General features: G+C 37.0%; 54 protein-coding genes and 1 tRNA gene (1 of these 55 running past the window's edge). 13 read left to right on the top strand and 42 right to left on the bottom strand.

Features of this window, described 5'->3' with window-relative positions:
- Positions 1-1,920, top strand: partial view of an FUSC family protein gene (locus QGN23_RS00275; protein WP_282905068.1) — the 3' portion only. The gene continues 342 nt to the left of window position 1, outside the view; the window shows 1,920 of its 2,262 coding nt (coding positions 343-2,262); its start codon lies beyond the left edge, outside the window; the stop codon is at positions 1,918-1,920.
- On the opposite strand, the gene QGN23_RS00270 is transcribed toward QGN23_RS00275, so the two are convergent.
- Positions 1,896-2,555, bottom strand: a complete 660-nt coding sequence (locus tag QGN23_RS00270; protein ID WP_282905067.1) for a 4'-phosphopantetheinyl transferase family protein — start codon at positions 2,553-2,555, stop codon at positions 1,896-1,898. The genes QGN23_RS00275 and QGN23_RS00270 overlap by 25 nt on opposite strands.
- Positions 2,556-2,696: 141 nt before the next feature.
- Between QGN23_RS00270 and ahcY the strand changes: the two genes are divergently transcribed.
- On the top strand, positions 2,697-4,010 hold the full coding sequence (gene ahcY / locus QGN23_RS00265) for an adenosylhomocysteinase (protein WP_282905066.1): 1,314 nt from the start codon (positions 2,697-2,699) through the stop codon (positions 4,008-4,010).
- Between the two features lie 378 nt (positions 4,011-4,388).
- Positions 4,389-4,835, top strand: a complete 447-nt coding sequence (locus tag QGN23_RS00260) for a hemerythrin domain-containing protein (protein ID WP_282905065.1) — start codon at positions 4,389-4,391, stop codon at positions 4,833-4,835.
- Between the two features lie 147 nt (positions 4,836-4,982).
- Here the strand turns inward: QGN23_RS00260 and murA are convergent, their stop codons facing one another.
- From murA to QGN23_RS00240, 4 genes are all read right to left on the bottom strand, one after another.
- Positions 4,983-6,290: a UDP-N-acetylglucosamine 1-carboxyvinyltransferase gene (murA, locus tag QGN23_RS00255; protein WP_282905064.1), complete on the bottom strand. Its 1,308-nt coding sequence runs from the start codon at positions 6,288-6,290 to the stop codon at positions 4,983-4,985.
- A 2-nt stretch (positions 6,291-6,292) separates the two neighbouring features.
- Positions 6,293-6,934 carry a DUF4290 domain-containing protein gene (locus QGN23_RS00250; RefSeq protein WP_282905063.1) on the bottom strand — a complete coding sequence of 214 codons (642 nt, stop codon included), beginning with the start codon at positions 6,932-6,934 and terminating at the stop codon, positions 6,293-6,295.
- 482 nt (positions 6,935-7,416) lie between these two features.
- On the bottom strand, positions 7,417-7,827 hold the full coding sequence (locus tag QGN23_RS00245; protein ID WP_282905062.1) for a thiol-disulfide oxidoreductase DCC family protein: 411 nt from the start codon (positions 7,825-7,827) through the stop codon (positions 7,417-7,419).
- A complete protein-coding gene (locus tag QGN23_RS00240) occupies positions 7,827-8,324 on the bottom strand; it encodes a heme-binding domain-containing protein (protein WP_282905061.1) in 498 nt (165 codons plus the stop codon). Before QGN23_RS00240 ends, QGN23_RS00245 begins: the two co-directional genes overlap by 1 nt.
- Before the next feature lie 145 nt (positions 8,325-8,469).
- Between QGN23_RS00240 and QGN23_RS00235 the strand changes: the two genes are divergently transcribed.
- The 3 genes from QGN23_RS00235 to QGN23_RS00225 are packed head-to-tail and all read left to right on the top strand — an operon-like array spanning position 8,470 to position 9,676.
- The gene (locus QGN23_RS00235; RefSeq protein ID WP_282905060.1) at positions 8,470-9,108 is read left to right on the top strand and encodes a peroxiredoxin; all 639 of its coding nucleotides are present in this window, start codon (positions 8,470-8,472) and stop codon (positions 9,106-9,108) included.
- An 11-nt stretch (positions 9,109-9,119) separates the two neighbouring features.
- Entirely contained in the window at positions 9,120-9,428 is a 309-nt protein-coding gene (locus tag QGN23_RS00230) for a thioredoxin family protein (protein WP_133440098.1), read from the top strand.
- Entirely contained in the window at positions 9,428-9,676 is a 249-nt protein-coding gene (locus tag QGN23_RS00225) for a DUF6952 family protein (protein ID WP_282905059.1), read from the top strand. Before QGN23_RS00230 ends, QGN23_RS00225 begins: the two co-directional genes overlap by 1 nt.
- A gap of 57 nt (positions 9,677-9,733) precedes the next feature.
- Here the strand turns inward: QGN23_RS00225 and QGN23_RS00220 are convergent, their stop codons facing one another.
- From QGN23_RS00220 to uvrA, 5 genes are all read right to left on the bottom strand, one after another.
- Complete coding sequence (locus QGN23_RS00220; protein WP_282905058.1) at positions 9,734-10,264, bottom strand: hypothetical protein; 531 nt, start codon at positions 10,262-10,264, stop codon at positions 9,734-9,736.
- 212 nt (positions 10,265-10,476) lie between these two features.
- The gene (locus tag QGN23_RS00215; protein ID WP_282905057.1) at positions 10,477-12,042 is read right to left on the bottom strand and encodes an NAD(P)/FAD-dependent oxidoreductase; all 1,566 of its coding nucleotides are present in this window, start codon (positions 12,040-12,042) and stop codon (positions 10,477-10,479) included.
- A 111-nt stretch (positions 12,043-12,153) separates the two neighbouring features.
- The gene (locus QGN23_RS00210) at positions 12,154-12,651 is read right to left on the bottom strand and encodes a GNAT family N-acetyltransferase (RefSeq protein ID WP_282905056.1); all 498 of its coding nucleotides are present in this window, start codon (positions 12,649-12,651) and stop codon (positions 12,154-12,156) included.
- A 200-nt stretch (positions 12,652-12,851) separates the two neighbouring features.
- On the bottom strand, positions 12,852-13,370 hold the full coding sequence (locus QGN23_RS00205; protein ID WP_282905055.1) for a DUF421 domain-containing protein: 519 nt from the start codon (positions 13,368-13,370) through the stop codon (positions 12,852-12,854).
- A gap of 84 nt (positions 13,371-13,454) precedes the next feature.
- Positions 13,455-16,289, bottom strand: a complete 2,835-nt coding sequence (gene uvrA / locus QGN23_RS00200) for an excinuclease ABC subunit UvrA (protein WP_282905054.1) — start codon at positions 16,287-16,289, stop codon at positions 13,455-13,457.
- A gap of 167 nt (positions 16,290-16,456) precedes the next feature.
- Here uvrA and QGN23_RS00195 point away from each other — a divergent pair, with 167 nt between their 5' ends.
- Positions 16,457-16,579 carry a hypothetical protein gene (locus QGN23_RS00195; protein WP_282905053.1) on the top strand — a complete coding sequence of 41 codons (123 nt, stop codon included), beginning with the start codon at positions 16,457-16,459 and terminating at the stop codon, positions 16,577-16,579.
- 197 nt (positions 16,580-16,776) lie between these two features.
- On the opposite strand, the gene QGN23_RS00190 is transcribed toward QGN23_RS00195, so the two are convergent.
- The 8 genes from QGN23_RS00190 to QGN23_RS00155 all read right to left on the bottom strand — a co-directional run bounded on the left by QGN23_RS00190 (position 16,777) and on the right by QGN23_RS00155 (position 22,148).
- A tRNA-Ala gene (locus QGN23_RS00190) sits at positions 16,777-16,850 on the bottom strand.
- A gap of 83 nt (positions 16,851-16,933) precedes the next feature.
- The gene (locus QGN23_RS00185) at positions 16,934-17,725 is read right to left on the bottom strand and encodes a class I SAM-dependent methyltransferase (RefSeq protein ID WP_282905052.1); all 792 of its coding nucleotides are present in this window, start codon (positions 17,723-17,725) and stop codon (positions 16,934-16,936) included.
- The gene (locus QGN23_RS00180; RefSeq protein ID WP_282905051.1) at positions 17,725-18,141 is read right to left on the bottom strand and encodes an EamA family transporter; all 417 of its coding nucleotides are present in this window, start codon (positions 18,139-18,141) and stop codon (positions 17,725-17,727) included. The genes QGN23_RS00185 and QGN23_RS00180 overlap by 1 nt, the downstream gene beginning before the upstream one ends.
- Positions 18,142-18,203: 62 nt before the next feature.
- Positions 18,204-19,553, bottom strand: a complete 1,350-nt coding sequence (gene hisS, locus QGN23_RS00175) for a histidine--tRNA ligase (protein WP_282905050.1) — start codon at positions 19,551-19,553, stop codon at positions 18,204-18,206.
- A gap of 91 nt (positions 19,554-19,644) precedes the next feature.
- Positions 19,645-20,127 carry a GNAT family N-acetyltransferase gene (locus QGN23_RS00170; protein ID WP_282905049.1) on the bottom strand — a complete coding sequence of 161 codons (483 nt, stop codon included), beginning with the start codon at positions 20,125-20,127 and terminating at the stop codon, positions 19,645-19,647.
- A gap of 126 nt (positions 20,128-20,253) precedes the next feature.
- Positions 20,254-20,703, bottom strand: coding sequence for an HRDC domain-containing protein (locus QGN23_RS00165; RefSeq protein ID WP_282905048.1), 450 nt, complete (start codon positions 20,701-20,703; stop codon positions 20,254-20,256).
- A 79-nt stretch (positions 20,704-20,782) separates the two neighbouring features.
- Positions 20,783-21,112, bottom strand: a complete 330-nt coding sequence (locus tag QGN23_RS00160; protein WP_282905047.1) for a single-stranded DNA-binding protein — start codon at positions 21,110-21,112, stop codon at positions 20,783-20,785.
- 490 nt (positions 21,113-21,602) lie between these two features.
- Positions 21,603-22,148 (bottom strand): pyruvate decarboxylase, encoded by a 546-nt coding sequence (locus QGN23_RS00155; RefSeq protein ID WP_282905046.1) that lies wholly within the window; start codon positions 22,146-22,148, stop codon positions 21,603-21,605.
- Positions 22,149-22,388: 240 nt separating this feature from the next.
- Between QGN23_RS00155 and rpsO the strand changes: the two genes are divergently transcribed.
- Positions 22,389-22,658 (top strand): 30S ribosomal protein S15, encoded by a 270-nt coding sequence (gene rpsO, locus QGN23_RS00150; protein ID WP_133440087.1) that lies wholly within the window; start codon positions 22,389-22,391, stop codon positions 22,656-22,658.
- Between the two features lie 281 nt (positions 22,659-22,939).
- Here rpsO and QGN23_RS00145 read toward each other — a convergent pair whose 3' ends face one another.
- From QGN23_RS00145 to purM, 7 genes are all read right to left on the bottom strand, one after another.
- On the bottom strand, positions 22,940-24,292 hold the full coding sequence (locus tag QGN23_RS00145; RefSeq protein ID WP_282905045.1) for a DEAD/DEAH box helicase: 1,353 nt from the start codon (positions 24,290-24,292) through the stop codon (positions 22,940-22,942).
- Between the two features lie 196 nt (positions 24,293-24,488).
- Positions 24,489-26,135, bottom strand: a complete 1,647-nt coding sequence (locus QGN23_RS00140) for an ABC1 kinase family protein (RefSeq protein WP_282905044.1) — start codon at positions 26,133-26,135, stop codon at positions 24,489-24,491.
- Positions 26,136-26,227: 92 nt separating this feature from the next.
- A complete protein-coding gene (gene guaA, locus QGN23_RS00135) occupies positions 26,228-27,757 on the bottom strand; it encodes a glutamine-hydrolyzing GMP synthase (RefSeq protein WP_282905043.1) in 1,530 nt (509 codons plus the stop codon).
- A 155-nt stretch (positions 27,758-27,912) separates the two neighbouring features.
- A complete protein-coding gene (gene purD, locus QGN23_RS00130; protein ID WP_282905042.1) occupies positions 27,913-29,148 on the bottom strand; it encodes a phosphoribosylamine--glycine ligase in 1,236 nt (411 codons plus the stop codon).
- Between the two features lie 189 nt (positions 29,149-29,337).
- The gene (gene purH / locus QGN23_RS00125; RefSeq protein WP_282905041.1) at positions 29,338-30,855 is read right to left on the bottom strand and encodes a bifunctional phosphoribosylaminoimidazolecarboxamide formyltransferase/IMP cyclohydrolase; all 1,518 of its coding nucleotides are present in this window, start codon (positions 30,853-30,855) and stop codon (positions 29,338-29,340) included.
- A gap of 42 nt (positions 30,856-30,897) precedes the next feature.
- A complete protein-coding gene (gene purN, locus QGN23_RS00120) occupies positions 30,898-31,482 on the bottom strand; it encodes a phosphoribosylglycinamide formyltransferase (RefSeq protein ID WP_282905040.1) in 585 nt (194 codons plus the stop codon).
- An 87-nt stretch (positions 31,483-31,569) separates the two neighbouring features.
- The gene (gene purM / locus QGN23_RS00115; RefSeq protein WP_282905039.1) at positions 31,570-32,559 is read right to left on the bottom strand and encodes a phosphoribosylformylglycinamidine cyclo-ligase; all 990 of its coding nucleotides are present in this window, start codon (positions 32,557-32,559) and stop codon (positions 31,570-31,572) included.
- A gap of 323 nt (positions 32,560-32,882) precedes the next feature.
- Between purM and QGN23_RS00110 the strand changes: the two genes are divergently transcribed.
- Positions 32,883-33,746 (top strand): DUF808 domain-containing protein, encoded by an 864-nt coding sequence (locus QGN23_RS00110; RefSeq protein ID WP_282905038.1) that lies wholly within the window; start codon positions 32,883-32,885, stop codon positions 33,744-33,746.
- A 174-nt stretch (positions 33,747-33,920) separates the two neighbouring features.
- The gene (locus QGN23_RS00105) at positions 33,921-34,274 is read left to right on the top strand and encodes a DUF488 domain-containing protein (protein WP_282905037.1); all 354 of its coding nucleotides are present in this window, start codon (positions 33,921-33,923) and stop codon (positions 34,272-34,274) included.
- Between the two features lie 33 nt (positions 34,275-34,307).
- On the opposite strand, the gene QGN23_RS00100 is transcribed toward QGN23_RS00105, so the two are convergent.
- The 12 genes from QGN23_RS00100 to QGN23_RS00045 form a co-directional block, all read right to left on the bottom strand.
- Positions 34,308-34,613, bottom strand: a complete 306-nt coding sequence (locus tag QGN23_RS00100; protein WP_282905036.1) for a HigA family addiction module antitoxin — start codon at positions 34,611-34,613, stop codon at positions 34,308-34,310.
- Positions 34,614-34,624: 11 nt separating this feature from the next.
- Positions 34,625-34,906 (bottom strand): type II toxin-antitoxin system RelE/ParE family toxin, encoded by a 282-nt coding sequence (locus tag QGN23_RS00095; protein ID WP_282905035.1) that lies wholly within the window; start codon positions 34,904-34,906, stop codon positions 34,625-34,627.
- 276 nt (positions 34,907-35,182) lie between these two features.
- A complete protein-coding gene (locus QGN23_RS00090) occupies positions 35,183-36,565 on the bottom strand; it encodes an MFS transporter (RefSeq protein ID WP_282905034.1) in 1,383 nt (460 codons plus the stop codon).
- Positions 36,566-36,603: 38 nt separating this feature from the next.
- Positions 36,604-37,128 carry a nuclear transport factor 2 family protein gene (locus tag QGN23_RS00085; RefSeq protein ID WP_282905033.1) on the bottom strand — a complete coding sequence of 175 codons (525 nt, stop codon included), beginning with the start codon at positions 37,126-37,128 and terminating at the stop codon, positions 36,604-36,606.
- A gap of 39 nt (positions 37,129-37,167) precedes the next feature.
- Positions 37,168-39,024, bottom strand: coding sequence for a glycoside hydrolase family 13 protein (locus tag QGN23_RS00080; protein ID WP_282905032.1), 1,857 nt, complete (start codon positions 39,022-39,024; stop codon positions 37,168-37,170).
- Positions 39,025-39,035: 11 nt separating this feature from the next.
- Entirely contained in the window at positions 39,036-39,869 is an 834-nt protein-coding gene (locus QGN23_RS00075) for a GLPGLI family protein (protein ID WP_282905031.1), read from the bottom strand.
- 49 nt (positions 39,870-39,918) lie between these two features.
- Positions 39,919-40,515: a transposase gene (locus QGN23_RS00070; protein WP_282905030.1), complete on the bottom strand. Its 597-nt coding sequence runs from the start codon at positions 40,513-40,515 to the stop codon at positions 39,919-39,921.
- A gap of 39 nt (positions 40,516-40,554) precedes the next feature.
- Entirely contained in the window at positions 40,555-42,711 is a 2,157-nt protein-coding gene (locus QGN23_RS00065) for a glycoside hydrolase family 97 protein (protein ID WP_282905029.1), read from the bottom strand.
- Positions 42,712-42,932: 221 nt separating this feature from the next.
- Positions 42,933-44,366, bottom strand: coding sequence for a SusE domain-containing protein (locus QGN23_RS00060; RefSeq protein WP_282905028.1), 1,434 nt, complete (start codon positions 44,364-44,366; stop codon positions 42,933-42,935).
- 42 nt (positions 44,367-44,408) lie between these two features.
- Positions 44,409-45,542 carry a SusE domain-containing protein gene (locus QGN23_RS00055; protein ID WP_282905027.1) on the bottom strand — a complete coding sequence of 378 codons (1,134 nt, stop codon included), beginning with the start codon at positions 45,540-45,542 and terminating at the stop codon, positions 44,409-44,411.
- Between the two features lie 17 nt (positions 45,543-45,559).
- Positions 45,560-47,122 (bottom strand): RagB/SusD family nutrient uptake outer membrane protein, encoded by a 1,563-nt coding sequence (locus QGN23_RS00050; protein ID WP_282905026.1) that lies wholly within the window; start codon positions 47,120-47,122, stop codon positions 45,560-45,562.
- Between the two features lie 12 nt (positions 47,123-47,134).
- Positions 47,135-49,879, bottom strand: a complete 2,745-nt coding sequence (locus tag QGN23_RS00045) for a SusC/RagA family TonB-linked outer membrane protein (RefSeq protein ID WP_282905025.1) — start codon at positions 49,877-49,879, stop codon at positions 47,135-47,137.
- Positions 49,880-50,244: 365 nt separating this feature from the next.
- On the opposite strand from QGN23_RS00045, the gene metG reads away from it, so the two are divergent.
- On the top strand, positions 50,245-52,278 hold the full coding sequence (metG, locus tag QGN23_RS00040) for a methionine--tRNA ligase (protein WP_282905024.1): 2,034 nt from the start codon (positions 50,245-50,247) through the stop codon (positions 52,276-52,278).
- Between the two features lie 41 nt (positions 52,279-52,319).
- Here metG and QGN23_RS00035 read toward each other — a convergent pair whose 3' ends face one another.
- A complete protein-coding gene (locus QGN23_RS00035; protein ID WP_282905023.1) occupies positions 52,320-53,033 on the bottom strand; it encodes a class I SAM-dependent methyltransferase in 714 nt (237 codons plus the stop codon).
- Positions 53,034-53,158: 125 nt separating this feature from the next.
- Between QGN23_RS00035 and QGN23_RS00030 the strand changes: the two genes are divergently transcribed.
- Positions 53,159-53,632, top strand: coding sequence for an Mpo1 family 2-hydroxy fatty acid dioxygenase (locus QGN23_RS00030; RefSeq protein WP_282905022.1), 474 nt, complete (start codon positions 53,159-53,161; stop codon positions 53,630-53,632).
- Between the two features lie 101 nt (positions 53,633-53,733).
- On the top strand, positions 53,734-54,132 hold the full coding sequence (locus QGN23_RS00025) for a hypothetical protein (protein WP_282905021.1): 399 nt from the start codon (positions 53,734-53,736) through the stop codon (positions 54,130-54,132).
- A gap of 43 nt (positions 54,133-54,175) precedes the next feature.
- Here the strand turns inward: QGN23_RS00025 and QGN23_RS00020 are convergent, their stop codons facing one another.
- The 4 genes from QGN23_RS00020 to dnaA all read right to left on the bottom strand — a co-directional run bounded on the left by QGN23_RS00020 (position 54,176) and on the right by dnaA (position 57,671).
- Positions 54,176-54,556 carry a hypothetical protein gene (locus QGN23_RS00020; RefSeq protein ID WP_282905020.1) on the bottom strand — a complete coding sequence of 127 codons (381 nt, stop codon included), beginning with the start codon at positions 54,554-54,556 and terminating at the stop codon, positions 54,176-54,178.
- A 66-nt stretch (positions 54,557-54,622) separates the two neighbouring features.
- Positions 54,623-55,321 carry an SAM-dependent methyltransferase gene (locus tag QGN23_RS00015; RefSeq protein WP_282905019.1) on the bottom strand — a complete coding sequence of 233 codons (699 nt, stop codon included), beginning with the start codon at positions 55,319-55,321 and terminating at the stop codon, positions 54,623-54,625.
- Between the two features lie 373 nt (positions 55,322-55,694).
- Entirely contained in the window at positions 55,695-56,132 is a 438-nt protein-coding gene (locus QGN23_RS00010; RefSeq protein WP_282905018.1) for a low molecular weight protein-tyrosine-phosphatase, read from the bottom strand.
- A gap of 84 nt (positions 56,133-56,216) precedes the next feature.
- Positions 56,217-57,671: a chromosomal replication initiator protein DnaA gene (gene dnaA / locus QGN23_RS00005; protein WP_193812051.1), complete on the bottom strand. Its 1,455-nt coding sequence runs from the start codon at positions 57,669-57,671 to the stop codon at positions 56,217-56,219.

The following is a 57,671-nucleotide window of genomic DNA, read 5'->3' as shown; positions in this document are numbered from 1 at the left end:
GCGGTGGGTTCTTTGTCTTTAGTGGTTTTGGCTATTTTTATAGACGGCCATTTAACGGGAGGTCATATTATTAAAAGTTCCCTGATTTTTCTCGCCGGTTCTATCTGCTACTTCCTGATTTTTCTGATTGTTTCCAAAATGCAGCCTTACAAGCTCGCAGGACAGATGATTGGTGAAAATTATCTCGAACTTGCAAAATACCTTTCGCTGAAATCAAAATTTTATTTAAAGGATCCTAATTTTGACAATCTCTATTCTCAGATTATTACCAAACAGATTTCAATTAAAAATCTTCAGGAAGAAACCCGGGAGACCGTTTTTAAAACCCGGAAAATTGTCAACGAATCCACAACTACGAGCCGGTTGCTGATGCTGATGTTCCTTAATTCGATTGATTTGCACGAAAAACTGATGACTTCTGAAACTGATTACCGCAAGGTTCAGGAAAACTTTGGTGCAACAGAATTTCTGAACGCTTTGGGAATTTATCTGCAAATGCTTTCAGAAGAAATGAGCAATATCGGGATTGCACTGCAAAGCGGCACCAAAGCAAAACCTATCCGCCATATCGACGAATCGCTGGAGAAAATATATAATGATTATTTTGATTTGCGAAACAGTAAATTAACACCAGAAACGCTGGAGGATTTTATGACTTTACGATTAATTCTGAATAGAATCACCGTGATATCAGATGAAATAAAAACCATCTACAAAGTTTTCAGCCAAGATCTAAAAATGGCAAAAAGTCTTTCGACAGGACTTGATGTCGAAAAATTTGTGACCGCAGAGGAGAAACTGAACAGCAAAATATTTCTTGCCAATTTTTCTTTGAAGTCAACGCACTTCCGCCATGCGATCCGGATTACAGTCGCTTTAGTGGTAGGTTACTTTATTTCTCAGCTCACGTTTTTGGGAATCGGTCATTCTTACTGGATTTTTATCACCATTGTAGCGATTTTAAAACCCGCTTATGCCACAACAAAACACCGGAATCTTTTACGGTTATACGGAACGGTGGCCGGAGCTTTGGTGGCTTACGCAACGCTGTATTTCATTCCATTTCAGAATGTGCTGTTTGTCCTTTTCGTATCGGCCATGGTATTGTGTTTTGCTTTTCTGAAAACCAACTATTCGGTAGCCGTCTTTTTCATGACGATCTATATTTTTCTTGCCTTTAATATTTTAAATCCGGGAAACTTAAACACGATTTTTAAAGACCGGATTCTGGACACCGCCATTGCGGGTGCCGTGGCTTTTGTAGTCTCCTATTTTGTTTTACCGGTTTGGGAACATACCCAAAATCTGGATCTCATGAAGAAATCTGCTGAGAGCAATTTCAAATATTTCTCTGCCGCTATGGCTTTTTTTAAAGATGAAAATATTGGAATTGAAGATTACAAACTCAAAAGAAAAGCCGCCGTTATCGACCTGGCCAATCTTTCTGATAGTTTTCAAAGGATGATTTCTGATCCGAAAAACCAACAGAAAAAATTAGAACATCTGCATCAGTTTGTCATCACTTCCCATTTAATTACGGCGTATATCGCTTCGTTTTCTCAATATTCAGAGACCTCCAGGCATTATCCCGAAATTGATTTTAATGGTTGGGATCTAAAGATTTCCGCAGAATTAGTGAGAACGAAATTAATTTTAAATCAAAAAAACCTTCATCAAAGTATTTTGCAGGAAAGCAAACTCGAACCGGAAGACTCTGTAGAAACGCTGCTGGAAAAACGAAAAAAAGAGCTGCAGGAAAATGAATTCTTTGACCGCCGCGATCCGGGCAGAATCACCCATTTAACGGAACTGAAAAATTTAAAGGAAATTCTGGAATTGATTTATGATGTGGCAAGAGAGCAACGAAAAGTCGTCGAAAATTTAGAGCCGGAGCTTCAGTCAACAATGGTGAAACAGTAATTTTCGAAAAACTCAACGCGTGCTTTGTACAGATCCGAAACATGCTCATCGTGTACCCGACATTTTATATTAAAAGGAAAATCTAAGCTGAAAGGTTTTACTTCATAATGTTTTTTCAATGACCAATAATTCGAATGATGAATTTTGTACAGACTTTCTTTCAGCGACCAGATAACGGTGAGATAGGCAACTTCTTTATCTTTTTCGATAAAACCACTTTCCTCATCCTGTAAAAATTTGTGCTGAATTCTGGTAATTTTCTGATTAAAAGGTTCTACATCAATCCCAACTTTATTTTTCGAAATCGCCAAAGCGGCAAAGGGAAAAGAATGCGTTACCGAGATTTCATAATCGTTTGGAAACAAATAAGGGATTCTCTCATTATAAAGAATTTTGTGATCCGGCAAAACCGATTTCAATATTTTTCTGACCAGCAGCGTTTCCTTTAATTTGGTCGGATGGTAATCTTTAATTTTATCAAAATTCTCTTCTTCTAACAGAAACTCTACATCCAAATCCTCTTCTTCACCATACTTCCAAAGAAGAATGGTTGCTTGATCATCTGAAAAATCCCGGTAAAGTGGCATTGAAAATTTATTAGACGGTAAAATTACACAATTCTTTAAATACGTCATTGCCAAATTTTAAATTTGCCAGCATGTTTCATTCTCTTTAATTCATTTGAACAATAGATTAAAAACATAATCGGTATTTGGTAATTGAACGAAATTTAAAGAAAGACATTTCGTATCTTTGCACCAAATTTATTTTATCAGATGGATACTACAACCCAATACATTCCTTATAAAGTTAAGGATATCTCACTAGCCGATTACGGGAGAAAAGAAATTAATTTAGCCGAAGCAGAAATGCCGGGATTAATGGCGATTCGTGAAGAATACGGCCCGTCTCAACCACTGAAAGGGGCAAGAATAGCAGGTTGTCTTCACATGACAATTCAAACTGCTGTTTTAATTGAAACTTTGGTAGCTTTGGGCGCAGATGTTACCTGGTCTTCCTGTAATATTTTCTCTACCCAAGACCATGCTGCTGCTGCAATTGCCGCTGCCGGAATCCCGGTTTACGCCTGGAAAGGAATGACTGAAGAGGAATTCGAATGGTGTATCGAGCAAACTGTATTTTTCGGTGAAGACAGAAAACCATTAACCCTTATTTTAGATGATGGTGGTGATTTAACCAATCTGGTTTTCGATAAATATCCTGAATTAACAGCGGGAATCAAAGGGCTTTCTGAAGAAACAACTACAGGAGTTCACAGATTATACGAAAGAATGCAGAACGGAACTTTGGTAATGCCTGCAATCAACGTGAATGATTCGGTAACAAAATCAAAATTCGACAATAAATACGGCTGTAGAGAATCTGCGGTTGATGCCGTGAGAAGAGCAACTGATGTAATGTTGGCGGGTAAAAGAGTGGTCGTTTGTGGCTACGGTGATGTGGGTAAAGGAACTGCGGCTTCTTTCAAAGGTGCAGGCTCTATCGTTACGGTAACCGAAGTTGATCCAATCTGTGCTTTACAGGCCGCAATGGAAGGTTTCGAAGTTAAAAAACTAAGTTCTGTCGTTGAAAATGCAGATATCATTATTACAACTACCGGTAACTTTAACATTGTTAAAGGAGAGGATTTCAAAAGAATGAAAGACAAAACCATCGTTTGTAATATCGGTCACTTCGATAATGAAATCGATATGGCTTGGCTGAACAAAAACTACGGCGATACCAAATACGAAGTTAAACCACAGGTTGATGTCTACAATATCGACGGAAAAGAAATCATCATTTTGGCAGAAGGCCGTTTGGTAAATCTTGGCTGCGCAACAGGACACCCAAGTTTTGTAATGAGCAACTCATTTACAAACCAGACTTTGGCTCAAATTGAATTGTGGACCAACTCTTCCGCTTATGGAAACGAAGTTTATACTTTGCCAAAACATCTGGATGAAAAAGTAGCGGCTTTGCACCTTGCAAAATTAGGCGTAGAACTGGAAACTTTAACTGAAGCTCAGGCAAAATATATCGGTGTTGATGTAAAAGGTCCATTCAAACCGGAATATTACAGATACTAAGATTAAGAATATTTAAGATATTTCACCTTAAAAAGAACTCTTTGAAAATTTCAGAGAGTTCTTTTATTTTTCGCAGACTCTATTATGCTATTTCACCAACCTGTTAGAAAATGATTGACGAAAGCATTTAATTAAAAAAATAAGGTATATCCGTAATTAAGATATTTTTATTGTGGACCTTTGATAAGTGGAACGCCTTTATGAATTTTTTCTTATTGTTTTTAAAGGAATTGGTGAATCTTCGTTTTGCTCTTTAAAAGAAATGAGAAAAAAACAGCATATTTGCAAATAAAATCTTTTGTCTCGTTCACGGCGAGATTAAAAATCTTTATTATAATTAAAGCCGGATATCCATATTTAAAATAAAAATAAACAGCTATGAAAAGACATGAAGCCTTAGTACAACTCAGTCGTGACCATCATTTCGGGCTGTTGCTCTGTTGGAAATTAAAGGAGGGTTTAAAGAAAGAAGTCACCATTGACCGGATGTCAAAATATATTGATTTATTTTATCTTCAAAATCTAAAACCTCATTTTGCGGAAGAAGAGGAAACCATATTTAAAGTTTTAGGCGAGGAAAATCCTTTAATTAAAGAAGCGATTTCTCAGCACAGAATCATGCACAAGATGATTGAAAATGGCTTTAAAACTCCCGAACAAATTGAAGATTTCCGGGCTTTACTTGAACTTCACATCCGAACAGAGGAACGGCAGATTTTCCCCGAAATAGAAAAACAGGCAACTGACGAACAATTACAGTCCATTTTAAAATTGGATCATCCAGAATTAAAAGAACCGGAATATGATGATCTCTTTTGGAAGTAAAAGGTTCCAAACCAATCACTTTTAGTTAATGAGTATTACTAAAAATAAAGACAACCAGTTCTGTTGAACTGGTTGTCTTTATTTTAAACTCCTATTCAGATGACTGATTATATCATCAAAATCCGTGAATTCGTGGCTGTACAAATGTTAAATCCGTTCGATATCAGCGCCAATCGCTTTCAATCTACCGTCAATATTTTCGTAACCACGGTCGATCTGTTCAATATTATGAATAACCGAAGTGCCTTCAGCCGAAAGCGCCGCAATTAACAAGGCATTCCCTGCTCTGATATCAGGTGAAACCATCGTAGTGCCCCTCAACGGATATTCGTGATTTAAACCGACAACTGTGGCTCTGTGCGGATCACACAGAATAATCTGCGCTCCCATATCTATTAATTTATCCACGAAGAACAAACGGGATTCAAACATTTTCTGGTGAATGAGCACTGTGCCTTTTGCCTGAGTAGCGACTACCAAAATGATAGAAAGTAAATCAGGCGTAAATCCAGGCCACGGCGCATCTGAAACAGTCAGAATAGAACCGTCAATGAATTTCTGAATCTTGTAATTTTCCTGAGCCGGAATGAAAATATCATCACCTCTCTTTTCTAAATCAATTCCTAATTTCTTAAACGTATTTGGAATAACTCCAAGCTCTTTCCAGTTTACATTTTTAATGGTAATCTCAGATTTCGTCATTGCAGCAAGTCCGATCCAGGAACCGATCTCCACCATATCGGGCAACATGGTATGTTCTGTTCCGTGCAGATGAGACACTCCTTCGATGGTCAATAAATTGGAACCGATACCCGAAATATTAGCGCCCATTCTGTTGAGCATTTTACACAATTGCTGCAGGTAAGGTTCGCAAGCCGCATTATAAACTCTGGTTTTACCTTTGGCTAAAACGGCAGCCATTATAATATTGGCAGTTCCCGTTACTGAAGCTTCTTCCAACAAAATAAATTTGCCATGAAGTTCTTTCGCCTTTAACGTATAAAAAGATTCTTTTTCGTCGTAATGAAAATCCGCACCTAATTCTACCAATCCCTGGAAATGCGTATCCAATCGTCGTCTCCCGATTTTATCACCACCCGGAGTCGGCATATAAGCTTCACCATATCTGGCCAGCATCGGACCGAGCAGCATTACAGATCCACGAAGTTTTGCGCCGTCTTGCTTGAAATCCTGCGATTTCACATAATCGAAGTTGACCGCATCTGCCTGAAAAGAATAATCACCGTGCCCGTTTTTTGTTATTTTCACGCCGAAATCCTGCAAAATCTCAATCAACCGGTTCACATCATGGATGTCGGGAATATTTTTAATGCGCACTTCTTCATCCGTCAGCAATACTGCACACAAAATTTGAAGCGCCTCATTTTTAGCACCTTGCGGCGTAATTTCGCCATGCAGTTTTTTTCCTCCTCTAATTTGAAAACTTCCGCTCATTCTTATTTCCGGTTTTTATTGTTTTGAATATTTTTTCTGTTATTTTGGTTCTTTGGATTATTTCTAGGGTATGATTTATTGGTTCGGTTCGTTGCGTAATAAATTTTACTTTTTTCTAATGAATCCAAAATGGTTAAATCCAAACGGTTTTTCGAAAGGTCTTTTAAATGACGAAAAATCACCTCATCCTGTACATGTTCTTTGTTATAAACATTATACGATTTTTTCATATTGTTGGCAATCACCTGAATCAAAGCGTCTTTTTCGTCACCTGCTTCTAACTCAATTGCTTTATCGATCAACTGCAAAATACTTTTCCCGTAAAATTTAAAATCACCCTGAAGTTTTGGGTATTCCATTCTTTTAGGTTTCACCTTCATTTCTTCCTGAGTTAGGATATGATACGGTGAATCTACGTCTAAATCATATTTTGCTAAAATGAAAAGATGATCCCACAATTTATGTTTATAATTTTCTTCATCACGGAGCTGAGGATTTCTCTGACCCATAAAATCTACAATCGCCACCGCCATTTCATTACGTTCGTCTCTGTTTTCAACCTCCTTGCAACGTTCTACAAGTTGCTGTATAATTCGGCCGTATTCCGGCATTTGGAGATGCGTTTTGCTTGTATTGTATTCCATAAGTGCAAATATAAGAATTTGTTGAGGTTAATGGTTTTAGTTTGCTGTAATTTTTTGGGCGTGCCCCTTCATTGCCATCGCTGAGCGCTGTTAGGGCTTGCAGCCCTAACAGCGCTTTCCCCTCCATTCGGGTCAGTCTTCGGCTCCAATCTTTTTTTTAGAAAGAATTTGTTCAAAAAGAAGACTTAGAAAAAAAAAGGATTTCCACCTACGCCCTCACGCAGACCCGCTCATGAGTTCAATTCCCGAACTAAAATCGACATTTAGGAATTTTTTAAAAAAGGAATAAAGCAATTTTATAATTACCAAAAATAAGTTTCGGCTAAAGCCATCGGGAAATCTTAATTGATAAACTGACACTGATATTTCAAAAAAGCATCATCCTTTCGTCTTTTGTCTTTCAGAGAAGAGCTTTATCGTGCAAAAGGAAACTCCCGTCTATCATCCTTTATCTTTCAGCGAAGCGCTCTATTATCCAAAACCTATTCAATAAATTTTTTCCGCTCTTCTGCAGTAGGTATTTCGCAGGCTCCAGAATTGAGTTTTTTCCTGTTTGCTGCTACGCTGTCGTAAAAAAAATCAGTTAGCGCAGTAGGCAAAAAGCGCAAATACGATAATAATTGATACGATCCTCCGATGAGTTCACAAATCTTGAAAACAGCCTGTGATTTCTGCAAATAATATTTTTCAGGTTTCCAAAGGTAAAGAGTGCTGAGGTTTTTTACTTCCAAATTTCTTTCCCTTAAAAACTGCTGGCCAAAATCCGATTGCAAAGCAGCAAACAGAAAGTTATTCTTCGAATCTTTTTTTAAGATCCAGTGCACCCAGAAATTACAGAAGCCGCATTCCCCATCATAGAAAACGTAATATTTGGAAGGATCAGGGTTTGTCATTATTTAATCTTAAAATCAGATTTTTCAACCGAAGTCGGTAAATCATTTAAAATACGCGTGTCGTTCTCCATAAATTTGAAATAATCAATCACTTGCTTCTTATCCGCCGCATTTAATTTGGCTTCGGGATGAAGGATTACATAAGAATCCAGCGGCATTTCATTTTTCTCCATCATTTCAACAGCTTCTTTCAATTTCTTGATCTGCCGTTTCGTTTCGTAAGTTGCAAAAGTAGAGAAGTTCAGGTCTTTTCTACCGTCCTTAATGTGGCTTTCCAAAAACCAACCAAATGGCTGTGTACTTGCATACCAAGGATATTTTGTTTCATTGCTGTGACAGTCGTAACAGGCATTTCGGATTAAATTCGCCGTCTTTTCCGGGGTATTCTTAATTTTTAAGAAATCCATCTGCGGTGTGGCAACGGGATTATTTTTATCAATCGGGAAAAACTGTATCAATATAAAAGCCACGATGATAATTATCAGTACTTTTTTCATTTTAAAAATTTTGTTGTGTGAATTTATAACTTTAATTTTAAATGAGAAAAAACTTTCAAGGTTATAGATTTTATAAATCGAAAATGATTTTTTGATTGATAGAAAATTTGTACTTTTGCATTAGAAATTTTAAAACAACAATATTATGTCATTAGTAGGAAAAAAATTCCCAAACATCTCCATCGATGCAATGTCTGAAATGGGTGATGATTTAAAAATCAACATCTTTGAAGAAGCAACCAAGAACGAAAAAAAAGTTCTTTTATTCTGGTATCCAAAAGATTTCACTTTTGTTTGCCCGACTGAACTTCACGCTTTTCAGGAGGCTTTAGGTGAATTTGAAAAAAGAAATACCCAAGTAATCGGTGCTTCCTGTGATACCAACGAGGTACATTTCGCATGGTTAAACACCCCAAAAGACAACGGTGGAATCGAAGGAGTTACTTACCCGATCTTGGCAGATACGCACAGACAGTTAGCAAACATTTTGGGAATTGTAGATCAGGATTTCGATTATGATGAAGAAGGAAACGAATCTTTCACCGGATCAAACGTGACTTACAGAGCTACTTATTTGGTAGACGAAACAGGAAAAATCTTCCACGAAGCAGTAAATGATATGCCATTAGGAAGAAATGTGAAAGAATTTTTAAGATTAATCGACGCTTACACTCACGTTCAAAAACACGGTGAAGTTTGTCCTGCAAACTGGGAAGAAGGAAAAGATGCGATGAAAGCAAACAGAACTTCTACCGCAGAATATTTAGCGTCTCACAAAAACTAAAAAAAGAAATTATGTATACCGAATTAGCAGATGATACTTTGCAGCAGATCGTAGCAGACAACGATAAAGTTGTGGTGCAATACGGTGCAACATGGTGCGGAAACTGCCGGATTATGAAACCTAAATTCAAAAAATTGGCGGCAGAAAATGAAGACATTCCTTTTCTATACGTCGATGCTGAAAAATTACCGGAAAGCAGAAAATTAGCAAAAGTAGATAATTTACCAACGTTCGCTATTTTCAGTAAAGGAGAACTGGTGAATCAGGTTCAATCGAATCAGGCAGAGAGTCTTATTAATCTTTTTAAAGAACTTAATTAATGAAATTACCTGTAATCAGACAGTTTTATCAAACTCAGTCTGTAGAAAATTTAGAAAAAACTTTAGAAGTTATTGAAGCTTTTACAGAATTCAGAGGAACAACAGAAGAAGATCTGAACGTTGCCGGAGAATTGATTACCAATATCTGTGGCGCGCTCGAAGTTCATGCAGATGTTGCGACTGGAATGGCAGAAAGAGATGCGCTGAACTCTTTTGCTCAAAAGGTTTTAGGTTCGATCGACAAGTAGTTTTAAAGTAAAAATGAAAGAAAAAAGGTGGGAAAATAATTTTCCCACCTTTTTATTTTAATCGTTTTTACGGTCTTTGTAATTTTTGTTGTACTTTTTATCGTGGTCTTTGCCTTTTTTATAATCCTTATAATTCCGATCTCTGTAGTCACCATTGTCGGATTTTTTCCACTGATTATTTCTTTTATTCTGTTGCCCTTTCGCGTAATCAGTTGCTTTGCCTCCGTAGATTTTTTTGGCCTGTCCGGGTGGAAGATTTCTTCTGTTTTGATTAGGATAATACACGGTTTGATTTCCGTCTCTTCCTAAAATACCTGGTTGTCCGTAGACCTCTCCCGTTCGGATTACCGTTCCGTTTTGGTAAACATTTCCGTTTCGGTCACGATAGACTTCACCACGGCGGTAAACCTGTCCATCACCGGCTCTGTAAACCTGCCCGTCTCCGGCTCTGTAAACCGTGCCGTTATTTGATCCATTATTGGGATAATTGTTGGGATAATTATTTCCGTAAGGATTCTGGGTCGTACCGCAAGAAGTAAGCGTGATTGCCAAACCTGCTCCTAATATTATTTTGAATAGATTTTTCATTATTGAAATTTTAAAGATTTAACTTTAAACCTTTCAATGATGATGCCAACTAATAAATAACTTCGGTTTTTTATTTTTTAAAATGGAAACTTCTAAAATGCTTAAGAAAATGAAGTCAATTTCATTCTCTTAATTCGAAATGTTTTTAAGGATAAACAATTGTTTTATGACTTTAAAATTGTCAATAAACTTTCGAAATTATTGAACAATATCTATTTTAAATTTAAACTTTCCGCCACTTTCAAAGCACATTTTTCCCCATCAATTGCAGCAGAAATTATTCCACCTGCATATCCTGCGCCTTCTCCACACGGATACAAACCTTTGATCTGAACATGTTGCAAAGAATAGTGATCACGGGGAATCCGAACCGGTGAAGAAGTTCTGCTTTCCGGTGCATGCAAAACAGCTTCATTCGTCATATACCCTTTCATCGATTTTCCAAATTCGACAAAACCCTGTCTCATAATCTGACTTAAAAATCCTGGGAAAACTTCACCCATTTCAATTGAAGCAGTTCCTGGAACATAAGATGTTTTTGGAATATTTTGTGAAATTTTATTTTGGGTAAAATCAACCATTCTTTGGGCAGGAACTTTTTGAGTTTCGCCGGCTAAATGCCAAGCTTTCTGCTCAATTGCTTTCTGAAATTCCATTCCCGCTAAAGGTCCGAATTTTTGAAAAGGTTTGAAATCTTCTAATTTCAGTTCGACCACAATTCCTGAATTTGCGGTGGACTGATCTCTTTTCGAAGGCGACCAACCATTCGTCACCACTTCACCAGGACTCGTCGCACAAGGCGCTATTATACCACCTGGACACATACAAAACGAATACATCCCGCGGCCATTGACCTGTTTCACCACAGAATACGGTGCAGGTGGCAAAAACTCACCACGATAATCGCAGGAATATTGTATTTTATCAATCAGTTCCTGTGGATGTTCAGCGCGCACGCCCAAAGCAAAAGGTTTGGCTTCAATCAGAATATTCTTTTTATGTAGCAGTTCAAAAATATCCCGTGCGGAATGTCCCGTTGCCAAAATAACTTTATTGGCCGAAATGATGTTTCCATTTTGAAGAACAACACCCTGCATTTCGTTATTTTTCACTACAAAATCAGTGACACGGGTTTCAAATAAAACTTCTCCGCCACAAGCGATAATTTTTTCACGGATATCCTGAATAATTTGGGGCAATTTGTTGGTTCCAATATGGGGATGGGCATCGACCATAATATCTGGAGTGGCTCCAAAACCGACAAAAAGTTCTAAAATCCGATCGATATCACCGCGCTTTTTTGAACGGGTATATAATTTTCCGTCCGAGTAAGTTCCGGCACCACCTTCGCCAAAGCAATAATTAGAATCTTCATTTACAATCCCGTCAACATTAATGGCTTTCAAATCCCGGCGACGGCCCCGCACCTCTTTTCCACGCTCTAAAATGATGGGTTTCAGTCCCAACTCAATCAATTGTAAAGCAGCAAATAATCCCGCCGGACCAGCTCCTACGACAATCACTTCCTGTTGATTGGCAACATTCGGATAATGAGGTAATTCTATTTTAGAAGGAATATATTCTTCACCAAGTAAAAAAACATTTCCCTTAACATTTACTTTTACCGCCTTTTGCCGGGCATCAAAAGAGCGTTTTAAAACCACTACTTTCTGAATTTCTTTCGGACTTATATTACAGAATTTTCCGACCTGTTGTGCTAATAAATCTTCGCTGGCAGCAACTTGGGGTGATACTTGAAATTGAAATTCTTTTGGCATTGAATAGTGTTAAGAATAAAGTTTAAAAAAGGTTTTCATCGGATCAATCATTCCGGCTGCAAATTTCTACTTTTTATTCAATAGAAATAATATAAAATCAAAATTTATCATCTAAATTCCTACCACCCTGCTTCTTCTTTCGAGCAACACAATATTTCGCCAATTCCCGTTCATTTCGCCAATTCTTTCTCTTGTTCCGATCATCTTGAAACCATGCTTTTCATGGATTTTCACGCTCACTGTATTCTCGGGAAATATTGCGGCCTGCAAAGTCCAGAAACCATTTTCTTCACTATCGAGAATCAGTTTTTTCATCATCACTGTTCCCAGTCCTTTTCCCTGAACTGAAGCGTCTAAATAAATGCTGACTTCGGCAACACCTTTAAAACAATCGCGATTGCTGATGGGTTGTAAGGCGCACCAACCCACCACTTCATCAGTTTCATTTTCTAAGACGAAACGGCAGACATTAAAATGTTTGGTATCCCAGGCTTCCCAGGCAGGTGCCACTTTATCGAATGTAGCATTTCCACCGTTAATTCCCTGTTGAAAAATCTCTAAAACTTTATCGCCATCTTCGGGACGCATTGGTCGTATTTCGTAATTCATTGTTTTCTAAGTTATAATTTCTGATAAGAGCCTATTTATTTTTTTTCCGTAAAAGAATCGAAAGAGCGATTCGAAAAATCAGTAATGCAAAAGTGGAATTGATTCTTGCATTCCCATTTTGTATTCTTATAGAAATCCTATTCTCCACTTTTATTTTTTGTCACTTTATGGTTTAAAGATTTATATTTTGAGACAGTTCCTTAAAACTTATGGCTTTTTCTGGGGAACTTTCTACGGCGGCGTGAAAATTTGATGGAACCGGTTTCTTTGTCGATTGAAATTACACTGATATTGCCGTCAACTTCCAAAACTGCCAGTTTCACATCGACGATTTTTTCAACGCCATGCTCTCTGACCGCTTCTTCCAGTTCATCAAAACTAACTTCCTGTTCTTTCATTTTTACATTATCCACAACGCCGTCTTTGATTAAAATGATAGGATCAGATTCTACGAAACTTTTAATTTTCGGATTAGTGAAAATTATTTTTTTAACGATAAAATTGGCTACAAATAAGACCAGTGCCGCAACCAAACCTCCTTCTAAACTTACATTAGAACCCACCATCGCATTCTGCACGGCATTGGAAATCAAAAGAAGCAACACAATATCACCCGCATTTAACTGCGAAAGTTGATTCTTGCCAAAAACCCGGATTGCGGCAAACATAAAAAGATAGACTGCGAGACTCCGTAAAGCGACATCAAGAAATGGATTCATTATTTCCTATTTTTATAATACAAAGTAAAAGAAAATAAAAAAACCGAACATCACATTCGGTTTTTGATTTTTAAAATAATTACTTTAACTGTTTAATTCTCTTTTTAAGAATTTCGCAGTCAAAGATTTTTTTGATTTGGCGACTTCTTCGGGAGTTCCTTTGGCAATGATTTCTCCACCGCGGTAACCACCTTCCGGACCGATGTCGATGATATGATCTGCCAATTTAATTACATCTAAATTATGTTCAATGATAATAAACGAATTCCCCAGTTCGACCAATTTATTGATGGCGTCCATCAACACTTTTACATCTTCGAAATGCAATCCGGTTGTTGGTTCATCCAGAATATACAAAGTATTTCCGGTTTGTCTTTTTGATAATTCTGTGGCGAGTTTAATTCGTTGCGCTTCTCCTCCACTCAAAGTTGTGGATTGCTGTCCCAGCGTGATATATCCCAAACCAACATCCTGCATGGTTTTTACTTTTGAAAAGATCTTAGGAATCGGCTGGAAGAATTCTGTAGCTTCATCGATGGTCATTTCCAACACATCAGAAATGGATTTTCCTTTGTAACGGACTTCTAAAGTTTCGCGGTTAAAACGTTTGCCATTACAGGTTTCGCAATGAACGTACACATCAGGCAGGAAATTCATTTCAATCACTTTCAAACCTCCACCCTGACAGGTTTCACAACGCCCGCCTTTTACATTAAAGGAGAACCGTCCTGCTTTGTAACCACGGATTTTAGACTCCGGAAGTTCAGCAAAAAGATTCCTGATATCGGTAAACATGCCGGTATAAGTTGCGGGATTGGACCGCGGCGTTCTGCCAATCGGTGTTTGATCCACATCAACTATTTTGTCGATGTTGTCAATTCCTTCAAATTTTTTATAGGGTAAAGGTTCTTTTACGGCTCTGTAAAAATGCTGATTTAAAATTGGGTACAAAGTCCCATTAATTAAAGAAGATTTTCCACTTCCTGAAATCCCTGTCACTACAACGAGTTTCCCAAGTGGAATTTCTAAATTGACATTCTTCAGATTATTTCCAGTCGCACCTTTTAAAGTTAGTGTTTTTCCGTTTCCTTCTCTGCGAACTTCCGGAACTTCTATTTTGCGTTTTCCGGTCAGATAATCCGCGGTGATGGTATCGGCATTTAATAAATCTTTCGGTTTTCCCTGCCAAAGAACTTCACCACCGAATTTCCCTGCACGCGGGCCAATATCCAAAACCTCATCGGCTTCCATAATCATATCTTTGTCGTGTTCAACAACGATTACAGAATTCCCAATGTCGCGTAAATTTTTCAAAGATGCGATCAGTCTTTCGTTATCTCTTTGGTGCAAACCAATCGACGGTTCATCTAAAATATAAAGCACATTAACCAATTGCGAACCGATTTGTGTTGCCAAGCGAATCCTCTGAGATTCCCCACCGGAAAGTGTTCTGGAACTTCTGCTCAAACTCAGATAATCCAAACCGACATCTAGCAGAAACTGAAGTCTGGTTTTGATTTCTTTTAGAATTTCGTGAGCGATGATTTTATTGTTTTTGCTGAACTTATCTTCAACCTGAATCAACCATTCCTTTAAATCAAGAAGCGATAAAGCATTAATTTCTGCGATATTTTTCCCATCGATTTTAAAACTTAAACTGGACGCCTGCAAACGGGCTCCATTACAGTCCGGACAAACCTCTTCTGTGGTGAAATGGCGTTCTAACAAAGTAGCATCGTAGCTTTCTTTGTCATCAATCATTTCATTAATCAAGGAAATTAAACCGTCAAAATTGACTTTGATTTTCTTATTAATTCCCGCAAGTTTTAAATCTTTATTGATTTCTTTGTGGCAACCGTTGTAGATGTAATCCAGGGCTTCTTTCGGAATATCCTTGATCGGCGTGGCCATAGAAAGACCAAAAATCTCTAAGATATTTTTAATCTGACCCAGAATCCATTTGTTGGATTTAATGTCTTCTAACGGGAGTAAACCACCCTGGTTGATAGAAAGTTTCGGATTTTCGACAAAATAATCGGTATTCACTTTCTTCACCATGCCTAACCCTTTGCAATAAGGACAACTTCCTTTCGGCGAGTTAAACGAAAAGGTATTCGGTTCCGGCAAAGACAATGAATGTCCGGTGTCGGCATCCATTAAATTTTTAGAGAAATATTCTATATTTTCACTTGCTAATTTTTGAATCCCAATCACTCCTTCACCCATGTGCAAAGCAGTTTTTAATGATTGTTCCATTCTGGTTTCAGACGCATTCTCCCCGATAATCCAACGGTCAATCACAATATCGATATCGTGGGTTTTATAACGGTCGAGCTTTAGATCATATTCAATATCCAGAATCTCGCCATCAATTCTTGCCTGGCCATATCCTTTCTTAGCCATCTGCACAAAAAGTTCGTGGTAATGCCCTTTTCGGGAACGAACTGCCGGAGCAAGCAACATTACTTTCTCCCCTTTATAATTATTTTTAATGGCCTCTAAAATCTGTTCCTCGGTGTAACTTACCAATCTTTGCCCGGTCGTTAAAGAATACGCATCTGAAACTCTGGCAAAAAGCAGACGCAAAAAGTCATACAGTTCCGTTACGGTTCCTACGGTAGAACGCGGATTTTTATTCGTTGTTTTCTGTTCAATGGCGATCACGGGAGAAAGTCCGTCGATTTTATCAACATCCGGTCTTTCCAGACCGCCGAGAAATTGTCTGGCATACGCCGAAAAAGTTTCGATATATCTTCGCTGACCTTCCGCAAAAATCGTATCAAAAGCCAAGGATGATTTCCCACTTCCTGAAAGCCCGGTGATTACGACCAGTTCATTGCGCGGAATTTTAACATCGATGTTTTTTAAATTATGTTCACGGGCACCGTAAACTTCTATATATTCTTTAGGATCTTTCATTTTTAAACCTCGAAATTTGAATTTTCAGGATTGGCAAAAATACGGAATTTTTATAGGATAATAAGTTAAGAATTCAAAGCTGAATTTTAATTTAGAATTAAAGCACCCTCAAAAAATTAATTTAAAAATTGATTTCCACTCCCATTTGATTGAATTAAAAATACGTGATGATGATTGTTCCCACCGATTTAAAAATTGCAGGATCCACAGAACTGCATCACATCAAAAATATTGCCGGAAAAGAACCGGAAACCCACCGCGACGGTTTGGAATACTATGGAAAACTTTAAGCTAAAATCCCTTTAAAATACATCGATGAAGAAAAGATAAAAAAATCAAAACTGATGGTAGTGACGGTTATGATTATTTACCAAGTATTGCTTCAGCAAAGGAACCCATATCGAAAACAATGAAAAAATTACGGGCTTGAGCTGATCACATTATAAAACAAAAAACCGTTTCACTTACAAGTGAAACGGTTTTTTTGTGGAGGATATCGGGATCGAACCGACCACCTCTTGACTGCCAGTCAAACGCTCTAGCCAGATGAGCTAATCCCCCATTTTAAAATCCAAATTTTACAAAGTAAATTTCGGATTTGCAATGATACAAATTTTTGCGATTTAAAAGCAACATTTCTGTATTTATTTTTTTTCGGCAACAAGTGAATATACGAGAGGAATTCTATTTCCAAATTGTGGGATTTGATATTTTCCTTTTTCTACTTCCTCAATATGACGGAAACACGGATATGGAGACCAATTGTATTCCTGAAAGCTTTGCAGAATGAGATCCTCACCTGATAAACTGGTTAAAACTTCTGAAAGGGAATGATTCCAACTCACTTCTTCGTTCATCAACTCGGCAGCTGGATCGGCATATGTTCCCTGATTGGTTTCAATAATCTGTTCATTATTAAAATAACTGTGTTTGACAAAAGTGAAGTCGTCATCATACATCCAAACCACGGGATGAAATTCTACGAAGATCAATTTACCCCCAGGTTTTAGAAAATTAGAAATCACTTCGGCCCATTTTTGCAAATCGGGAAGCCAACCAATTGTGCCATAAGTCGCATAAACAATATCAAATTTTTGATGTAAAACATTTGGCAAATCATATACATCTGAAACTAAAAACTGCGTATCTGTTGCGCATTGCTCCGCCAATTTTTTTGCTGCGTCAATAGATTTATCCGACAGATCGATTCCCGTAACTTTTGCTCCTAAACGGGAAAGTGAAATAGAATCCTGTCCGAAATGACATTGCAGATGAAGAATGTTTTTGTCTTTGATCTCGCCTAAAAGCTCCAGTTCAATGGAGTTTAAAGAAGTTCGTCCTTTTACAAACTCATCTACGAAATAGAAATCAGATTTTAAATGCGAATCTACTTTTGCATTCCATAATTTACGATTGATATCGAGATAATTTTCCATTATTTCCAGATTAAAAATAAAGTTCCAGCGATAATTAAAGAAGCGCCGACTGCTGTTTTCCACGTTAATGTTTCGCCTAAAAATATGATGGCAAAAATTATAGTCAACGCCAAACTGAGTTTATCAATTCCGGCTACTTTTGAGACTTCGCCCATTTGCAAAGCTTTAAAATAAAAAATCCAGGAAAAACCGGTTGCAAATCCCGATATGATGAGGAAAATCCAGTTTCGTGACGAAAGTTCTCCGAGCGCTTTATATTCATTTCGGAAGAAAACGATCATCCAAATCATGATTAAAACAACGACTGTCCGAATAGCAGTCGCCAGATTAGAGTTTACATTTTCTACACCGACTTTAGCAAAAATCGCTGTCGCTGCTGCAAATAAGGCAGAAAGTAAGGCGTAGATCCACCACATTTTTTGAGTTATTAATTCTGTAACCGTGACAAGATTCTGAATCTTGTCACGGTTACATTTGTTTAATCTAAAAATTCTTCTACCATCTGAATAATCTGTTCACCCGTTTTCAAATTCTTAATGGTTATTTTGCCGTCTGAAATTTCCTGTTCTCCGTAGAAAACCAAGTTGGGAATTCCCTTTTTTTCAGCGTAAGTAAATTGTTTTTTCAGTTTTGCAGATTCCGGATATAATTCTGCAGAAATCCCTTTTGTCCGAAGTTGACCAATTACTTTCATGGCTGCTAAAGATTCGTTTTCGCCGTAGTTGGCAAAAAGATATTGTACCACGTTTACAGAATCCTCGGGAAATAAACCAAGTTCTTCCATGACCAGATAAATTCGGTCGAGACCGAAAGAAATCCCAATTCCGGGAATGTTTTTCACACCGAAAACTTCGGTTAAATTATCATATCTGCCGCCCCCGCCGATGGATCCCATCGCAACATCAGTCGCTTTTACTTCGAAAATTGCGCCGGTATAATAATCGAGTCCACGTGCTAAAGTAATATCAAATTTTAGACTTTCTTCAGAAATCCCCAATTCAAAAGATTTCGTCAATACAAATTCTAACTCTTCTACTCCAGCCGTTCCGATTTCATTTCCTTGAAATTTCTCTTTTAACTGTGCTAAATTCTCCAGTGCTTTTTCACTTTGATTAAAAAGAAAATCAAGTTTATCGATAGAGTCCTGACTGATGTTTTTTTCTAAAAGCTCTTTAACAACTCCCTCTTTTCCAATTTTATCGAGTTTGTCGAGCGCCACCGTAAAGTCGATCAACTGATCTGAAATCCCGGCAAATTCTGCCAGACCAGAAAGAATTTTTCGGTTGTTCAAATGAAGAACAACATTCACTTTAAGTTCAGCAAATGACTTTAAATACAGTTGAACCAACTCTATTTCCTGCCATAAACTCACGCTTCCCACCACATCAGCATCACACTGGTAAAATTCGCGGAAGCGCCCTTTCTGCGGACGGTCTGCGCGCCAAACCGGTTGAATCTGGTACCGCTTAAAAGGAAAAGTCATTTGTCCATGATTCATGGCAACATATCTGGCGAAGGGCACCGTTAAATCATAACGCAATGCTTTTTCGGAAATTTGCGAAATTAATTTTTGAGAATTTTTAGCTGACCAGTCTTCATCTTTTGTTTTCGACGCATAGTCACCGGAATTCAGAATTTTGAAAATCAAACGGTCGCCTTCTTCGCCGTATTTTCCGGTTAGAGTGGAAAGGTTTTCGAAACTCGGTGTTTCTAAAGGCTGAAAACCAAACAGTTCAAAATTCTTTTGTAAAACATTGATAATAAACTTTCTCCGGTAAACTTCTTCGGCGGAAAAATCTCTGGTTCCTTTGGCTAAACTGGGCTTCATAGGTATCGTAATGAATAATAGGTGATGATTAATTATGCTGGCAATATACTTGCATCAGTCTGCAAAAATACGGAAATATTAATCTAAAACCTTAAAAATGCTTGATCATCCAAAGGTTGCAGCCGCTATGTCCCGAATTGCCCAATGGTTTTTCTAAGTAAGTAAAACCCTGCTTTTCGTAGATGGAAACTGCGGTAGAAAATTCGGGTAAACTTTCAATATAAATGGATTGATAACCCGATTTTTTTGCAAACTCAATACTTTTTTCCATTAATTTTTTGCCCAACCCTTTTCCACGAAAATCTTGATGGATATAAAACTTAACGAGTTCACCACATTTTTCCGGTAAACCTACCGTAGGAAAAATCCCGCAACAACCGCATAATTTGCCGTCTAATTCTGCGACAAACAATGCTGAGTTTTCTTTGCTAAACAACTCGTATAAATGATCTGTCGCTGCATCTTCATAAACAGTTCCCGGTGTAGGAACCTCAAAATCATGAAAGCAACTTCGTATTATTATTGCCAAAGCGTCATTATCTGATTTCTGAATTTTTCTAATAATAGTTTCCATTTTATAAATTTAATAAAACTTGCTGATTTAGTACCATAAAAAAGAGTCTTAAATCTGAGGAATTTACAAATCAAAAAAACCGAAGAAAATTTCTCCGGTTTTTGAAAATATATAGTGTTTGGGTTTTTAAACGGTTTCTAAAATCTCAATAATTTCTTGGCCGTAGTTTTCGATTTTATGTTTACCGAAACCTTTGATGTCTAGCAACTCTTCTTTTTTGGCAGGTTTGTATTTCGCAATTGAGAAGAGTTCTTTATTGGTTGCGATAAAATAAACCGGCAGTTTTTGATCTTTTGCTTTTTCCGACCGCCATAATTTGAGCGAGTCGAGAATTTTTATTTCATCTATGGAGAGCTCTACTTCCTTTTCTACACTGTATCTTTCAGATTTCGGTTCATTGATCTGCAATTCCAATTCTTCGAAATAAAGAACGACAGACCAATAACTTTCTTCGTCTTTTACAAAAGCGGTTTCGTACTTCAGAATGTTGTTTTGCTGAAGAAAACGGTCGAGCCTTTTTTGATCATTATAAATGAATTCATCTGATAATCTGATTTTAAATATTTGAATTTTCATCGTGTTGTGTTTTTAATATTAATTTTCAAAAGGGAAAGCCAGCCTGATTTCATGGATCAGTCAGCTTTGCTTATCCCTGCTATCTACTACCCAGAAGTAAAAGTTCTAAAACCCGAACTTCCGTAATGTAGCGTTTCTGGCCTTCTTTATCATCATAGTTCCGATATACGATCTTTCCTTCCACGGCGATTTCCTTTCCTTTTTCGACGTATTTTTCCATAATATCTGCAGTTTTTCCGCTACAGACCAGGTTGTGCCATTGTGTTTCTTCTACTTTTTCACCCATGGCATTGGTGTAATGATCGGTAGTTGCCAAACTTACTCTGGCCAACTTTCCGTTTTCAAATTGTACAATTTCTACGTCTTTTCCTGTCCTACCCACTAGGGTAATCTTGTTTCTTAGTGACATGGCATTAGATTTTTATAATTAAACATTAGAAACGGGTCTCACTGTCTTTCCCGAATCTCTGTTGCAAAGATTCACAAGCTTTCAAAAATTAGTCGGTACGGAACCGCTTACTATCGTTTGTATCCGTTTGTGTCGGATATAGGATTGCTAATCAATATTTTAGAAAAAAAAGAGCAAAGAGCAAAGAGCAAAGAGCAAAGATAAAAGATGAAAAAATTACGGAGGGCTTTTCTGGAATTCCAAAAGACCAAAAAGTTGGGAAATCAATTTTCAGAGGAAATCTTACTCCTTTTAATACTTTAATGTTCAAAAAGAGAATGATTCAAGGTTTTTTCAACCACTATTTTTCAAGTTGCAAAAGCCGAAATTGTGTCCTAAGTAGAAGCCAGACAAGAGATTTTCTGTCCTTTTGTATGTAATTTAAAAATTTAAATAAAATTAAATTTAGTTCAAATTTAATTTCCGAATAAAATGTTGGAAACCCAAACTTTTAATTATAAGAAAACTGATTTTCCGGGAAAATATCGAATTGGACCGAAGCGTTCGCTGTAGAACGGTACTTTTTACGAAGAATTTTATTGATATTTTTTAGGGCACCGGTGGTTCCTATTTTTATGGAATTTTCTGCAGAACCCAAGAGGCGACCGTTCTTTTTGTAGGTATCATAGGAAGTCTCTGCGAGTAATTCACCAGTCGAACTGTAAATTTTCATGCTTACAATCACCTGATTAGAAAAAACATATTTCCCAAATCCTACTTTAAAATATTTCACTTTCGGAACTACCGCATATTGGGCATTATTATTTTCACAAAATTCACTAATCAGCTTTGTTTCTGCATCGTCATAAGGAATATTATAATCTACCCGCAGCAACTTGGTACTTTTAGAAGAACTTAACTGATCGGACAGTGCTGAGAAAAAAGCGGAATAAGTGGGTTCTTTTATTTCTTCAATATCAGGGAAAACTTCAGGATTGAAATAAAGAATCTGCTGAATTTTGGTGTCTCTACTCAACAAACCAATCTGTGCAGACACTACACAGCAAGAAGTTAACAGTAAGAAGACTGTAAAATGTGTTTTAATTAAGTAAAGATTTTTCATGGTGTGTTGTACTGCAAAGATACTGCCATCCAATCATATAGACAATAAAATTTTAAGATTTATTTAACATTCATTAGTAAATTTCTGATTTACAAAAGCGATAGTGCTTTCAAGATTAAATAAATAGTTGTACTTTTGCACCCGTTACATAATAATCATTAAAACAATATTGGAATGTACTTAACAACTGACAAGAAGAAAGAAATCTTCGGAAAACATGGAAAGTCTGATACAGACACTGGAAGCGCAGAGGGACAGGTTGCCCTTTTCACTTACAGAATTAACCACCTTTCAGGTCACCTGAAAAGAAACCACAAAGACTACGCAACAGAGCGTTCTTTAGTACTTTTAGTAGGAAAAAGAAAAGCACTTTTAGATTATCTTAAGAAAAAAGATATTAATCGTTACAGAGCTATTATTGCAGAACTTGGTTTAAGAAAATAATCATTTTCCAGACAAAATTAAAGCAACTCGAATTCGGGTTGCTTTTTTTATGGTTAAGAGCCTGTTTAAATTTGTTTTAAAAACCACAAAAGGCACAAAAGTGATATTTTTTAAGAGTCTGTTTAAAATTCATCAAAATTAATTTCCCCAATCCCTAAAGGGTGTAATTTTGATGAATTTTTACGAAATTTTCTACCCTTTAGGTTCGGGAAAAAAGAAAATTTCTTTTTTTAAGCAAATTTAAACAGGCGCTAAGTTTTGCAAAATAAAGTTTTAAAGAATTATTTCTTTTTCTTGGCTTTTGATTTTGCTTTTTCCTGTGCGCGGTTGGCTCCAATTTTTTTCGGAATCTTTCTTGCGTGAGGGCCACCCCAGTTTTCTTTTTTGTTCTTGTCTTTTTTCTCGTGAAATGCGCCACCACCATCTTCAAGCTTTACAGTATGGGCATTTTTCATCACCACTTCATCTTTTTCAGAAGCGATTTTCACAGGATTGATTTTAACTTCAGCCGGGAATTCTTTGATGATTACCGACTTGTCCATTAAAATTTCAATATCTAATAATTGGCTTTCTTCATTTTTAGTCACAAAAGAAACGGCAATACCATTTTTATCTGCACGACCGGTTCTACCAATTCTGTGGATGTATTGTTCTGGAACTTCCGGGATTTCAAAATTAATAACGTGGGTAATATCAGAAATATCTAAACCACGCGCCATAATATCGGTGGTAATCAAACCGCGAACTTCCTGCGATTCGAAACTTTTCATCGCATTCAAACGGTAATTCTGTGATTTATTGGAGTGAATAACGTCAAACTGATCCGGGAATAATTCTTCGATTTTAGTATAAAGTAAATCGGCATGTTTCTTATTATTACAGAAAATAAGAACTTTCGAAAAGTCTTTATCTGTTTGTAAAAGATGTTGCAGCAAATTAATTTTGGTATTAAAGTTTTCCACTTTATAACCAATCTGTTCAATTTTTTCAAGCGGCGTTCCTGATTTCGCCAATGAAATTTCCATCGGGCCGGAAAAATATTCGTAGAGCAAAGCATCTACGGCTTCGGTCATGGTCGCAGAAAAAAGAATATTCTGTCTTTTTTCTTTCATCATTTGGAAGATATGCGTCAATTGCGCTTTGAAACCCAGATTCAGCATTTCATCAAATTCATCGATGATTAATTTCTGTACTTCTTTTAAAGAAATCGCATTGTCAATCGCCAAATCCATCACTCTTCCGGGAGTTCCTACGAGGATATCACAACCATCTGCAAAAAGTAATTTTTGAGTTTTAATATTTTTTCCACCGTAAATCCCGATGACCCTGGCGGTAATATTTTGGGTTAAATGTTCAACAATTCCTGCAACCTGAACGACCAGTTCACGGGTTGGAACAAGAATAAGCACTGTTGGGTTGCCTGTTTTATTATATTTCCAGGTTTTAAGAACCGGAAGGAGATATGCCAAAGTTTTTCCGGTCCCGGTTTGCGCAATTCCCATCACGTCCCGTCCTGAAAGAATCGGGCTCAGGGTTTTCTGTTGAATCGGTGTCGGTTCAAATAAATTAGAATCTGCTAAAACATCAAGAATTTTTTCGGGAAGATCGAAATCGGCAAAGGTCATTTTTTCCATTTTGCAAAGATAGTTTTTTTGAGAGGATTAGAATATATCTAATTTTTTTTATAAAGCATTAAAAATTGAAAAAGTTTTAAAATAAAAAATAGGGTGTTCTTATGTTTTCTTTGTGTTTTTTTTATCTGACTTAAGTCTTTTTTATTTCAATATTTATTAGAATAAAACAGAGTACAAAGTTTTTTCACTCTAAAAACTATCTTTTTAGTAATCTTAAAAAAATGACAATCATTAGAACAACTGAAAGTACAGAGTTTAAGATAATCAAAAGCGGGATATCTCCAACATTAAAAGCACTTTGTGAATTCCAGAGAATCGCCGCAGCAATTATATTGGCACACAATACCATGGCTAAAATAAGATTGACAATACTGGATTTTATGATTTGATGCGTTTTGTCAATATTTTTAATTTCGCTGGTAATGGTAAATTTATTTTCATCTAACTTTTGTAGAAGTGAGCGCAATTCTTTTGGGATTTCTTCTAAATTCTCACTGAGCTCCAAGAGTTTCTCAGAGCCTGATTTCACGAGTTTTTTCGGTGAAATTTTATTAAATATTATTTTTTTTGTGAAAGGCTTGAGGCTCTTTACAATATCTAAATCCGGATTAATGCTTCTGCCAACTCCTTCTATTAAACTAATCCCTTTCAAAAGCAGGTATAAATAATCCGGCATATTGATTCGGTTATTCTTCAACGTATGGATCATTTTACCGACCAATTTCGGAACATCAATGTTTTTCAGAGAACCGCTGTGCACAAAATTGAGAACCTCTTCCACATCATTTTGAAAAGCTTTGTCATCCGGAATCTCATAACTCACCGCCATTTTTTTCAAATATTTAACAATCTTCGCGGCATTCTTCGACACAAATGCCACAATTAATTGTTCCAGAATTTCTTTATCATTGGGCTGAATTTTTCCGACGGCACCGAAATCAATGAAAACTATTTTACCGTCTTTCTTCACCAAAACATTGCCTGCATGAGGATCTGCGTGAAAAAATCCGTAATCTAAAATCTGGGAAACAAAGACGCGCAAACCAACTTCCGAAATTTTCACCGGATCAATTCCATTGTCTAAAAGCTCTTGTTTATTGGTGATTTTTATTCCATCAATAAATTCCATGCAAAGGATATTGTTACTGCAAAACTCCTCATAAATTTTCGGGATATATGTTTCTTTATTATTTTTAAAGTTGAGCGCAAACTGTTGGATATTATTCTTTTCACTGGTTAAAGAAATTTCTTCCAACAAAGATTTTTCGAAGGTAGAAACGGCGCTCTTTAAATTGAGTCTCGCTCCAATGTCGGAATAGGTTGTAATCACTTTTATCAAATCGTGAATCAGCAATAAATCATCCTGAATGTTTTCCTGAACATTCGGTTTTTTAACTTTTAGAATAACTTCTGAACCGTCATTCAAAACCGCTTTATAGACTTGCGCAATCGAGGCCGTGGCCATAGGTTTTTTCTGAATTTCCCGAAAATATTCGTTCGGCGAAATATTGAATTCAAGCTCTAAAATCTCTTTCAGATTCAAATCGACTTCTTCGACTCTGTCCTGAAGTTTCTGCAATTCTACAATTAGTTCCGGAGGCAACAAATCTTCGCGGCTAGAAAACGTTTGACCCAATTTCACAAAAGTAGGTCCCAATTCCTCCAAAGCCATTCTTATTCTTTCATAAACGGAATTGGTCAGCACGATTTCATTTTCATCGACAGAAGGTTCATTGTTTTTCGAAAGATTCATTCTGGCTAAAATATCTTTGAACCCATATTTGCTGAAAATAGAAATTAATTTTGCGGACCGCTTAAATTTTCTTTGCTGTTTATCAAACATAAAAAAGTTTTACAATTACTTTCAAAAAGCATTCCCCAATTATTGAAAAAAGGGGAATAGTTATAAGATATTATTTCAGTGAAATTTTCAAATTACTCCCACTCGATCGTCGCTGGTGGTTTGCTGGAAATATCATAAGCAACACGGTTAATCCCGCGAACTTCATTGATAATGCGATTGGAAATGGTATCCAAAAATTCGTACGGAAGTCTGCTCCAGGTTGCGGTCATAAAATCGGTGGTATTGGCAGAACGAACAACCGCAGTGTATTCATAGGTTCTTTCGTCGCCCATTACTCCGACAGATTTTACAGGAAGTAAAACGACAAATGCCTGGGAAACTTTATCGTATAAATCATTTTTATATAATTCTCCGATAAATATATCATCAGCTTCCTGAAGAATTCTTACTTTATCTTCATCTACTTCGCCCAAAATTCTGATTCCCAATCCCGGTCCTGGGAACGGATGACGGTGGACCAAATGATGAGGAATACCGAGCTCCTCGCCTACTTTACGAACCTCATCTTTAAAGAGTTCACGCAAAGGCTCCAGCAATTCAAAATCCATTTCTTCGGGAAGCCCGCCCACATTATGGTGAGATTTAATTACAGAAGACGGTCCTTTTACACTCTGACTTTCGATGACATCTGGGTAAATAGTTCCTTGGGCTAAAAATTTTGCTCCTTCAATTTTATGGGATTCTTCATCAAAAACTGCCACAAATTCGTTACCGATTACTTTTCGTTTTTGTTCGGGATCTGAAACGCCTTTCAATTTAGACAAGAATCTTTCTGAAGCATCAATCATTTTAATTTTTAAATTGAAATGTTCGCCGTAATTTTCCATTACTTTTTTGCCTTCATCTTTTCTTAAAAGTCCCGTATCAACGAAGATACATTGCAACTGATCGCCAATCGCTTTATGGATTAAAACGGCTGCCACAGAAGAATCTACCCCACCGGAAAGTCCGAGAATTACTTTTTGATCACCGACTTTTTCTTTAATTTCCGCAATAGTTGTGTCGATATAATTGGTAAGCTTCCAGTTTTTTGGTGATTTGCAGATATTGAAGACGAAGTTCTCCATCATTCTGGTACCTTCTTCGGTATGAGAAACTTCGGGGTGAAATTGCACACAATAGATTTTCTTCGATTCGTTGGAAATTGCAGAAATCACATCGGTCATTCCGTTGATAACAAAACCTTCGGGAAGTGTTTCCACTTCGTCGAAATGGCTCATCCAAACGGTAGAGAAGCGACTTACGCCAGAAAGTAAAGCGTTTGATTTTTGAATTTGAAGTTTGGCTTTTCCATATTCTCCCTTCTCTCCTTTTTTCACTTTGCCACCCAATAAATGAGTCGTCAGCTGCATTCCGTAACAGATTCCAAGGACAGGAATATTTAGTTCGAAAAGTGCTTTATCTACTAAACTGGCATTTTCAGCGTTTACTGAACTTGGTCCGCCGGAAAGAATTATTCCTGAAGGCTCCCGCTCTAATATTTCTGCTAAAGGGGTATTAAAAGGAAGGACTTCTGAATAAACGCCCATTTCACGAATTCTTCGTCCGATGAGTTGATTGTATTGTGATCCAAAATCGAGGATGATGATTCCGTTTTGCATATATGTTGTATTGTTTGATGAAAGATAGATAAAAGACAAATAGATAATAGACTTTGATTTCGTTATAAAATGATTATCTGTTATTAATTTTTAAACTGCTGGAAAAAGCTTTAAATAAAATAGAAAAAAGACGTGGAAAAACCACGCCTTATGAGTTAAAATTTACCGATATCGTCTCTGTAATATTCGTAATCGTAGTGAATGATGTCTGCATCCTGGTACACTTTTTTACGGGCTTCTTCGAAAGTATCACCTGTTGCCACCAGACTTAGAACGCGTCCGCCAGTTGTCAGAATCTGGCTGCCTTTCACTCTGGCTCCGGCAAAAAGGAGTTGACTCGTCACTTTTTCCGAATTCCGAATTTCAAAACCAGTTTCAATTTGTCTTGGATAGCCGCCGGAACACATTACCAAACACACTGCTTTTTTGTCGCTGAATTTCAGTTCGATATCATTTCCTTCTAAGCAGTCCATAATCACGTCGTAGAGATTATTTTCCATCAGCGCCATAATAACCTGCGTTTCAGGATCGCCTAATCTCATGTTATATTCCAACAAATAAGTTCCGTTTTCTGTAATCATTAAACCGAAAAAGATAAACCCTTTGAAACGGATATTCGAAGCATGAAGACCTTTTAAGGTAGGTTTCAAGATATTTTCCTCAAAATCTTTCTGATGCTCATCTGTAAATTCGGGACTTGGGGCAACGCTTCCCATACCACCGGTATTGGGTCCTGTATCACCTGAGCCGGCTTTTTTATAATCCTTTACCGGAATACAGGGGAATAATTTGTCGCCGTTTGAAAAGGCGATAATCGAGGCTTCAAAACCTCTCAAATATTCTTCGATCACCAACTGAATTCCCGCATCACCAAAGATTCTTTCGATCATAAACTGGTGAATGGTCGTTTCTGCCTGAGCTAAATCGTCAGCAATGACTACTCCTTTTCCACCCGCAAGACCACTGGCTTTAATGACCAAAGGAAATTTTTGTGTTCTTACGTAATCAATGGCATCCTGATACGCTTCAAACACCTTCGCTTTCGCCGTTTTGATGTTGTGAGTCTGCATGAATTTTTTCGAAAACGCCTTGCTTCCTTCCAGTTCTGCAGTTCTTTTTCTCGGACCGAAAATCTTAAGATTATGTTTTTTAAATTCGTCTACAATCCCAGCAACCAGAGGTGCTTCCGGACCTACGATGGTTAAATCTATTCTTTCTTTGATCACCAAATCCCGTAACCCTTCGATGCTGTCGTCATATACATTTTGCCCCAGCGATTCTGTCGTTGCATTTCCTTTGGAGAAATACATTTTAGTAATCCTTTTATCACTGCTAAGCTTTAAAGCTACCGCAGATTCTCTGGCGCCATTTCCTACTATTAAAATTTTCATTTGTAGTTTATTTATTAATGTTTAATGGTCAAATGGAATCGCCTTAACTTAATCCATTACTGAATCAAATTTTTATTTAGAGCGATTGCATCGTTTATTATTTGTTTGCATTTTACAAAATTACTCAATTGAAAGTGGATTTCAAATCGAGTTGGAAAAAATTTCCGTTCTAAATTTAGATTAGCAAAATTAATGCAAAAAGTGTCTCATTCCGGAAAACATCATTGGAATACCGTGTTCGTTTGCTGCTTCGATGCTGTCTTCATCGCGCATACTTCCTCCTGGCTGAATGATTGCTTTGATGCCTTCTTTCGCACAAAAGTCAACCACATCTCTGAATGGGAAAAATGCATCTGAGGCCAAAACCAAATCTCCTTCAAATTTTAGTTTTGCTCTTTCTACCGCATGTTCGGTTGCCCAAATTCTATTAACCTGCCCACCGCCGATTCCCAATGCCTGCACGCCGTTGGAGACAACAATCGCATTTGATTTCACATATTTCACAACTCGTTGTGCGAATAATAATGCTTTTTCCTGTTCGGCTGTCGGTTTAAAAATGGTCACTGTTTTAATGTCATCTGAAAATTGATTGTCATTATCCTGAACCAACATTCCACCATCGATTTTCACCCAGGTTTGCTGATCGGTAACCGGATTTTTAATTTTAATGATTCGCAGATTTTTTTTCTTTTTCAAAAATTCTAAAGCGTCTGCATCGAAATCTGGAGCCATTACAATTTCTAAAAATGTTTTACTGAGTTCTTCGGCCGTAGCGAAATCAACTTTAAAGTTCATTCCGATAATTCCGCCGAAAATTGAAACAGGATCGCATTCAAATGTTTTCTTATAGGTTTCTACCGCTGTTGTTCCGATGGCAACTCCGCATGGTGTGGAATGTTTCACCGCACAACAGGCCATTTCATCTTTAAATTCATTGACGACTTTCCAGCACAAATCCATATCGCGGAGATTATTGAAAGACAGTTCTTTGCCGCCCAAAATTTCGAAATCCTTCATCGCCCCATTTTCCGTTGTCGAAACATAATAGGCGGCCGTCTGATGCGGATTTTCGCCATATCTCAAATCCGAAACTTTCTGATAAGAAGCGTTTAAGTAGTGCGGATAGTCTTCTTCTAAAAGCATCTGCGCAATTGCTGCATCATAAGCGGAAGTCAGATTAAATACTTTTCCGGCTAATTTTTTTCTTGTTTCTAAAGTGGTATTGCCGCTTTCTTCGATTTGCTTTTGAATAACAGCATAATCTTCAACATTGCTAATTACGGTAACAGACTGAAAATTCTTGGCTCCGGACCGCAACATTGACGGTCCGCCAATATCAATGAATTCTACTTTTTCTTCTAAAGAAATATCGGTATTCGCATGGGCAAAAAATGGGTAAAGGTTAACCACAACCATATCGATTAAGATAATTTCATGTTCGGTCACCGTGTTCATGTGCTCCTCATTTGAACGGATGGCAAGCAGTCCGCCATGAACTTTTGGATGTAAAGTTTTCACCCGGCCATCTAACATTTCGGGAAAACTGGTAACTTCATCGATTTGAATCGGATTTAAACCTGCTTCTTTTAAATGTTTAAAAGTTCCGCCCGTAGAAATCAATTCGTAATTGTTTGCTTCTAAAAACTTTGCAAAATCTACGAGTCCGGATTTATCGGAAACGGAGATAAGCGCTCTTTTTTTTGACATTTTTTTTCTTTTTACTTTTATTAGATTTACTTTATTTTCTTTTCAATTCTCCTTTTTTTCACGGGGAATTCCGAGTATTTTATTGATCGCTTCCGGGAAAATCTCATATTCTATACTATGAATTTTTTCAGCTAGAGTTTCTAAGGTTTCATCATCTGCAATTTCAAATGATTTTTGAAGAATGATTTCACCTTCATCAATTCCCGACGTTACATAATGAACAGTTGCACCACTTTCTTTCTCCTCAGCCGCTAAAACCGCTTCGTGAACGTGATTTCCCCACATTCCTTTGCCGCCAAATTTCGGCAGTAAAGCAGGATGAATGTTGATGATTTTTCCCGAAAATGATTCGCAGAATTCTTTATTTAAAATGGATAAAAACCCAGCGAGCACAATTAAATCTGTATTTTCCGGAAGAATCTTTTTTAATTCCATAGAGAACATTTTCCCTCTCTGAATCAACTTCGTTGGAATATTCTGCTTTTTAGACCGTTCCAAGCCAAAACATTCCCGGTCTGCAACGACCATCGCAATCTCTGCGTTCAGAATTTCTCCGCTTTTAATGCAGTCTATAATTCTTTGCAAATTAGTTCCGCCGCCGGAAACTAAAACAACGATATTCTTCATTTATTTCAATGTAACAATTTATAAATTTACCAATGTAATCATGTACTGAGATTGTTACATTGGTAGATTTTCAGATTGCCAGGTTAATTATATTAAATTAATTTTCTCTGAACCTTCAGTGATTTCACCGATTTCGTAAGCATCATCAATGAGATTTAAAACTTTGTCTGCATGCTTTTCATCAACAACCACAACCATGCCGACTCCCATATTGAAGGTTCCGTACATTTCCAGGCGGTCGATATTTCCACGCTTTTCCAATTCGAGCATCACGGACGGGATTTTAATTTTTGAAGTATCCACTGTTGCACACAAATTTTCAGGAATTATTCTCGGAATATTTTCAATAATTCCGCCGCCGGTAATATGGGCGATTCCGCACAGAGAAATTTCTTCTAAAATCTGATGAATCGGTTGGTAATACAATCTTGTCGGAACAAGAAGTGTTTCATATAAAGGTTTTCCTTCAAACTCTTCATTAAAATCCGTAAATATTTTTCTTACCAGCGAAAAACCATTCGAGTGAAATCCTGAACTTGGTAAAGCGATAATTTTGCAGCCCGCTTTAATTTTCGAACCATCGATGATCTGATCTTTTTCTACGATTCCAACGCAAAATCCTGCGACATCATAATCGCCCGGTTTATACATTCCCGGCATTTCGGCAGTTTCGCCACCGATCAGTGCGCAGTTATTGTCTTTGCATGCCTTCACCATTCCCATTACAATTTCGGCGGCAATATCTGCATCCAGTTTTCCGCAGGCTAAATAATCGAGGAAAAATAATGGTTTGGCACCGTGACAAATAATATCATTGGCACACATTGCAAAGCAATCAACTCCGATAGAATCGTATTTTTTAGAATCTAACGCCACTTTCAGTTTGGTTCCCACTCCATCGGTTCCGCTTACGAGAACAGGATTTTTATAGCCTGCGATTTCATAAAAAGCACCAAAACTTCCGAGATTATTCAAAACATTTTTGTTGTGCGTTTCTGCAACAGCAGTTTTAATTTTATCAACGGTTTTGTAACCTTCTTCTTTATCCACACCAGCGGCTTTATAAGTATTGCTCATTTTTGTTTCTTTAATATGATGATTCTAAGATATCTGTAATTAATTAAAATAAAAAAGCCGACAGTCTGTCTGACCGTCGGCTTTTATTTATTTTCAGCGTCGATTGCATTTCCCAATTCTTGGGATTTTTCATTTGGTGAATGTAATAGATGCAGTTTCACTTTAAAAAATTTAGTTCTGCGAAAATAGCAATTTTTAAGCTGACTTTAAAATTATAAATGCCAATTTTTCCATAATTTTAACTCAATAAAATGTCAGGTGATAAAAATTATTATTAAAAATATCTTTCAGAATTCTCTATTTTTGCTACAAAACAAAACGAAATGGCTTCAGGATTTTTTGCAGTATTGGATGATATTGCCGCTTTAATGGACGATGTTGCAGTGGCTTCGAAAGTTGCGACCAAACAAACCGCCGGCATCCTTGGTGATGATCTGGCGGTGAATGCGGAGAAAGCCACCGGGTTTTTATCCTCACGGGAAATCCCGGTTCTTTGGGCGATTACGAAAGGTTCATTTATTAATAAATTAATCATTATCCCGATTGCCTTTTTACTTCAGGTTATTTTCCCGCCGGCAATTAAGATTATTTTGATATTAGGCGGACTTTATCTGGCTTATGAAGGTGTGGAGAAAATCATCGAATATTTCTTTCATAAAAAAGAAAAACACGAAGAAGTTAGCGCAGAAACTGAAAATGGTGAAAATGCGGAAAAAATCAAAGTTAAATCAGCCATCACCACCGATTTTATTCTGTCTTTGGAAATCGTGATTATCGCTTTAGGATCTGTACTTGAAAAGAGTTTACCGATACAGATTATCACTGTTTCTGTGGTCGCATTTCTAGCAACCGTCGGTGTTTATGGTATTGTTGCTCTAATTGTGAGAATGGATGATGCCGGTTATAAACTCATCAGCAAATCGAACAACAAAGGCTTTCTTACTTTCTTTGGAAACCTTTTGGTAAAAGCACTTCCCCTTATTATCAAAGCATTATCAATCATTGGCACCATCGCTTTATTATTGGTTTCAGGCGGAATTTTCGATCATAACATAGAGTGGGTTCATCAGTTTTTACCTCATCTTACAGAGATGGTGAAGCATTTACTTTATGGAATTATTGCAGGTTTATTAGTGTTTATCATCATTTTCATAATTAAAAAAGGAATTTCCCTTATCAGGAAATAAGGTAAATCCCCGATTGAAAATCAATTAGAAAGCGGCGAATTGTTTGTCCTATTTTATTTTTTTTTAAAGTTTATTTTTAGAAATTTATTTTGAAAATCCTGAGGATCCATTTTCTCTAATTTAAACTCAACAGGTGCTAAATGATTTTCATTAACTTTAATAAAATTTAAAAAGATGAAAATTGTAGAGAAAAGGATTTACGAAGAGCCTGACGAATCCGATGGTTTCAGAGTTTTGGCAGACCGCCTCTGGCCAAGAGGAATGAAAAAGGAAGATGCCCATATCGATTTGTGGGCAAAGGAAATTGCGCCTTCTACAGAATTGCGGAAATCCTACCACGGAAAAGAAATTGATTTCAAGGAATTCAGCAAAAAATATTTAAAGGAACTGGATGAGAATCCCGAAACAGAATCCTTTCTAGATAAAATAAAAAAACAGAAAACAATCACTTTGATGACTTCTGTAAAGGAAATTGAAGGTAGTGAACTTCCGGTTTTGAAATTTTTCCTGGAAAATAAATTGAAATAAGAAATGCAGTGTTTGGGGAATCTTTTAACGAAATCAAGCGACGTTCATGTCTTTCCTAATTCTGTTGATGCGTTTAACCTCACTTGATTTTTCAATTAATTCATTTTCAATATCAAAATCATTTTGAAGTCCAAGCCAAAATTTTGCCGAATTTCCAAAATATGCGCTTAACCGCACCGCTGTATCGGCAGAAATCCTTCTATTTCCTTTGATGATTTCAGAAACTCTGGTTTGAGGAATTCCCAGATCTTTAGACAATCTATACTGTGAAATTTCAAGAGGAATTAAAAATTCTTCTAATAAAATTTCTCCCGGTGTACTATTTCTTAGTTTTTCCATTTCTTTAAACTTTAATAATAATCAACAATTTTAACTTCAAAAGCATTTCCATTTTCCCATTTGAAAATAATTCTCCATTGGCTGTTAATTCTGATGCTGTAAAATTCTTTCAACCTGCCTTTTAATTTTTCAAGGTGATTTGCTGGCGGAATCCTTAAATCATTAATATCGACTGAATTATTAATCATTCTCAATTTTCTTCTTGCCACTTCTTGTATTTCTCTCGGAAGTTTTTTTGAAACAATCCCGTTCCCTATTTTATCCGTTTCCTTATTTCCAAAAGACACAATCATATCTTAGCGTTACTAACGTCAAAGGTAAGTATTTTTTGTAATTTAAAAATTTCTAAATCAAATAAGAAAATAATCACTTTGATGATTTCTGTAAAGGAAATTGAAACGGGTGAAACTCCCGTTCTAAAAGCTTATATTGAACAAAGAATAAAGTGATATTCTTAATGACAAAAGAATTTCCACTTAAGTTTTGGCTAAAGTTCAAAATAAATGCAAATAAAAAAACGGGCTAAAGCCCGTTCCTATTGATCAATTGATATTTTATAACCGCATTTTCTAAAAATGGACTTGCCTAATTTCTTCTTCAATTTCTTCTGCAGTTTCTTTTCCTTCACCTTTAATTAAAAACATGGTTACGGCAGCTGCAATCAGCATACAAACTCCGCCGACAACAACATAATCCATCGCCATATTTCCGAATAAACTTTTCACAATTGGACCACCAAAAATCCCGTTGATAATCTGTGGCATTACAATAAAGAAATTAAAAATCCCCATATAAACACCCATTTTTCTTTGTGGAATCGCATCGATGAGCATTGCATAAGGCATCGCTAAAATACTTGCCCACGCAAATCCCAGTCCGACCATCGACATCCAAAGCATATTAACATCTTTTATAAAGAACATTGAAATTAGTCCCAGACCTCCACAAAAAAGAGCCAAAGCATGGGTTTGTTTTTTACCAATTTTCTTTGCAATCGGTGTTAGGAGAAAGGCAAATGGAATCGCAAATAAATTATACAGCCCAAATAAATGTCCGGTTAAATCTCCGGCTTTATTAAATTCTAAAGATTTGGTATCATCAGGAGAAAGGCCGAAATGATGCGTCGCTAAAGCACTGGTGGTGAAAACCCACATGGTAAATAAAGCAAACCACGAGAAGAATTGAACTGCGCCTAATTTTTTCATCAATGGTGGAATCTTCGCAAAATCTTTAAAAATATCTGAAAATTTAGATTTTTCCGTACTCGGTTCTTCATCAGAAAAATCTTCAAATTCCTGAGGTGAATATTCTTTGGTGGTTACAATCGTGTAAACAATTGATAAGATTAAAACGGCTGCACCAACGTAAAAAGCATAAATCACATTATCTGCCACAAAACCGTCTGGCGCCACATTAGAAACTCCCATTTTCGTCAGCCAGTTCGGCATTTCGGATCCGATTACCGCACCCACACCAATTAAAATCGTCTGAACAGAAAATCCTAACGTTCCCTGATGTTTCGGCAACATATCGCCAACCAAAGCACGGAAAGGCTCCATAGCAACATTAATGGAAGCATCCATCATCGCAAGGAAAATCACGGCTAAGAGTAAAACACTGGCACCCATCATCATCGTAACCGAAGCGGCATTGGGAAGGAAAACCAATCCCACAGCACACAAAACCGCACCAATTAAAAAATAAGGTTTTCTGCGGCCGAGCGGACTCCACGTATTGTCGCCCATGTGTCCGATAATCGGCTGTACGAGCAATCCCGTGATCGGCGCAACGAGCCAGAACCAGGAAAGTTCATGAACATCAGCCCCGAAGTTGGCGAGGATTCTACTTGCGTTTCCGTTTTGTAATCCAAAGGCCATTTGAATTCCGAGAAATCCCATACTCATGTTCACAATCTGAGCGATGGAGAGATTTGGTTTTATTTTTTTTGGCATAATTTATATTTTATGAATTTTAACGAATTTTTGAGTGATTAATTATTCTTTAGTTCTGAAATTAGAAGGTCTTCGATAGGTGTTTTAATTTTGGTTACTTCATTAGAAACCTCGTTGGGAATGGTCATTGAAAGAACGTACTGTTTGATTTTCCATTTTCCGCCGATTTTTTCGAGAACTCCAGAACCGCGGCAGATTTTCATTTGGGTATCGAGTAATTCATCGAACCAGGCGTATTTTCCGTCAGCGCTGAAAGAGATGTTTCTTTTTAAAGAAGTGAAATTCCATGCTTTTCCTTTGTCGAAATGGGGTTTGGCATAATCCATAAATTCTTTTTTATTCCAGATCTCTGTTGCATCTGTTCCGATGAACGTGGATTCTTCGGCGTAAAGATTAAAATAATTTTTAAAATTGGCAGTTGCAGCAAAAGTATTCAGATCATCCAAAACTTTATTGATGTTCTGCTTTTGAACCTTTTCATAAATGCTTTTTTTCTGGCCAAAAAGACTGGGCGAAAAATTGAATAAAATCAATAATAGCAAAAGGGAAAATATTTTTTTCATCGCTTTAAATTTAAGATTAAACTCCGCTGGAGCATTTTTTTACTTTAATTCTAAAATCAAAGTAGATTTCGGAGGGACTGTTAATTTATTTTGCGAATCTACTGGGATTTCTTTTTCTGAAAGAACCTCTTTTCCTTTAGAAATTCCATCCAAAGATTCTGCGAAACGGCTTAAATTTAAATTTTGTTCTTTTTCATTGTTATTAATGATGACCATTACCTTTTCATGATCATTATATCTGAAATAAACATAAACCTTATCGATCGGCATATAATGTTTTGTTTTCCCGCTGTGAATGACGTCTTTTCCTTTTCTCCAGTTCAGCAGTTTTTGGGTAAAACCGTGAAATTCTTTTTGCTCCGGAGTTTGGGTTTTTGCATTGAAAGCATTTTGAGAATCCCCTTTCCAACCGCCGGGAAAATCTTTTCGGATTTCTGCGTCACCACCGTTGTTTTTATCCCCACGCATTCCGATTTCAGAACCGTAATAGATTTGTGGAATTCCGCGAACAGTTGACATTAAAGTCAATGCCATTTTATAATAACGGATATCGCCTTTGAAAATCTCATTAAACCTTTCTGTATCATGGTTTTCGAAAAAGACCAAAATATTGTTAATGTCTGGGTACAGAAAATCGTTGCCGAAAGAATTATAGATTTTAATCATTCCTTTGTCCCAGCCGTCCTCTTCTTTCAAAGCAGAAGGCAAGTCTGAAAATAGGGTAAAATCCATCACAGAAGGCAGATTGGAATTGTAATTTTCAATCTCTGCAATCCTGGAATCTTTTTGCCAGAAAGAAACATGAGCAGGATTGTACATCCATGCTTCTCCTACAATATTGAATTTCGGATATTCATCGGTAATCGCTTTTGCCCATTTTGCCATCGCAGTTTTATCGTTGTAAGGATAAGTGTCAACGCGCAGACCGCCCAGTTCCGCATATTCGATCCACCAAATAGCATTTTGGGTTAAATATTTTAATACGAGCGGATTTTTCTGATTCAAATCCGGCATTGTCGTATCAAACCAACCATTCAAGGCAATATCTTTGTCAATCTGCGCCACATTGGTATCGAACTGAGAAGTTGTTCTGTAATTGGATCTTTTGAAACCGTATTTTCCTTCGCCATCTTTAAATTGGTGAATCCAGTCTTTGGTCGGTAAATCCTGAATCAGCCAGTGCGAAATCCCCCAATGATTGGTCACATAGTCCTGAATGAGCATCATTCCACGTTTTTGCAGTTCACGGGAAAGTTCCAGATATTCTGCGTTGGTTCCATATCGACCATCGATTTTGTACAGATCGGTTTGGGCGTAACCATGATAAGAAGTCTGTTTTTCATTGTCTTCATTTGCCGGAGTTAGCCAAAGCGCGGTGACTCCAAGATTTTGCAAATAATCTAAATGATTGATAATGCCGCGCAAATCACCGCCATGTCTTCCACTGGGCAAACTACGGTTTGCTTTTTCAATTAAATTGGGTTGCGAATCATTGGAGGGATCTCCGTTTGCAAACCGGTCCGGCATTATGAGATACATCACGTCTTTTGAAGAAAAAGAATTTCTTTCGGCAGAACCTGGTTTTCTGTTTTTGAGTTCGTAGGTGTAAGAATCAACAGTTTTCTTTCCTTTTTTAAAATTAATTTTAAAGGAAGAATTTTTAATCTCATCGGTATTTACAGTGATGAAAACATAGTTTGGATTTTCTGTTTTCGTTACCTCTTTTATTTTGATATGATCCGAAAGTTCGATTGGATAGGTAGAAATATTTTTTCCGTACACTAAGATTTGAAGTTCTGGATTTTTCATACCGTGCCACCAGAAAGCGGGTTCTACCTTTTGAATCTGGGCAAAAGAAAGAACGGAAAAGAGTAAAAAGAACAGTATTTTTTTCATTTTTTTTAATATTATTTTAAAGGATATTTAAGGGCGATATCTAATTCTATCGGATTGTTATTTCTGCGAAGTTCTTCCTGCGTTCTCCTGGTGAGATAAGGAATGTCTTCTTTTTTATTATAAATTTTTCCGTCACCGAAATTTACACTCCATGTTCCAGTCGATGTCATTGCCCATGAATAAGGATTATTGTAATAATTAAGTTTTACTTCATTGAGCTCCTGGTTGGTGATTTTTATGGGTTTATTCCCGTAATGCGTTTCCAGAAACTCCGTGGTGTCGAGTTCTTTTTCTGATTTCTTGCTATTGATTAATTTATAGGAATAATTATTTCCTGTATCCTCAATTTCAAAAATTAAACCCGGCAATCCCTGAAATTTATAAGGACCTTCATTAATTGGAATTTCATTGCAAAACCACGCAACCCAATGTCTTCCTCCGAAATCTACTTCTGCTTTCTGCAATTGATAATCAGCGCTTTTTTTAGTTTCAGGAAAAATTTCCCATTTCATTTCATCTTTGGATTCAATGAGGTAATAATCAAAGAGATTGTCTCTGTAATTCTGATGGGTATTGCTTCCTTTTTTTCTCTTCATTAATTGTTGAGACGTACTATTGGTCGTCCAGTTTTCATTTTTGTTTTTTCGGATGGAATCAATTCTTAAAAATTCCATATCGTAAAACTTGACTTCCTCTTTGCCTACCTCTAAAATAACTTTTATGGAATCCATTTTATTTTTTGTAGAATCGCCTTTGAAATGCAATTCATAAATAAATTGATGGGTTTGCGCCTCATGAAGGGAAAACATGAATAAAATAAAAAATAAAATTGTTCTTTTCATCATATTTATTTTAGGAAACCTTATAGGTTTCTAGAACCTATAAGGTTTTGATTTAATTTACTTTATGAAACTGTATCAGGTCCTGCGTATTTTCAAAAAAATTCATCATGAAATTTCTGCTGACTTTAGTCGGTCTATTTTCATCTAAATAGGCCTTAAATGAGGAATATTTCCATTCTTCAGAACTTTTCACTAATCGGTGCTGTAAAGGAATCTGATGAATTCCTTTGAAAATATCTTTAAGCTGTGCCTCATCATCCACTTTCTCTCTTTTAATATAGTCAATAAATAATGCACCTTTTCTTTGAAATATTTTGTTATATGCTTTTGAATAAGAATTGAGCAAATTACTTACGGGCTGCATTAAAAATTTATGCTCCTCCTCCGGTGAAAGTTCTCTTTCGGGTAAGTCAAGATTATTAAAAATCTCATTTTGAGGCCGAAAACGGACCAATAAACTAAGACGTTGCGAAACCAGGCAATAAGCATAAATCTCTAAGTAAGGAAGCAAATATTTTGAAATTTGCTTCAGAAAATAAACATAATTATCCTCTTTACGAAAAATGAGCTCATTTCCATTCACTCTTGTAAACAGATGATAAATCTGTCCAAATTTAAAATTTTCGTGAAAAGGAGATTTTATTTCCATTACTGAAATTGTATTGAAACCTTTAAGGTTTGCAGTTTCCTATTTCAAAAGTTTCACTGAAATCGCATAACCGCCGCTTCTCGCCAATTTCATGGGAAGCTTTGATTTGTTGGTGACCGTTTTCTTGTAGATTTTATAAGACTGTGGATTTTTGATGTAATCCGCATCGTCGCCGTCAGCATAAATTGTGGCTTCGTATTTGTTCCCTTTTGGCAGGAAAGAGAAATCTACCGTGAAATTTCTGGCATTTTCATCAGTTATTCCGCCGACAAACCACTCGTCTTTTCCTTTGGTTTTACGTGCGGTGTGAATATAATCGCCAGGTTCTGCAGATAAAATTTTGGTATCATCCCAATCGAGGGCCACGTCTTTGATGAACTGAAAAGCATCCATGTGCTTGGCGTAATTTTCAGGTAAATCTGCCGCCATCTGAAGCGGAGAATACATCACGACATACAACGCCAACTGTTTCGCCAAAGTGGTTTTCACAAATCGGGTGTCGCCAGGAAAATAATAATCGAGTTTGGTCTGGAAAATTCCCGGTGTGTAGTCCATCGGTCCGCCCATAAATCTGGTAAATGGCAAGATGGTTTGGTGATCAGGATTATTTCCTCCGAATGCTTCGAATTCTGTTCCGCGAGCAGCTTCGGCAGCGATCCAGTTTGGATAAGTCCGGTTTAAACCTGTGGGACGAACGGATTCGTGGGAGTTGACCATGATTTTGTAATTATTCGCTTTTTCGGCAATTCTTAAATAATGATTAATGGTCCATTGTGAATAATGGTGCTCGCCGCGTGGAATAATATTTCCAACGTAACCGGTTTTCACAGAAGGATAATCGTATTTATTCATTAATTTAAATGCATCATCTGCCCATCTTTCATAATTTGTCGCGGAACCAGAAGTTTCGTGGTGCATCATCAATTTTAAATTTTTAGAATGGGCATAATCATTCAGCATTTTGATATCAAAATCCGGATAAGGCGTGATGAAATCAAAAACAAATTCTTTGCTGTGACCGAACCAGTCTTCCCAACCGGTATTCCACCCTTCGATGAGTAAAGCATCAAAACCGTTAGCAGAAGCGAAGTCGATGTATTCTTTTACTTTGGTATTGTTAGCGGCATGTTTTCCGTTCGGTGTTAATTTGGAAAAATCGGTTTTCCCTATGTGAACGTTGTTTGCTGTAGAATAGGCCCACTGCGATTTTCCGATGATCATTTCCCACCAAACGCCCATGTATTTTGTTGGCTTGATGTAAGAAGTGTCTTTATATTGTGTTGGTTCATTGAGATTAAAAATCATTTTTGAAGCGAGAACTTCTTCCGCTTTTGGTGACACGATAATCGTTCGCCAGGGAGAAACAGCTGGCGTTTGAATATAACCTTTTGCACCTTGAGCGTCTGGCGTTAAATGCGTTTTAAATTTAAAATTCACCGCATCGAGTTCTAAATTTGAAGCTGGATAATTGATTACCGCTGCCTCTGAAATGTTAACATACAATTGATCTTTTCCTTCTTTTTTTAGCATTAAAGGAGTTTGGACTGCATTTTTAATTAAAGTTTGAGACGCGTTTCCATCGAAACTTTTTGGCCATAATGCAGGAACTTGAGAGAGATTGGAGGTTTGTGTGTGGTATTCCTGAGAATCGTAATCACCGGCGAGCCACCAGGCTTTCATATCCGTTGGTAAATCGATTTCTGTATCTTCTTCTTTAATAATGAAATAATTCAGGTTTTTCTGCTCCGGAAATTCATATCGGAAACCCAAACCATCATTAAACAAACGGAATTTTATGATAATGTGACGATCATTTGCATCTTGATTTAAAGTAACCGCTAATTCATTATAATGATTGATGTAGGATTTCTTCTCGCCCATAATCGGATCCCACGATTCATTTTTGGTATCAAATTTTTCTGCAGTTTTGGTAAATGCGTTATCTAAGTCTTTTCCTTTCTGATCTTTTTTTTCGATTTCTGAGGCAAACTGAATATCGCCATCACGCAAAAGTCTTAATCCTAATTTAGAATCTTCAACGACTGTTTTACCTTGATACTTAAGGTCATAATAGGGAACTCCGGCTTTTAACTGAAAATTCATTTCGAACTTTCCGTCTGGAGATTTTAAAGATTGTGCATTGAGAGAAAAACTTCCTAACAGAAGGAAAAGGACGGATATTTTTATATTTTTCATAGATAGATATTTATTTTTCAAGGTCATAATGGAATCGCCTGTGTTCATTTTTGCCAGTTTCCAAATAGGTTATTAATGGCGATTTCATAATGATTTTTTCGAATCAATAAATTTAGAGAAAATGCCATTAATAAACAATTATTTAAGGCTTCTTTATCCTAAAAAACAAAAAAAACTGCTGCTAAAAAGCAACAGTTTCAGTTTTTAAAATAGGTTCTTCTTTAAAGTGGAGTTACTTTATAAGTTCCCATTTTGATGTTGGCTGTAATTTTGTACAAACCACCAGTTCCTACATACTTGATATTATTGTTATCACCGTTTGGACCGAGGTAACCAGAATTTCCACCAGTGTGAATATTCCCCCATTCCAAACCGGACCAATCTTGCTGACCAAGAAACTTGAATTCACCGTCAGCTGGAATAGCAATCGTATGCTCAAAAACACCGTCACCGACTTGATCCATTGATATCGCTGCACCAGCGTTCCAACCTTGAATTGATCCTACCAAATAAACATTGGTTGGTAAAGCAGGATTTGAAGAAGGAGTCACCGTGATTGATTTCGTATTCTGATCGATCGTGATTTTATACATTCCAGAGTTTCCGGTAAATTTGATATTTTCATTACCAGAAACTTCCAAGTTAGCTGACCAAGTAGCAAAATATTTATAATCATCCTTTATTCCATCAGCATTTAAACTGTAGTTGATCGGATTCCAATCCTGTTGTCCCAGGAATCTGAACTCGCCGTTATTTTCTAAATACGTGTAGATTTCGGAGATGTTTTGATTTTGATACAAAAGTTGCGCATTAGATGCCTCCCAGCCAGCAGCCGTCGCACCACCTACAATGTATAGCGCTTTAAAGTCAGGTTTGTACGGAGTCAACTTAAAGGTAACCACATCTGAAGTCTTGCTAATTACACCGCCTGCAGATTCTGAGATTGCGGTTACCCGAACATCAACACTGGAGGCTACATTCACCGGCAAAGAAAGTTTTGATGCCAATTCATTCAAATCAAAGTTAGACACTGCCAATTCCTTCACATTCTGTACATTACCTACCAATAAAAAAGCAGTTGTTCCCGATGCAGCAATTTCTACTTTATAACTAACATTCACACCATAGGTATAATCAGTCCATTTGAAAGTAGTTGCTGTGACAGTGGGTTTGGCTGCGTCTAAAACAAGAGCAGAACCCGCAGTTGGGCTGGTAATCACCGGTTTACCTGTCGGATAAGCAGTTACTGAGAATGAAACAGTATTTGAAACCTCAGTTCCTCTTTCAATTCTTACATACGCGTTCTGCGGCAAATAAGGACTAAGTCCTGCCTGAAGCATTGCCGTATTCAAAGCACCAATCGTTGTTTTCAATGTATTGGTATCTGATTTTGCAAGTTCAACTTTATTTTTAAAGTCTGAAGTTGCAGAAATCACCACCGAATAACTTCCGGATCCTGTTGTAGCATTATCCCAAGTTAAAATAAACGGATTATTTTCCATCGACGGATAGAGCGTGTTGGCACCCAACGTAGTGTCGTAGAGTTTGAAAGTAGGTTCTGGAGAAGTCCAGTCTCTATCTGCATCGTCTCTACACGCGTTGATTAAAAGCAATGGCAACAAAAATACCATCAATAATTTTAAAATATTTTTCATTTTGTTTTAATTAATAATTAAAAAAAGTTTAGGATTAAAAAATTATAGTTTGATAATTTTATAAATTCCACCTTTAAGATTCACTGTGATTTTGTATGAACTACCATCACCTACAAACTTAATGTTTCCGTTATCTCCTTTCGGACCAACGAACCCAGTATTTCCATCTCCGGAGATATTACCCCAATCCAGGTTGCCCCAGGATTTTTGTCCTAAAATTTTGAATTCAGTATCAGCTGCAAGTGTTGATGTGAATTCATAAACACCGTCACCAATCGTAGTCATCGGGACAGCATTTGCTTCATTCCATCCGTTACCTGCTATGTTTCCTACTAAATAAATTTCCGGGAAATCGAAAGCTGCAATCGGAGATGGTTTTGCTTCAATAGTTTGAACTCCCTGCGTAGCGTTGATTGTGATTTTATACACTCCACTAGCTCCGGTGAATTTAATATTTTCCTCATCACCATCTGGTTTTGCGAAAACGTCACTCCATTGTTTGAAATATTGGTTGTCCGCTTTTGTACCAGCGGTATTCAAAGCGTAGTTTTTTCCATCCCAAGCCAACTGCCCTAAGAATCTGAAATTTTCACCACTTTGTAAATTGGTATAGATGTAAGAAAGATTGTCTTTTTTGTATAAAATCTGAGCTTTTTCCGGAGTCCAGCCAACAAACGTCGCACCTCCTACCAAGTAAAAGTTAGGATAGGTTAAAACGTAAGGGGTAACCATCAATGAGGTAACATTAGAGGTTGCTTCTAAAGAGTGCCCTGATCCTAAGTACGAAATTACTCTCATAAACATTTTAGCTGATACATTAGGTACCAAACCGATTGCCGCAGCTGCATCATTCATCTGCAACATGGTAAAAGCTGCTGCTCTTTGTGACCCGGCAACTGTCGCTAAGGTATGAGGTTTTCCGAAATCTTTATCCCCGGCTATTTCAATTTTATATGAAATTTCTGTAGGCACAGTGTACGCTGCAGATTTCCATGTTACAGTAAGCGCAGGATTCCCTGGAAAGTTTTTGTCTAAAATCAAACTGTTTGCAGAGAGATCCATCACGATTGGCGATGATACATTATCTATGGTTACGATATCGCGATCTTCACACGATGCCAAACCTAAGATGAGGGTAAGAGCCAAAAAAATATGTTTAAATATATTATTTTTCATTGTTTCTTTATTATTAATTAATAACCAGGATTTTGTACAAGATTCTTGTTTACAACCAAATCATTGTTCGGGATTGGGAACAAATTACGGTACTCGCCAACAGCAATACCATCTTTTGCATTTCCTTTCCAAGGCCATAAATAAGTTGCCGAGGTGAATTTACCAAAACGGATTAAATCGGTTCTTCTGGTATTTTCCCAAGACAATTCTCTTGATCTTTCGTCTAAAATAAAGTTAAGATCGATAAATGCAACTGGCGATGCCTTTGCTCTGTTTCTTAGCGCATTTACGTATCCAACCGCTGTAGTCATGCTGCCGCCGCCACCTCTAAGAACTGCTTCGGCATACATTAAATAAACATCTGCCAAACGGTAAACAGGCATATCTGCTTCTACCCAGTTGTCGTGTGCTCCGACAGCTCCGTTGCTTTTTACGTTTTTATATTTGATAAAAGCGTATCCATCATTGAAGTTTCCGAGATCATTGATTTCTAAAGACTGACCGCTTGTATAAAAACGTCCTCTTAGATCGGTAGGTTCAAATTTCTGTACGAAAGCTTTAGTGGTTCTGATACCACCCCAACCTCCATTGATACCAAAAGCCGCAGGATCCATAGTTCCACCAACTGCAGCATGAACCATAAATGTTGTTCCACCATTGGTCTGGGTCTTTAATCCATCATATACAATCGAAAAGATGTTTTCTGGATTATTAAGATTATTATCAGCCAAGAATAAATTCTCATATTTTGGATTTAAGGTATAGCCTGCTCCAATTACTTTTTCAGTATTTGCGATAACATCTGCATTTCTTTCAGCTCCGGTATATACTTTCGCATTCAAATATAATCTGGAAAGAAGAGTCCACGCAGCTGCTTTATCTACTCTGCCATATTCGTTCGCTTTCGGTGCTTTCAAATCGGTTGCGGCAGAAATTAATTCTGATTCAACATATTTGAAAAGTTCAGCTCTGGAAATTTGTTTTGGCAAAGTACCAAAAGTAGTTTCATCAACAAAAGGAACATTCCCGTAAAGGTCTAACAAATGATAATATGCTTGTGCTCTAATGAATTTTGCTTCAGCACGCATTGCTTTTGCTTCATCAGCACTGGCTCCTGAAATACCGTTCTGACTCAACATTTCATCAGTGGTGTTTTTAATAAATTCATTACAGAAAGCAACTTCTGTATACAGTCTGTAATACATTGCATTGTTGAATTCATTGGCCGGAGTCCAGGTCATTTTATGAAATTCAGGCAGGGTACCGTCATTCCATCCAATTACTGCTTCATCCGTAGTGATCTCCTGCATGATATACAACAGTCTCATATAGTTGGAAAATCCACCATCGATATCAGCGATATCTCCGTTGCCGTCTCCACCAGTTTGTCCTCCTACTGCTAAACCTCCGTATAATTTAGCCAACAGGTTTTTGTAATTTCCAAAATCTTTATAAAGACTTGCAGCGGTAACTTCGGTGATGGGTTCCTGTCTTAAATCATTAATACAAGAGGTCATCGTGAGCGAAGCACCAAAAAGGGCTACTGCGATAGAAATATTTTTTATTCTGAAATTTTTCATTGTTCTTAATTATTAAAATTGAAAGTTTAATCCTAATGAATACACTTTTGGTCTCTGATAAAATCCGTTATCAATATTTCCAAAAATCTCTGGATCTACGCCCGAATAATCAGTGACTACAAATACATTCTGCGCCATTCCGTAAACTCTAAGATTGCCTCCTTTATTGAAAACATCTCCGAAGTTATAGCCTAACGTTAAATTATCCATTCTTAAGAATGAAGCATCTTCTACGAAAGCATCACTCCAGTACTGTGGCGTTCCAAATCCGTAGTTTGCAGTTGTGCTGGAGATATTCTGTAAGTATTCATTGGTTGCAATACTTTGAACGTTTGATTGGGAATCGAAGTTATTATAAACATAATTTCCTACAACGGCTCTCAAAGAAGTGGACAGATCCCAGTTTTTAAATTTGAATTTCGTAGAGAAACCAAAAGTTGCATCTGGTGTAGTTGATTTATAGAAATATTTATCACCATCTGCACTGATTTTACCATCGCCGTTTCTGTCAACGTAAACTCCTTCCAATGGTTTTCCATTAGAATCATAGGCTTGCTGATACACATAGAAACTGAATGGCGTATATCCTACACTGTGAGCTTGTACCGTATTCCCAACTCCACCGGAAATACCTCCCTGTTGAATAACGTAACCATCGGCTACATCATCAAAATGGGTAACTTTAGGGTTATAATGAGCAACATTAAAGCTGAAGTCCCAGGTAAAATCTTCTGTTTTTACAGGATTCACATTAATCAGGAACTCAATCCCATCAGTTTTCATCGTCCCAACATTTTTGATATTGGTATTGCTGAATTCTCCTGCCGGAACCTGAACTCTTGCCTGTAAATCTCTGGTGTTTTTCTTAAACCAATCGATTGAACCGGTAATTCTGTTGTTCAAAAATCCAAAATCCAATCCCGCATTAACCGTTGCTGTCGTTTCCCAGGTTAAGTTAGGATTATACTGAGTCGGACGGTACATTAAATAAAACTGATCTCCGAAACCGTACTGTGCAGTAGGATCGGACACATTGTAAGAAGCAAAGGAATTATAGTAACCTCCTACTTCCTGTTGTCCTGTTTCTCCCCAACCGGCACGTAGTTTCAAATCTGAAAATACAGTAGAGCTTTTCAGGAAGTTTTCATTTTTGATTTTCCAGGCTCCTGAAGCTGCATAGAATGTTCCCCAGTTATTTTTCAAATCAGTTCCGTTGTAGAATCGAGACGTAGCATCTCTTCTTACAGATCCGGTTAAGATATATTTATTGGCAATGGAAAAAATACCACGGCCATAGAAACCTAATAAAGTTAATTTTCCTTCGTAAGCATTGCTTGGCGTCGCAACCCTTGTTGGATTTCCGTAATAAGTTGTTGCAGATGGTACTTTGTCATGAAACTGCTGATAAGAATAACCAGCCATTAAATCTACTTTCGTATCAATTGCGGTAATTGTTTTTACGTAGTTTAAATAAGTTTCTAATAATTTATTGGTTTTCTCCTGCGTATAATCTCTTCTTGTACTCACGTCACCGGAAGCCAACATTCCTGCATATCCAGGATATTGAGTGATCGCACCAGTTCCTTTCTGATAATCATATCCACCAACTACATTAAAATGCAGGTCTGGAAGGAAATGAAATTTATAATCCAACTGCAAATTCCCAATTCCACGGAATACAGTAGAAACGTCTCTTCTTCCGTATAAAGAAGCAATAGGATTTCTGGTTGCATTCACATTAATATTATCAGGATTTAGAAACCATTCCCAATAGTTATTTACTTTATTACCTTGAGCTGAATAATCAAATACTTCTTGTGTAGGATCAAAAAACTGTGCGGCACCAATCACTCCTGCAGGGAAACGGTTCTCTGTCATCGATCCTTTCACGTTAGCCGTAACGCTCAAGTGGTTATCAAAGAATTTCGGAGTTAAATTTAAGCCTACTGATGTTCTTTTAAACTCATTGGTTCTTACAATACCGTTTTGTTCGGTATATCCTAAAGACAAACGGTAAGGTAACTGTTTAATCCCACCTGTAATGGCAACGTTATTATCGGTTCCCCAAGCGGTTTGATAAATTAAATCCTGCCAATTGGTATTTGCCGTTCCGAGTTTGTCTACATAATGCTGTGAAGCATTTGCTTTTACGAAATCTCTAAATTCGTCTGCAGTTAAAACGCTCTGATTCCCCATTTTGGTAGATACCGATCCTGAAGTAGAGAAGTTCACTCTCACTCTTCCGGAAGAACCTTTTTTGGTGGTAATCAAAATCACCCCATTCGAAGCTCTGTTACCATAAATGGCTGCAGCAGAAGCATCTTTTAAAACGTCGAAAGATTCGATGTCATTTGGATTAATCAATGCTAGCGCATTTGAAGCTCCACTTAGACCACCAAAATCCATTGGGATTCCGTCGATCACTATTAAAGGATCATTACTTGCTGTCAAAGATGCTCCACCTCTAATACGAATGGTAGCTCCTGAACCTGGATTACCACCGTTTCCGGTAACCGTAACACCAGGCGCCTTGCCAATAATCAATTGATCTGCAGATGTAGATCCAGGATTAAAGTCTTTCGACGTAATCGAAGCAATCGATCCGGTAAGATCTTCTTTCTTCTGCTTTCCATAACCAATCAAAACCACCTGCTCGATCTCGGCAGTTTTTATGGAATCATTAGTTTGTGCATGTAACATTGTCCCGGCCAATAAAAAAGCTGGAGCAATTTTTAATACTTTAGTATAGTTTCTCACAAAAATAAAATTTAAGGATTAATATTCATAACATCTATGCCCACTTAAAAGGCAATGCAATTTAACCAATTTTTTAGTTATCATAATTTTTTTCAATGAAATGTTAATTATTCGTGACAATTATCATCGTTTAAATTACTATAAAACGCATAAGACCCTATATTTCAATATTATAACAAAACCAAGCTTTGTGAATGATTTCTGATAAATTATCATTAATTTAAACAGTTGTTTAACTAAAAAAGAAGGCAATCTCACTAAAATTACATTAGACGAAAAATTAAGCTACATTTTTCAGGAATCAATCGCCAAATTTTCAATTCCATTCGATATCGCTTATCTTTGCAGAAAATTAGACTAAACATATGTCAGATAGAAAGATGATTACGGCTGCCTTGCCGTACGCAAACGGACCGGTTCATATCGGTCATTTAGCTGGAGTTTATATTCCAGCAGATGTTTATGCGAGATTTCAGAGAAGACTGGGAAAAGACGTCGCGTTTATTGGTGGTTCCGATGAACACGGAATTCCTATTACAATCCGTGCAAAAAAAGAAGGCGTAACGCCACAGGATATCGTTGACAAATACCACGGAATCATCAAAAAATCGTTCGAGGATTTGGGGATTTCTTTTGATGAATATTCCCGAACCACTTCTGAAAGACACCGTGATGTGAGTCAGGATTTCTTCAAAACCCTGTATAATAAAGGAAAATTTATCGAAGAAGTTTCCGAACAATACTTTGATGAACAGGCCAATGAGTTTCTTGCCGACCGCTATATCGTAGGAACCTGCCCGAATTGCGGCAACGAAAACGCTTATGGTGACCAGTGTGAAGAATGTGGCTCTACCCTTTCCCCGTCTGAACTGATTAATCCAAAATCAATGCTGAGCGGAAATATTCCTGTTTTAAAGGAAACCAAAAACTGGTACCTTCCTTTAAATGATTATGAAGATTTCCTTAATGAATGGATTATCGAAGGTCATAAAGACGACTGGAAACCCAACGTTTACGGACAGGTAAAATCATGGTTAACCGATGGTTTGAAACCGAGAGCCATGACCAGAGATTTGAACTGGGGCGTTCCGGTTCCTCTTCCAAATGCGGAAGGAAAAGTACTTTACGTTTGGTTTGATGCGCCTATCGGTTATATTTCCTTCACCCAGGAATGGGCAGAAAAAAATGGAAAAGACTGGAAAGATTACTGGCAGAACGAAAATACTGATTTGGTTCATTTTATCGGAAAAGACAATATCGTTTTCCACTGTATTATTTTCCCGGCGATGATGAAAGCGCATGGCGATTACATAATGCCGACCAATGTTCCTGCTTTTGAATTTTTAAATTTAGAAAACGACAAAATCTCAACTTCTCGAAACTGGGCGGTTTGGGCGCATGAATATGTTCAGGAATTCCCGGGACAGCAGGATGTTTTGCGTTATTCGCTTCTTTCTTCAGCTCCGGAAACCAAAGACAATAACTTTACCTGGAAAGATTTTCAAACCAAAAACAATTCAGAATTGGTGGGAATTTTCGGAAACTTCATCAACAGAGTTGCCGTTCTGATTCATAAATATTACGACGGAATTATTCCTGCTGGAAACGAAAATGCAGAAGAACTGAACGAAGTCTCCAAAGCCGCGACCGAAGTTGAAAATTTCCTGGAACATTATGAATTCAGAAATGCTTTGACAGCGATGATGAATCTCGCCCGTTTCGGAAATCAATATCTTCAGATTGAAGAACCCTGGAAAACCATTAAAGATAATCCTGAAAAAGCAGCAGCTTCCTTATTTGTGGCCGCGCAAATTGCAGTTGGATTAGCACAGATCTGTGAACCATTCCTTCCTTTCAGTGCAGAGAAATTACAGAAAATGTTCAATGTTTCTCAATTAAACTGGAGCGAAATTAAAAATGAAAAAGTACTCATCAAAACCGGGCACCAAATTAATCCAGCGGAATTATTATTCTCGAAAATTGAAGATGAAACGATTGAATTCCAGATTCAGAAATTAGAAAACACAAAACAATCCAACAAAAAAACCAACCCCAAAGCTAATCCTATGAAAGAAGAAATTCAATTTGATGATTTTACCAAAATAGATTTAAGAACCGCTACCATTTTGACCGCTGAAAAAGTGGAAAAAGCAGATAAATTGTTGAAATTCTCTGTAGATACGGGAGTTGATGTAAGAACGGTTGTTTCCGGTGTTGCCGAAAGTTTCACTCCGGAAGAATGTGTAGGAAAACAGGTGATGATTTTATTAAATCTCGCCCCACGTAAAATCCGCGGAATCGAATCTCAGGGAATGTTGCTTTTAACGAATAACTCTGAAGGGAAATTGGTATTTGTAACTCCAACTGAAACGGTGGAAAACGGTGTAGAAATCGGATAATTAATGTACTGATTCCATTTTTAAATATTGAAGACCTGAAATTAATTCAGGTCTTTTTTTGTTAATCTCGCCAAAAAGGAATCTTCTTCCTGAAGTATTTTTTCAATCTTAAATCCGATATTTTCGACGGCTCTTTTCAAAGTTTCAAAATCCAGATAAAGCCATTTGATTGGTTTTTCAGTATCGAGTTTATAATGAACAAAATAATCGACTTCGCCGTAATAATGCTCGGTTGGCACCAGCACTCCGCCATCATCAGCGCGGTCGTACATGTAGAGAATATCGGTACTGTCAATTAATATCTGTCCGTTTTCATTTAATAATGAATGCAATTTCTCTAAATAAATATCGATTTTATCAAGTGACTGAAAAATTCCAGTGCCATTCATCAATAGTAAAATGGTATCGAAAGTTTCACCGGAAAACTGAAGCATATCTGAACATACCGTTTTTTTAACGCCGCGCAGTTGGCAAACCTCAATTGATTTGGGAGAAAAATCTAACGCCAAAACATCCAGACTCTTTTCATTCTGGAGGTATAAACTGTGAGAACCCGCGCCTGCGCCGATATCGAGAACTTTACCTTTCGATAATTCCAGTGCTTTTTGTTCCACCAAATTCATTTCATCAAAATCCCGGAACAGATAATCTACCGGCAAATCGTCCATTTCCGAAATGGAAGTTTCCGTTAATAAATTCTCAGGACTGTTATCGTGATAAAAATCCCAAATCGCCTGTCCCATTAAATCTTTCATTGAAATAATTTTTTGTCAAAAATAAGAAAATATTGAGCAGCAGTCAATTGCTAAAATGTATTATTAAAAAATAAAATCTTTATTAAAAGAATCATTAATTTAGTAAAATAAAAATTCTAAAACCTATGAGAAAAATTGACCGTCTCTTTTCCGAGTATGCCGAAAGCCACCAGAATCACAAGAATAAATTGATCCACTGGATTTGTGTCCCTTTAATTTTCTATTCGATTCTTGGGTTTATTTCACTGATTCCGGCGCCGCATTTTTGTTTCCTTTATTTCGGATGCATCAGTATTGTGAGTATTATCGCTTTGCTCTTAGTGACACTTTTTTATGTCAGATTATCGTGGCGGATTGCTTTACTGATGATTCTCATCATGGCATTACTGGAGCATCTTGTTTACTTTATCAATGTGAAATTTGAACATCAGTCCTGGATAGTCTTTGTTTCAATATTCATTCTTTCCTGGATCGGGCAGTTTTACGGGCATAAAATCGAAGGCAAAAAACCCAGTTTCTTAAAAGATTTACAGTTTCTTTTAATTGGACCTATTTGGTTACTTCATTTTATTTTAAAAAAACTAAAAATTAAATATTAAAATGACTTGTCTCATATTTCGAATCTCAATGGACTGAAAATCATTTAAACATAGGTAAAAACCTTAAATTTGAGGAATATTAATTTCTAAAAAAAGACATAATGATCAAAAAAATCATACTTCTTACCGCGTTTTTATTCCTTCTTTTTTCCTGTGGAACAAGAGAAGACGAAACGGATAACGAACAATATGTAGGCGTCTGGAACTGGGTTTCAACCGATGGCGGATTGGCAAACGTTCACCAAACACCTTCAAATACAGGAATTACAAGAACCTTAACCTTAACTTCAGAATCATTTTATACCATAAAAGAAAATACAGAAGTGGTAAGCGAAGGAACTTATTATTTGGCCAGAGAAGTCACAAACACTGATCATTTGGAAAAACTTTTTTTGCACTTCAGTAATCAGCCGAACTTAATTATCGAAAGCATAAATGCAAATGATTTGTATTTAGCCCAGGATGCAAATGATGGTTTCAAATACCATTATTCCAAATAAAAAAAGGTCAGAAAATTCTGACCTTTTTGCTTGGGGAAATTAATTATTCACCAAAGTGCTTTTTAACTTTTTCTAAAAACTGCTGGTCACTCATTTTCTGATCAGTATCAAGAGTCACTTTCAAATTCTTAAATTGCGCTGTTTCCGCCAGATGATTTTTGAACTGTTCCTGAATTGTTCCCGTTCCGGTTAAATAAAGCTCTTCTGTATTGGTGATGAGATGCTCTAAATCTTTAAAAAACTTCGCCGTATTGGTTTGCTCTACATTGTTTGCATTTTTCTCGCTTGAATTACCGTGTTGAACTTCTTTTTTCACCGGATTACAAACAAAGAATTTATACGCACTTTCGATATCGTGATTTTTAACTACCGTTGCACTTTCGGAATCCATCCAAATTCCCGCTAACTTTCTTTCTGACATCATAATATAATTTATTTGGGTCCATAAGATCAAAAATGATGCAAATATTCTGTTAATGGCTGTTAAAGTTTATTTACCCAGTACAAAAACCGCAGGAATTTTATGAAGTTCCGGTTTATTCTTCTGCCATTCTTTAATGGTTAAAGTCTTAATAAACTCCTCTTTTGGATCATTAATATTTGCAGCGATACACAGCTTAGAACTCGGCGCCAAAACTTTGCATAAATCATCAAAAAGCGGATTGTTACGGTAAGGCGTTTCCATGAAAATCTGAGAGTAGCCCGTGGTCAACACCTGATTCTCCAGCCATTTGATCTTCGCTTTTTTCTCTGATTTCTCGATCGGCAAATAACCGTGAAAAGTAAATTCCTGACCATTAAACCCACTGGAAATCAAAGCCATAATGATGGAAGAAGGCCCATTAATTGGAACTACTTTTACGGCATTTTCATGACACCACATCACCATTACATTTCCGGGATCTGCAATACAGGGCAAACCGGCTTCTGAAAGCAAACCGAAATCCTGCCCTTTTTTCATCAGCATTTGGGCTTCCTGTAAATCTTTTCTTTCGGTATTTTTATCCAGCAGAAACAACTTTAAATCGGCCTGCTTTTTTTCGGGCGCGAAAAACTTAATGACTTTTCTTGCGGTTTTTTCATTTTCTACAAAGAAATAATCGGTCTTTAAAATATATTCTTTTACGGCCGGCGCAAAATAATCGATTGGTGAGTTTTCTGATAAATAAGCAGGAATGAGGAATAGCATAAAAATAAAATTTTGTTGGACATTTTTCGACTGACATGATGAATCCTACAGCGATTGGCTGCGATTATTTCAGGATTTTTACCAGTGCCGTCAAATATATTGATTTGTTTTCGATTCTCTTTCCATTTGACTACATTATTTACCAAAAAAAAGAGAAGTGTTATCCAAAAAGAGTAACTCTAAAAACGGTCAAAGTGCTGCAGAAAAGTTCCCGAAGCCGCTGTTGATACGAAGTTGTAGTATTCGGCAGGCTTTGATTTCGAACCATTGACAAAACGGAAACTTAGTAATTATAGATGTTTTTTCTATCCCTTTTCTTCTTATTTTTCCTTTACCAGATCTTTAAGTGATTTAAAGATAATCGTTCAATTATTCAATTTCCTTTCAACTCCGAAGCAATTCTCTCACAAGCCTTATCTAAAAGTCGATAAACCCGATCGAACTCTGCCATTTCACTCCAATAAGGGTCAGGAACTTCTTCATTATTCTCTAGAATTAAAGAAACCTTATTTCGTTGAACTTCTGTTGTTGCCAACTTCAAAACGTCTTTTAAATTGTTTTTGTCCATTACAAAAATACGGTCGTATTCCTGAAAATCATCAGCTGAAAAGGGTCTTGATTTCTGTTGAGAAATATCAACATTATAGTTGTGAGCGGTTTGGATGGATCGCTGATCTGGACTTTTACCTTCATGCATGTCAATCGTTCCCGCAGAATCTACAATAAAGTCTTCAGGGAGTTTCGACTGCAGGATTCCTTCTGCCAAAGGACTTCTGCAAATATTGCCCAGGCAGACCATTAAAATTTTCATGTAGCTTTTTATTAAAGATGCAAAATACAAATAAAAAAAGGAATTTTTAAAAAAACTCCTTTTAGATAACGGTTGTAATAAAATTTACTGTTTGATTTTCTCAGTTAATTCTTTTACGTATTTCTTAATTTCTTTATCGATTTTCGAAACATCTTTGATGGTATCGCAAGCGTACATTACGGTTGAATGGTCTTTTCCGCCCATTTCCTCACCGATTTTATTAAAGGTAGCATTGGTAAACTCTTTTGCAAAATACATGGCTAACTGCCTTGGCAACGCAATTTCTCTTTTTCGGGTTTTCGATAATAACTGCTCTCTTTCAATTCCGAAATACTCACAAACCACTTCCTGAATGTAAGGAATATTAATGACTTTTTTCTGATTAGCGGCAATTTTGCTGATGGTTTCTTTGAGTAATTCCAGTGACAGATCGGACTTGTAAATTGTGGAATACGCGATAACTGAATTAATAACTCCGATCAGTTCGCGAACGTTGGTTTTTACTTCTGACGCCAGATAATCAAGCATATCTTCGGTAAGAACAATTCCGTCACGGCTTAATTTATCAACGATAATTTTACGTCTGGTATCAAAGTCAGGTGATTTAATTTCTGCCGAAAGTCCCCACTTAAATCGGGAAACAATACGGTCCTGAATATCCAGGATATCAACCGGCGCTTTATCTGATGTTAAGATAATCTGTTTTCCGTTTTGGTGCAGATAATCGAAAATATGGAAGAAACTGTCCTGAGTTGATTTTTTTCCCGAAAGAAATTGAATATCATCAATAATCAACACATCCACCATTTGGTAGAAATTAGCAAATTCTGTCTGCTTGTGCGCTTTCGCTGCAGAAACAAATTGCTGGATAAATTTCTCTGATGATAAATAAAGAACCACTTTTTCCGGATAGGCATTCTTAACTTCCAAACCGACAGCATGTCCTAAATGCGTTTTCCCAACACCGTAACCTCCGTACAAAAACAAAGGATTGAAAGCGGTTGCACCAGGTCTTTTCGCAATTGATTTCGCTACCGTGGAGGCAAATTTATTACTCTCTCCTTCTACATAATTGTCAAATGAAAAATCAGCTTTCAGGTTAGAGTCAATATTAATTTTCTTCATCCCCGGCACGACAAATGGATTAATGACGTTCGCGGAGAAAGACGGCGGCAAAGTTTCCTGCATTTTTGGCGTAGGAACACTTTTACCTTTCATGTTCATGGTAATCGGTTTCTCCTGTCCGGTCGGTTTATTTTCCATCACCGAATACCAAAGTTTCACTCCTTTACCAATGTTTTTTTTCAGGGCTGCAGACAGCAGTGAAAGATAATTATCTTCTATATATTCTTTGTAAAAATCACTCGGAACCAACAAGGTCAAATTATTGCTGATTAATGATACAGGCTGTACATTATCAAACAGTAAATCAAAAGAATTCTCGAGTTTTTTTAGGTCGGTATTGTCTTCCGCTGCGTTGAGGTTGTCCCTCATAAACGTAAGACATTTTTCCCAAATTATAGTTAAATTTTCATCCAT

The sequence above is a fragment of the Chryseobacterium gotjawalense genome, from assembly GCF_030012525.1.
Taxonomy (GTDB): domain Bacteria; phylum Bacteroidota; class Bacteroidia; order Flavobacteriales; family Weeksellaceae; genus Kaistella; species Kaistella gotjawalense.
Note: the sequence above shows the minus strand (reverse complement) of the source record. Positions and strands in the feature narration are given on the sequence as shown.

Coding starts and splice junctions, on each gene's coding strand:
- QGN23_RS00270 (WP_282905067.1), bottom strand. CDS start 2,555: ATGACGTATTTAAAGAATTGTGTAATTTTACCGTCTAATAAATTTTCA.
- ahcY (WP_282905066.1), top strand. CDS start 2,697: ATGGATACTACAACCCAATACATTCCTTATAAAGTTAAGGATATCTCA.
- QGN23_RS00260 (WP_282905065.1), top strand. CDS start 4,389: ATGAAAAGACATGAAGCCTTAGTACAACTCAGTCGTGACCATCATTTC.
- murA (WP_282905064.1), bottom strand. CDS start 6,290: ATGAGCGGAAGTTTTCAAATTAGAGGAGGAAAAAAACTGCATGGCGAA.
- QGN23_RS00250 (WP_282905063.1), bottom strand. CDS start 6,934: ATGGAATACAATACAAGCAAAACGCATCTCCAAATGCCGGAATACGGC.
- QGN23_RS00245 (WP_282905062.1), bottom strand. CDS start 7,827: ATGACAAACCCTGATCCTTCCAAATATTACGTTTTCTATGATGGGGAA.
- QGN23_RS00240 (WP_282905061.1), bottom strand. CDS start 8,324: ATGAAAAAAGTACTGATAATTATCATCGTGGCTTTTATATTGATACAG.
- QGN23_RS00235 (WP_282905060.1), top strand. CDS start 8,470: ATGTCATTAGTAGGAAAAAAATTCCCAAACATCTCCATCGATGCAATG.
- QGN23_RS00230 (WP_133440098.1), top strand. CDS start 9,120: ATGTATACCGAATTAGCAGATGATACTTTGCAGCAGATCGTAGCAGAC.
- QGN23_RS00225 (WP_282905059.1), top strand. CDS start 9,428: ATGAAATTACCTGTAATCAGACAGTTTTATCAAACTCAGTCTGTAGAA.
- QGN23_RS00220 (WP_282905058.1), bottom strand. CDS start 10,264: ATGAAAAATCTATTCAAAATAATATTAGGAGCAGGTTTGGCAATCACG.
- QGN23_RS00215 (WP_282905057.1), bottom strand. CDS start 12,042: ATGCCAAAAGAATTTCAATTTCAAGTATCACCCCAAGTTGCTGCCAGC.
- QGN23_RS00210 (WP_282905056.1), bottom strand. CDS start 12,651: ATGAATTACGAAATACGACCAATGCGTCCCGAAGATGGCGATAAAGTT.
- QGN23_RS00205 (WP_282905055.1), bottom strand. CDS start 13,370: ATGAATCCATTTCTTGATGTCGCTTTACGGAGTCTCGCAGTCTATCTT.
- uvrA (WP_282905054.1), bottom strand. CDS start 16,289: ATGAAAGATCCTAAAGAATATATAGAAGTTTACGGTGCCCGTGAACAT.
- QGN23_RS00195 (WP_282905053.1), top strand. CDS start 16,457: ATGATGATTGTTCCCACCGATTTAAAAATTGCAGGATCCACAGAACTG.
- QGN23_RS00185 (WP_282905052.1), bottom strand. CDS start 17,725: ATGGAAAATTATCTCGATATCAATCGTAAATTATGGAATGCAAAAGTA.
- QGN23_RS00180 (WP_282905051.1), bottom strand. CDS start 18,141: ATGTGGTGGATCTACGCCTTACTTTCTGCCTTATTTGCAGCAGCGACA.
- hisS (WP_282905050.1), bottom strand. CDS start 19,553: ATGAAGCCCAGTTTAGCCAAAGGAACCAGAGATTTTTCCGCCGAAGAA.
- QGN23_RS00170 (WP_282905049.1), bottom strand. CDS start 20,127: ATGGAAACTATTATTAGAAAAATTCAGAAATCAGATAATGACGCTTTG.
- QGN23_RS00165 (WP_282905048.1), bottom strand. CDS start 20,703: ATGAAAATTCAAATATTTAAAATCAGATTATCAGATGAATTCATTTAT.
- QGN23_RS00160 (WP_282905047.1), bottom strand. CDS start 21,112: ATGTCACTAAGAAACAAGATTACCCTAGTGGGTAGGACAGGAAAAGAC.
- rpsO (WP_133440087.1), top strand. CDS start 22,389: ATGTACTTAACAACTGACAAGAAGAAAGAAATCTTCGGAAAACATGGA.
- QGN23_RS00145 (WP_282905045.1), bottom strand. CDS start 24,292: ATGGAAAAAATGACCTTTGCCGATTTCGATCTTCCCGAAAAAATTCTT.
- QGN23_RS00140 (WP_282905044.1), bottom strand. CDS start 26,135: ATGTTTGATAAACAGCAAAGAAAATTTAAGCGGTCCGCAAAATTAATT.
- guaA (WP_282905043.1), bottom strand. CDS start 27,757: ATGCAAAACGGAATCATCATCCTCGATTTTGGATCACAATACAATCAA.
- purD (WP_282905042.1), bottom strand. CDS start 29,148: ATGAAAATTTTAATAGTAGGAAATGGCGCCAGAGAATCTGCGGTAGCT.
- purH (WP_282905041.1), bottom strand. CDS start 30,855: ATGTCAAAAAAAAGAGCGCTTATCTCCGTTTCCGATAAATCCGGACTC.
- purN (WP_282905040.1), bottom strand. CDS start 31,482: ATGAAGAATATCGTTGTTTTAGTTTCCGGCGGCGGAACTAATTTGCAA.
- purM (WP_282905039.1), bottom strand. CDS start 32,559: ATGAGCAATACTTATAAAGCCGCTGGTGTGGATAAAGAAGAAGGTTAC.
- QGN23_RS00110 (WP_282905038.1), top strand. CDS start 32,883: ATGGCTTCAGGATTTTTTGCAGTATTGGATGATATTGCCGCTTTAATG.
- QGN23_RS00105 (WP_282905037.1), top strand. CDS start 33,921: ATGAAAATTGTAGAGAAAAGGATTTACGAAGAGCCTGACGAATCCGAT.
- QGN23_RS00100 (WP_282905036.1), bottom strand. CDS start 34,613: ATGGAAAAACTAAGAAATAGTACACCGGGAGAAATTTTATTAGAAGAA.
- QGN23_RS00095 (WP_282905035.1), bottom strand. CDS start 34,906: ATGATTGTGTCTTTTGGAAATAAGGAAACGGATAAAATAGGGAACGGG.
- QGN23_RS00090 (WP_282905034.1), bottom strand. CDS start 36,565: ATGCCAAAAAAAATAAAACCAAATCTCTCCATCGCTCAGATTGTGAAC.
- QGN23_RS00085 (WP_282905033.1), bottom strand. CDS start 37,128: ATGAAAAAAATATTTTCCCTTTTGCTATTATTGATTTTATTCAATTTT.
- QGN23_RS00080 (WP_282905032.1), bottom strand. CDS start 39,024: ATGAAAAAAATACTGTTCTTTTTACTCTTTTCCGTTCTTTCTTTTGCC.
- QGN23_RS00075 (WP_282905031.1), bottom strand. CDS start 39,869: ATGATGAAAAGAACAATTTTATTTTTTATTTTATTCATGTTTTCCCTT.
- QGN23_RS00070 (WP_282905030.1), bottom strand. CDS start 40,515: ATGGAAATAAAATCTCCTTTTCACGAAAATTTTAAATTTGGACAGATT.
- QGN23_RS00065 (WP_282905029.1), bottom strand. CDS start 42,711: ATGAAAAATATAAAAATATCCGTCCTTTTCCTTCTGTTAGGAAGTTTT.
- QGN23_RS00060 (WP_282905028.1), bottom strand. CDS start 44,366: ATGAAAAATATTTTAAAATTATTGATGGTATTTTTGTTGCCATTGCTT.
- QGN23_RS00055 (WP_282905027.1), bottom strand. CDS start 45,542: ATGAAAAATAATATATTTAAACATATTTTTTTGGCTCTTACCCTCATC.
- QGN23_RS00050 (WP_282905026.1), bottom strand. CDS start 47,122: ATGAAAAATTTCAGAATAAAAAATATTTCTATCGCAGTAGCCCTTTTT.
- metG (WP_282905024.1), top strand. CDS start 50,245: ATGTCAGATAGAAAGATGATTACGGCTGCCTTGCCGTACGCAAACGGA.
- QGN23_RS00035 (WP_282905023.1), bottom strand. CDS start 53,033: ATGAAAGATTTAATGGGACAGGCGATTTGGGATTTTTATCACGATAAC.
- QGN23_RS00030 (WP_282905022.1), top strand. CDS start 53,159: ATGAGAAAAATTGACCGTCTCTTTTCCGAGTATGCCGAAAGCCACCAG.
- QGN23_RS00025 (WP_282905021.1), top strand. CDS start 53,734: ATGATCAAAAAAATCATACTTCTTACCGCGTTTTTATTCCTTCTTTTT.
- QGN23_RS00020 (WP_282905020.1), bottom strand. CDS start 54,556: ATGATGTCAGAAAGAAAGTTAGCGGGAATTTGGATGGATTCCGAAAGT.
- QGN23_RS00015 (WP_282905019.1), bottom strand. CDS start 55,321: ATGCTATTCCTCATTCCTGCTTATTTATCAGAAAACTCACCAATCGAT.
- QGN23_RS00010 (WP_282905018.1), bottom strand. CDS start 56,132: ATGAAAATTTTAATGGTCTGCCTGGGCAATATTTGCAGAAGTCCTTTG.
- dnaA (WP_193812051.1), bottom strand. CDS start 57,671: ATGGATGAAAATTTAACTATAATTTGGGAAAAATGTCTTACGTTTATG.